Source organism: Citrobacter sp. RHBSTW-00859, assembly GCF_013729795.1.
Classification (GTDB): domain Bacteria; phylum Pseudomonadota; class Gammaproteobacteria; order Enterobacterales; family Enterobacteriaceae; genus Citrobacter; species Citrobacter braakii.
On record NZ_CP056285.1, the window covers coordinates 57672 to 113108 of the forward strand.

At 45.2% G+C, this 55437-nt stretch carries 66 protein-coding genes and 3 pseudogenes (2 of these 69 running past the window's edge); 52 read left to right on the forward strand and 17 right to left on the reverse strand.

Annotated elements, in window-relative coordinates:
* The 9 genes and pseudogenes from HV302_RS26255 to HV302_RS26295 all read right to left on the reverse strand — a co-directional run.
* Positions 1-201, reverse strand: a pseudogene (locus tag HV302_RS26255) (IS1 family transposase); it reaches 497 nt to the left of the window's first position.
* Positions 202-405: 204 nt separating this feature from the next.
* Positions 406-2436 (reverse strand): hypothetical protein, encoded by a 2031-nt coding sequence (locus tag HV302_RS26260; RefSeq protein WP_181562253.1) that lies wholly within the window; start codon positions 2434-2436, stop codon positions 406-408.
* 5 nt (positions 2437-2441) lie between these two features.
* Positions 2442-3632 carry a rhamnosyltransferase WsaF family glycosyltransferase gene (locus HV302_RS26265; RefSeq protein WP_001618955.1) on the reverse strand — a complete coding sequence of 397 codons (1191 nt, stop codon included), beginning with the start codon at positions 3630-3632 and terminating at the stop codon, positions 2442-2444.
* A gap of 20 nt (positions 3633-3652) precedes the next feature.
* The gene (locus tag HV302_RS26270; RefSeq protein ID WP_181562252.1) at positions 3653-5770 is read right to left on the reverse strand and encodes a hypothetical protein; all 2118 of its coding nucleotides are present in this window, start codon (positions 5768-5770) and stop codon (positions 3653-3655) included.
* Positions 5771-5774: 4 nt separating this feature from the next.
* Positions 5775-7184 (reverse strand): ABC transporter ATP-binding protein, encoded by a 1410-nt coding sequence (locus tag HV302_RS26275; protein ID WP_004189153.1) that lies wholly within the window; start codon positions 7182-7184, stop codon positions 5775-5777.
* The gene (locus HV302_RS26280; RefSeq protein ID WP_251844103.1) at positions 7174-7905 is read right to left on the reverse strand and encodes an ABC transporter permease; all 732 of its coding nucleotides are present in this window, start codon (positions 7903-7905) and stop codon (positions 7174-7176) included. Before HV302_RS26280 ends, HV302_RS26275 begins: the two co-directional genes overlap by 11 nt.
* 87 nt (positions 7906-7992) lie before the next feature.
* On the reverse strand, positions 7993-9138 hold the full coding sequence (locus HV302_RS26285; protein ID WP_065884108.1) for a glycosyltransferase family 4 protein: 1146 nt from the start codon (positions 9136-9138) through the stop codon (positions 7993-7995).
* Positions 9139-9375: 237 nt separating this feature from the next.
* Positions 9376-9621, reverse strand: coding sequence for an AbrB/MazE/SpoVT family DNA-binding domain-containing protein (locus tag HV302_RS26290; RefSeq protein WP_053901029.1), 246 nt, complete (start codon positions 9619-9621; stop codon positions 9376-9378).
* A 31-nt stretch (positions 9622-9652) separates the two neighbouring features.
* A complete protein-coding gene (locus HV302_RS26295; RefSeq protein WP_326928789.1) occupies positions 9653-9805 on the reverse strand; it encodes a hypothetical protein in 153 nt (50 codons plus the stop codon).
* Between the two features lie 271 nt (positions 9806-10076).
* Here HV302_RS26295 and HV302_RS26300 point away from each other — a divergent pair.
* Positions 10077-10640 (forward strand): annotated as a pseudogene (locus tag HV302_RS26300) (recombinase family protein); the annotation flags it as partial.
* 37 nt (positions 10641-10677) lie between these two features.
* On the opposite strand, the gene HV302_RS26305 reads toward HV302_RS26300, so the two are convergent.
* Complete coding sequence (locus tag HV302_RS26305; protein WP_047389788.1) at positions 10678-11382, reverse strand: IS6-like element IS26 family transposase; 705 nt, start codon at positions 11380-11382, stop codon at positions 10678-10680.
* Positions 11383-11444: 62 nt separating this feature from the next.
* A pseudogene (locus HV302_RS26310) lies at positions 11445-12506 on the reverse strand (DUF4158 domain-containing protein); the annotation flags it as partial.
* 167 nt (positions 12507-12673) lie between these two features.
* On the opposite strand from HV302_RS26310, the gene HV302_RS26315 reads away from it, so the two are divergent.
* Positions 12674-13315 (forward strand): recombinase family protein, encoded by a 642-nt coding sequence (locus HV302_RS26315; RefSeq protein ID WP_049592188.1) that lies wholly within the window; start codon positions 12674-12676, stop codon positions 13313-13315.
* Between the two features lie 257 nt (positions 13316-13572).
* Here the strand turns inward: HV302_RS26315 and cadR are convergent, their stop codons facing one another.
* On the reverse strand, positions 13573-13998 hold the full coding sequence (gene cadR / locus HV302_RS26320) for a Cd(II)/Pb(II)-responsive transcriptional regulator (protein ID WP_049592187.1): 426 nt from the start codon (positions 13996-13998) through the stop codon (positions 13573-13575).
* Positions 13999-14083: 85 nt separating this feature from the next.
* Here cadR and HV302_RS26325 point away from each other — a divergent pair, with 85 nt between their 5' ends.
* Both HV302_RS26325 and lspA read left to right on the forward strand, forming a co-directional pair.
* Complete coding sequence (locus HV302_RS26325) at positions 14084-16489, forward strand: heavy metal translocating P-type ATPase (protein ID WP_049592186.1); 2406 nt, start codon at positions 14084-14086, stop codon at positions 16487-16489.
* Positions 16486-17574 carry a signal peptidase II gene (gene lspA / locus HV302_RS26330; RefSeq protein WP_071200096.1) on the forward strand — a complete coding sequence of 363 codons (1089 nt, stop codon included), beginning with the start codon at positions 16486-16488 and terminating at the stop codon, positions 17572-17574. The genes HV302_RS26325 and lspA overlap by 4 nt, the downstream gene beginning before the upstream one ends.
* 324 nt (positions 17575-17898) lie before the next feature.
* Here the strand turns inward: lspA and HV302_RS26335 are convergent, their stop codons facing one another.
* Positions 17899-18360 carry an Lrp/AsnC family transcriptional regulator gene (locus tag HV302_RS26335; RefSeq protein WP_071200095.1) on the reverse strand — a complete coding sequence of 154 codons (462 nt, stop codon included), beginning with the start codon at positions 18358-18360 and terminating at the stop codon, positions 17899-17901.
* A gap of 117 nt (positions 18361-18477) precedes the next feature.
* Between HV302_RS26335 and HV302_RS26340 the strand changes: the two genes are divergently transcribed.
* The 3 genes from HV302_RS26340 to HV302_RS26350 all read left to right on the forward strand — a co-directional run bounded on the left by HV302_RS26340 (position 18478) and on the right by HV302_RS26350 (position 21447).
* On the forward strand, positions 18478-19425 hold the full coding sequence (locus HV302_RS26340) for a DMT family transporter (protein WP_071200094.1): 948 nt from the start codon (positions 18478-18480) through the stop codon (positions 19423-19425).
* A gap of 298 nt (positions 19426-19723) precedes the next feature.
* Positions 19724-20068, forward strand: coding sequence for a hypothetical protein (locus tag HV302_RS26345; RefSeq protein ID WP_075552837.1), 345 nt, complete (start codon positions 19724-19726; stop codon positions 20066-20068).
* Positions 20069-20424: 356 nt separating this feature from the next.
* Complete coding sequence (locus HV302_RS26350; protein ID WP_001567660.1) at positions 20425-21447, forward strand: IS110 family transposase; 1023 nt, start codon at positions 20425-20427, stop codon at positions 21445-21447.
* Between the two features lie 358 nt (positions 21448-21805).
* Here the strand turns inward: HV302_RS26350 and HV302_RS26355 are convergent, their stop codons facing one another.
* Positions 21806-22309: a hypothetical protein gene (locus HV302_RS26355; protein ID WP_007372141.1), complete on the reverse strand. Its 504-nt coding sequence runs from the start codon at positions 22307-22309 to the stop codon at positions 21806-21808.
* A 253-nt stretch (positions 22310-22562) separates the two neighbouring features.
* On the opposite strand from HV302_RS26355, the gene umuD reads away from it, so the two are divergent.
* The 6 genes from umuD to HV302_RS26385 all read left to right on the forward strand — a co-directional run bounded on the left by umuD (position 22563) and on the right by HV302_RS26385 (position 27185).
* Positions 22563-22979, forward strand: coding sequence for a translesion error-prone DNA polymerase V autoproteolytic subunit (gene umuD / locus HV302_RS26360; RefSeq protein ID WP_008786793.1), 417 nt, complete (start codon positions 22563-22565; stop codon positions 22977-22979).
* A complete protein-coding gene (gene umuC, locus HV302_RS26365) occupies positions 22979-24244 on the forward strand; it encodes a translesion error-prone DNA polymerase V subunit UmuC (RefSeq protein ID WP_009652912.1) in 1266 nt (421 codons plus the stop codon). Before umuD ends, umuC begins: the two co-directional genes overlap by 1 nt.
* Positions 24245-24393: 149 nt before the next feature.
* Positions 24394-25284, forward strand: coding sequence for a DNA replication terminus site-binding protein (locus HV302_RS26370; RefSeq protein ID WP_007372144.1), 891 nt, complete (start codon positions 24394-24396; stop codon positions 25282-25284).
* A gap of 312 nt (positions 25285-25596) precedes the next feature.
* Entirely contained in the window at positions 25597-25977 is a 381-nt protein-coding gene (locus HV302_RS26375) for a type I-E CRISPR-associated protein Cas6/Cse3/CasE (RefSeq protein ID WP_127649377.1), read from the forward strand.
* Positions 25978-26265: 288 nt separating this feature from the next.
* Entirely contained in the window at positions 26266-26523 is a 258-nt protein-coding gene (locus HV302_RS26380; RefSeq protein ID WP_001333498.1) for a helix-turn-helix domain-containing protein, read from the forward strand.
* Positions 26524-26693: 170 nt separating this feature from the next.
* On the forward strand, positions 26694-27185 hold the full coding sequence (locus HV302_RS26385) for a GNAT family N-acetyltransferase (RefSeq protein WP_000217395.1): 492 nt from the start codon (positions 26694-26696) through the stop codon (positions 27183-27185).
* Positions 27186-27270: 85 nt separating this feature from the next.
* On the opposite strand, the gene HV302_RS28485 is transcribed toward HV302_RS26385, so the two are convergent.
* A complete protein-coding gene (locus HV302_RS28485; protein ID WP_020996131.1) occupies positions 27271-28041 on the reverse strand; it encodes a hypothetical protein in 771 nt (256 codons plus the stop codon).
* Between the two features lie 269 nt (positions 28042-28310).
* Here HV302_RS28485 and HV302_RS26395 point away from each other — a divergent pair, with 269 nt between their 5' ends.
* The 5 genes from HV302_RS26395 (at position 28311) to HV302_RS26415 (ending at position 30814) form a co-directional block, all read left to right on the forward strand.
* Positions 28311-28712, forward strand: coding sequence for a hypothetical protein (locus tag HV302_RS26395; RefSeq protein ID WP_008786797.1), 402 nt, complete (start codon positions 28311-28313; stop codon positions 28710-28712).
* Positions 28713-28897: 185 nt separating this feature from the next.
* The gene (locus HV302_RS26400) at positions 28898-29188 is read left to right on the forward strand and encodes a hypothetical protein (protein ID WP_007372147.1); all 291 of its coding nucleotides are present in this window, start codon (positions 28898-28900) and stop codon (positions 29186-29188) included.
* Between the two features lie 77 nt (positions 29189-29265).
* On the forward strand, positions 29266-29502 hold the full coding sequence (locus HV302_RS26405; protein WP_007372148.1) for a hypothetical protein: 237 nt from the start codon (positions 29266-29268) through the stop codon (positions 29500-29502).
* 29 nt (positions 29503-29531) lie between these two features.
* Complete coding sequence (locus HV302_RS26410; protein WP_007372149.1) at positions 29532-30083, forward strand: hypothetical protein; 552 nt, start codon at positions 29532-29534, stop codon at positions 30081-30083.
* A 326-nt stretch (positions 30084-30409) separates the two neighbouring features.
* Complete coding sequence (locus tag HV302_RS26415; RefSeq protein WP_008786799.1) at positions 30410-30814, forward strand: hypothetical protein; 405 nt, start codon at positions 30410-30412, stop codon at positions 30812-30814.
* A 26-nt stretch (positions 30815-30840) separates the two neighbouring features.
* Here HV302_RS26415 and HV302_RS26420 read toward each other — a convergent pair whose 3' ends face one another.
* Entirely contained in the window at positions 30841-31830 is a 990-nt protein-coding gene (locus HV302_RS26420; protein WP_007372150.1) for a hypothetical protein, read from the reverse strand.
* 171 nt (positions 31831-32001) lie between these two features.
* Between HV302_RS26420 and HV302_RS26425 the strand changes: the two genes are divergently transcribed.
* From HV302_RS26425 to HV302_RS26500, 16 genes are all read left to right on the forward strand, one after another.
* Positions 32002-32982, forward strand: a complete 981-nt coding sequence (locus tag HV302_RS26425) for an IS5-like element ISKpn26 family transposase (RefSeq protein WP_000019450.1) — start codon at positions 32002-32004, stop codon at positions 32980-32982.
* A gap of 170 nt (positions 32983-33152) precedes the next feature.
* Complete coding sequence (locus HV302_RS26430) at positions 33153-33476, forward strand: hypothetical protein (RefSeq protein WP_020996132.1); 324 nt, start codon at positions 33153-33155, stop codon at positions 33474-33476.
* Positions 33469-34539, forward strand: a complete 1071-nt coding sequence (locus HV302_RS26435; protein WP_007372151.1) for a phosphoadenosine phosphosulfate reductase domain-containing protein — start codon at positions 33469-33471, stop codon at positions 34537-34539. The genes HV302_RS26430 and HV302_RS26435 overlap by 8 nt, the downstream gene beginning before the upstream one ends.
* 109 nt (positions 34540-34648) lie before the next feature.
* Positions 34649-34966 (forward strand): hypothetical protein, encoded by a 318-nt coding sequence (locus HV302_RS26440; RefSeq protein ID WP_020996134.1) that lies wholly within the window; start codon positions 34649-34651, stop codon positions 34964-34966.
* An 8-nt stretch (positions 34967-34974) separates the two neighbouring features.
* Positions 34975-35310, forward strand: a complete 336-nt coding sequence (locus HV302_RS26445; RefSeq protein WP_008786801.1) for a PerC family transcriptional regulator — start codon at positions 34975-34977, stop codon at positions 35308-35310.
* Positions 35311-35693: 383 nt separating this feature from the next.
* Positions 35694-36155, forward strand: a complete 462-nt coding sequence (locus HV302_RS26450) for a hypothetical protein (RefSeq protein ID WP_009653863.1) — start codon at positions 35694-35696, stop codon at positions 36153-36155.
* Between the two features lie 90 nt (positions 36156-36245).
* Positions 36246-36647: a hypothetical protein gene (locus HV302_RS26455; protein WP_020996135.1), complete on the forward strand. Its 402-nt coding sequence runs from the start codon at positions 36246-36248 to the stop codon at positions 36645-36647.
* 199 nt (positions 36648-36846) lie between these two features.
* Complete coding sequence (locus tag HV302_RS26460) at positions 36847-37731, forward strand: hypothetical protein (RefSeq protein WP_007372154.1); 885 nt, start codon at positions 36847-36849, stop codon at positions 37729-37731.
* A 79-nt stretch (positions 37732-37810) separates the two neighbouring features.
* Positions 37811-38338, forward strand: a complete 528-nt coding sequence (locus tag HV302_RS26465; RefSeq protein ID WP_007372155.1) for a hypothetical protein — start codon at positions 37811-37813, stop codon at positions 38336-38338.
* A gap of 5 nt (positions 38339-38343) precedes the next feature.
* On the forward strand, positions 38344-38649 hold the full coding sequence (locus HV302_RS26470) for a hypothetical protein (protein ID WP_032941601.1): 306 nt from the start codon (positions 38344-38346) through the stop codon (positions 38647-38649).
* 12 nt (positions 38650-38661) lie between these two features.
* A complete protein-coding gene (locus HV302_RS26475) occupies positions 38662-39114 on the forward strand; it encodes a hypothetical protein (protein WP_007372157.1) in 453 nt (150 codons plus the stop codon).
* 82 nt (positions 39115-39196) lie between these two features.
* Positions 39197-39727 (forward strand): hypothetical protein, encoded by a 531-nt coding sequence (locus HV302_RS26480; protein ID WP_007372158.1) that lies wholly within the window; start codon positions 39197-39199, stop codon positions 39725-39727.
* Positions 39728-40049: 322 nt separating this feature from the next.
* Positions 40050-40607: a single-stranded DNA-binding protein gene (gene ssb, locus HV302_RS26485; protein ID WP_008786804.1), complete on the forward strand. Its 558-nt coding sequence runs from the start codon at positions 40050-40052 to the stop codon at positions 40605-40607.
* Positions 40608-40662: 55 nt separating this feature from the next.
* Entirely contained in the window at positions 40663-41016 is a 354-nt protein-coding gene (locus HV302_RS26490; protein ID WP_154050669.1) for a hypothetical protein, read from the forward strand.
* 277 nt (positions 41017-41293) lie between these two features.
* Positions 41294-41974 (forward strand): hypothetical protein, encoded by a 681-nt coding sequence (locus HV302_RS26495; protein WP_007372161.1) that lies wholly within the window; start codon positions 41294-41296, stop codon positions 41972-41974.
* Between the two features lie 146 nt (positions 41975-42120).
* Positions 42121-42818, forward strand: a protein-coding gene (locus HV302_RS26500; RefSeq protein WP_223429336.1) for an IS1 family transposase whose coding sequence is annotated in 2 segments (ribosomal slippage) — positions 42121-42370 and positions 42370-42818 — 699 coding nt in all. Because the reading frame shifts where the segments join, the coding sequence is not laid out codon by codon here.
* A 292-nt stretch (positions 42819-43110) separates the two neighbouring features.
* On the opposite strand, the gene HV302_RS26505 is transcribed toward HV302_RS26500, so the two are convergent.
* The gene (locus HV302_RS26505) at positions 43111-43458 is read right to left on the reverse strand and encodes a hypothetical protein (RefSeq protein WP_127649446.1); all 348 of its coding nucleotides are present in this window, start codon (positions 43456-43458) and stop codon (positions 43111-43113) included.
* Between the two features lie 133 nt (positions 43459-43591).
* Here HV302_RS26505 and HV302_RS26510 point away from each other — a divergent pair, with 133 nt between their 5' ends.
* The 18 genes from HV302_RS26510 to HV302_RS26595 form a co-directional block, all read left to right on the forward strand.
* Entirely contained in the window at positions 43592-44005 is a 414-nt protein-coding gene (locus HV302_RS26510; protein WP_007372162.1) for a hypothetical protein, read from the forward strand.
* Between the two features lie 62 nt (positions 44006-44067).
* Complete coding sequence (locus HV302_RS28490; protein WP_223227020.1) at positions 44068-44394, forward strand: hypothetical protein; 327 nt, start codon at positions 44068-44070, stop codon at positions 44392-44394.
* Entirely contained in the window at positions 44384-44728 is a 345-nt protein-coding gene (locus tag HV302_RS26520; protein WP_032951317.1) for a hypothetical protein, read from the forward strand. The genes HV302_RS28490 and HV302_RS26520 overlap by 11 nt, the downstream gene beginning before the upstream one ends.
* 13 nt (positions 44729-44741) lie before the next feature.
* Positions 44742-45041, forward strand: a complete 300-nt coding sequence (locus HV302_RS26525) for a hypothetical protein (RefSeq protein ID WP_009653866.1) — start codon at positions 44742-44744, stop codon at positions 45039-45041.
* Between the two features lie 87 nt (positions 45042-45128).
* Complete coding sequence (dnaN, locus tag HV302_RS26530; RefSeq protein ID WP_223307982.1) at positions 45129-46397, forward strand: DNA polymerase III subunit beta; 1269 nt, start codon at positions 45129-45131, stop codon at positions 46395-46397.
* A gap of 150 nt (positions 46398-46547) precedes the next feature.
* On the forward strand, positions 46548-47369 hold the full coding sequence (locus HV302_RS26535) for a DNA adenine methylase (RefSeq protein WP_007372165.1): 822 nt from the start codon (positions 46548-46550) through the stop codon (positions 47367-47369).
* Positions 47366-47596, forward strand: coding sequence for a hypothetical protein (locus tag HV302_RS26540; RefSeq protein ID WP_007372166.1), 231 nt, complete (start codon positions 47366-47368; stop codon positions 47594-47596). The genes HV302_RS26535 and HV302_RS26540 overlap by 4 nt, the downstream gene beginning before the upstream one ends.
* Entirely contained in the window at positions 47583-48566 is a 984-nt protein-coding gene (rdgC, locus tag HV302_RS26545; RefSeq protein WP_007372167.1) for a recombination-associated protein RdgC, read from the forward strand. Before HV302_RS26540 ends, rdgC begins: the two co-directional genes overlap by 14 nt.
* Positions 48567-48577: 11 nt before the next feature.
* Complete coding sequence (locus tag HV302_RS26550; RefSeq protein WP_009654998.1) at positions 48578-49456, forward strand: hypothetical protein; 879 nt, start codon at positions 48578-48580, stop codon at positions 49454-49456.
* The gene (locus tag HV302_RS26555; protein ID WP_223226832.1) at positions 49453-50055 is read left to right on the forward strand and encodes a hypothetical protein; all 603 of its coding nucleotides are present in this window, start codon (positions 49453-49455) and stop codon (positions 50053-50055) included. The genes HV302_RS26550 and HV302_RS26555 overlap by 4 nt, the downstream gene beginning before the upstream one ends.
* An 18-nt stretch (positions 50056-50073) precedes the next feature.
* The gene (locus HV302_RS26560) at positions 50074-50502 is read left to right on the forward strand and encodes an HNH endonuclease (RefSeq protein ID WP_032951321.1); all 429 of its coding nucleotides are present in this window, start codon (positions 50074-50076) and stop codon (positions 50500-50502) included.
* 97 nt (positions 50503-50599) lie between these two features.
* On the forward strand, positions 50600-51082 hold the full coding sequence (locus HV302_RS26565; RefSeq protein ID WP_032951323.1) for a hypothetical protein: 483 nt from the start codon (positions 50600-50602) through the stop codon (positions 51080-51082).
* On the forward strand, positions 51072-51512 hold the full coding sequence (locus HV302_RS26570) for a hypothetical protein (protein ID WP_223226831.1): 441 nt from the start codon (positions 51072-51074) through the stop codon (positions 51510-51512). The genes HV302_RS26565 and HV302_RS26570 overlap by 11 nt, the downstream gene beginning before the upstream one ends.
* A 51-nt stretch (positions 51513-51563) precedes the next feature.
* Complete coding sequence (locus HV302_RS26575; protein ID WP_032951326.1) at positions 51564-52148, forward strand: hypothetical protein; 585 nt, start codon at positions 51564-51566, stop codon at positions 52146-52148.
* Positions 52149-52339: 191 nt separating this feature from the next.
* Positions 52340-54049 (forward strand): DUF4942 domain-containing protein, encoded by a 1710-nt coding sequence (locus tag HV302_RS26580; RefSeq protein WP_181627508.1) that lies wholly within the window; start codon positions 52340-52342, stop codon positions 54047-54049.
* A 153-nt stretch (positions 54050-54202) separates the two neighbouring features.
* Positions 54203-54958, forward strand: coding sequence for a hypothetical protein (locus HV302_RS26585; RefSeq protein ID WP_009654999.1), 756 nt, complete (start codon positions 54203-54205; stop codon positions 54956-54958).
* Positions 54959-54972: 14 nt separating this feature from the next.
* A complete protein-coding gene (locus HV302_RS26590; RefSeq protein WP_043016719.1) occupies positions 54973-55395 on the forward strand; it encodes a hypothetical protein in 423 nt (140 codons plus the stop codon).
* A gap of 10 nt (positions 55396-55405) precedes the next feature.
* Positions 55406-55437: the beginning of a hypothetical protein gene (locus tag HV302_RS26595; protein ID WP_043016718.1), read on the forward strand. 574 nt of this gene lie beyond the right edge of the window; only the first 32 of its 606 coding nucleotides appear in the window; its start codon is at positions 55406-55408; the stop codon falls past the right edge of the window.

Genomic DNA, 55437 nt, shown 5'->3' on the forward strand with positions numbered 1-55437 from the left:
GCGACATCCGACGCCATTCATGGCCATATCAATAATTTTCTGGTGTGTACCGGGCTGAGAGGCGGTGTAAGTGAACTGTAGCTGCCATGTTTTACGGCAGTGAGAGCAGAGATAGCGCTGATGTCCGGCAGTACTTTTACCGTTACGCACCACGCCTTCAGTAGCTGAGCAGGAGGGACAACTGATGGAGATGGAAGCCACGGGAGCACCTCAAAAACACCATCATACACTAAATCAGTAAGTTGGCAGCATCACCGGCTGATTCGATGTGTTTGCGGGAAAAAAATCGGCCCAGATCCGCGAAATTTTAATCAGCGAGTCAGCTTGGGAAGAAATGACCTGCTTATTCGCACCTTCCCTAACTTTAAAAAAAAAGCATCTGTCGATGCCCTGAATAAAAAGTAATTAATACTTGCGATAGAATTTTCTTTTATAAAAAACCGCAAGGTCAATCGTCAGTGCTAAAATGTATTTATTTAGCGAGGGCAGATTGTCTCTTTTACGTATGCCATCGCTCCATTGATTTGCTTTAATAAATTCAATCAATGCTGCACGGTTGTTTTTATTCCATAAAGAGCTTAATATCTCGAAGGTCGTGGGTACATGGTTTTTCTTAACGTATCCACCTAAGCCGAATGTTTCGTTATGATTTAAATTATTAAAAGCGTCAGTTAGAGATTTATTACTACCACTAATTAGCACATCCCAAATATTTAGGGCGTAGCCACGTACAACGTCGTGAGTAATGCCATAACTCAACACTGCAGCGGAGAAGGATTCCATACCGGCCAGGATCCCTTCTTGAAATGTTTTTGTGAAATTATGCCACGCGCTGTTTTCGTCGTCGTTAACACTGCGAATAGCGACTATCTTACCATTCTCCAGCCCATAGCCTGTTACGCTACCTGAAGGGGAGTTGGTAATCATTTCAATAGGAGCAACGGAATCAAGAAAATGAGGATACTCCAGTTGGTGATTCAAATCTGGGCCAAAAGCAACTTTTGATGTGTTTGATGGTTGCTCGTTGAGAAATTTCTGCAGGCCCAGATATATGCCGGTAAAATGAATATCAGGATAAAGAAGAGCAATATTATCGTGAATGGTGCCACGCCAGCCGACATCGACTACGCAAATACGCGCATTGATATCATCAGTTAGACCTTTTGTCGCAAAATAGTTCTTCAAAAGAGCTCTTTGCTGCATCACATGCTGCCAGAGCGTCTCTTTGAAACCAGAGTCGTCAAAAAGTTGCTGAATACGGCTGTCCTGCCATGGATATTGGATCTGTTCATCTGCAGGAATCCCATATTTGTCGATGAAACTCTGGAATGTTTCAGGGGCAACGTTAAGGGTCTTGAATAAAGAGCTAATGGACTGTGTGCTATATAAATTCCAAACACGCATCATCTCTTTTATGCTAATTTCTTGTAGAGACGGAGCGAAGGTAGCCAGACGGCTGACTTCTATAATATCGATTTCTGGTAACTTTATTTCTTTAATATTAGTCTTGAGATGACCAATCAAAATATTCATTGCTTTAATGAAAAACTCGCCTTCACGAGTGAAAAAGAGGATTTTTTCACTTTTTGATATGACGGCTTGTTCCAAAATTTTAAGGCAAAAACCAGCGATTAACGGAGTTGTTTTCAAGCCAAGCTGAAAATCAACTGATAAATCTTTAGATGCTGCATATTTATTAAGAATATTATTGGTGATCGTTTCCGTGAGATCTTCATTTTTATTCCAGAGAAACTCTTTTTGCTCACGCAGCTGATGCTGTTGGGCTGGGAGATACCGAATACTTTTTATACCTTTTGATGTCGGCATTTGCACATCGGACCATTCATTATCGCCAATATGTATCCAGTCAACGCCGGCTAACTGATATTTTTGTTGAATAAAATCGAAGAGACGTCCACTTCTCTTGTTCAGTCGCTCGTCAATTGAAGAAACGCCATCTGATATGACAGACTGATCCAATCCAGCGCTAACGAGTAACTCTGTTAAATCAGTGGATGAAGTATAAAAATCGGACAGAAAGATTGTCTTATCAGAGGGATATTGCGCAAGAAAGTCCTCAATACCTGGATCCAGATAGATGTGCTTCTTCTCTTGCTCAATTTCCCAGGAATATAGCTCATGTGCTATCGCTGGCGTATCATATTGCTCTGCAGAGATATAGTTTTCTACCCATTGAAGCATTACATCCTGAATGAGATACTCATCATCATAACCAAGATCTTTGTTTTTCTTACCAATTAAGCGCTCTGTTTCAACTCGCTTAGTAAATAGCTGGTCGACGGAATCAACATTGTGTAGCGAATGAAATTTAAGGAAAAAATAATATGCAGTTGACCGCTTTATGAAGTCTGGATGGCAATCACGACGCAGAATTGTATCCCATACATCAACAGTTTTGAGTTTAAATTTATTCATCTGGATTAATTCTTCAACTTAAAATAAAGCGCGCTTAAAGGTGTGCGCACAAATAACGGTAAACGTAGAGCAATTCTCTTTAACAGACTCTGATGCGCGAATGTTAACGTGTTGGCAATATCAGGTCTGGCAAGAGGGGCTTCAAACGGGGGCTTATTATACGATCGTGAAATCACTTCTGCTGTGTATGCCTGCTCGTTCATCACGCAGTTGAACGCTTTGTAAAAGCCTTCTGTTTCCGTTTCCAGGGTACGCCCATTCATAAACTTTTGACCAGCCGAGCTCATACTCGCGGCTAAATCAGCATCGTTTAGAATTTTCATAATACCGGCGGCAATACTTTCAGGTGTCTGTTTACACAACAGCATAGCATCTTCGCTAAAATCATAAAGATTGTTTTCTCGCCAGACTTCAACAACGGGAAGGCCTGCATTCATCATTTCAAAGGGGATGCGAGAGGGATTTGAAGAACTAATACAGAGTCCTACGGAGCATTTATTATATAGCTCATTACATTTCGGCAAATCTAATAAACCTAGATTTTCATGCTCGAACCAGAGATTATCATTAATTGATGAACCATAAAGATAAATTTTAACATCTGGCATGCAATGTTTAACTATACCTAAAGCCTCAATACCAATACGCGAACAACGTCGCGGTTTATCTGGCTGATAGATAAAGCAAACCGCTTTTTCTTTTTGAATGGTGGGAACGCGCTTATAGATATTATGATTCGCCCCAAATTCGAAGTGATAGCTTTCAACAGCAAAATCATTTTGCAGTTTATATCGTAACCAGCGCCCAATCGTAATTGGCTTTAAGCCGTAACAGTATGAATTTTCAGCCATCAGGTAAGCATCGCCCACCGGGTTGAAGTAAGCTTCAAAATCCTGAACGAAATATAAACGTTTACAATCAAATGGTAGAGCGGCCACGAATGGTGCAGAATACCATATTGTTGCAACTGCAGCATCACATGGTTGCGCATTATTCCAGTCATAAATGACGTCTTTAAATTTTAGACCAAATAATTTATGAATTACCTCTGCACCGCTTGTTTTGCCGCTTTTATCTTCAAGAAAAATTGTACATGTATGACCCATTTTTTCCAGATAAGCGGCATGTTGCAGCATTGTGCGGTGGCCGCCAGACCCTTCAATGAGTTGAGGTATAAACCAAGCAATATTAGCCATTATAACCTTTCACAATAGAATTATTTTATATTTAGCATGCGTAGTAGATGCCTTATTACAGGCGTGCTATTAATCTTACGCAGTATGGTATTTGCACGTTCTAGATCTGCAGAGAGCTGGGCAATATGGAGATCTTTTTCATCGATTAATGAAATTAATTTTATGTTTTGATTCTGTAATTCATCAACTTTCTGTTCCTTAGAGGAAACTTGACTATTTAAGTCAGTTACATTTTGAATTTGCTGCTGAATAGTTTTATTATTCTGCTCAATTAATTGATTTTGCTGAGCAGAGACCAGGTCACGCTCATCAATTAAATTTTTTTGCGTAAGAACAGTGCTGTCTCGCTCATCAATAAGGCGCTTCTGGTCGTGAATAGTTCTATCGCATTCATCAATTAAGCATTTTTGATCATGAATTGTTCTGTCACGCTCATCTATCATTTGCGACATATTATTTATTGCATTCATGCGTTCATGAAGCAAAGCCGACCAGGTGTTACCGTTGTCAAAATTTGCAATGTTGAATTTTCTGCCTGGTATGGCGTTTTTAATGTTGACCATCTTTATAAGCCAATCAAGAATATCATGGTAAATATAAAGCACAAAATTAAATGGTTGAGATATTTTCCCCACCAGTTCGTCAGGATGTTGATAAAGTAGCTGTATACCTCTTTTAATCCCTCTATCGACGATTATCTCGGCACAGGAGATTCTATTTAAAGAAATTAATATAACGGACTGAAGATAAAAGCTTTGTAAAATCTTCGTGCCGATAGAGGGGCTAAATTTATCAATGCTGGAGTTTGCTGCACGAGATAAATGGATTAACGCATTAGCTTTATCATTATTTTTGTTACAAATAAGACCTAAAAGTGTCGATAAAGATATGAGCCAACGATATTGATGTGGCGTAGGATTATCCATCTGCGACACATTTGAGCAGTAATCTAGCATTTTTGCGTAAATGTCAGCTGTATCATCACTGCCGCTTAGCATTTGATAACCTAATACTGCCAATGCAGCGGCATAATCGGGGCTGTCAGGAGCACTGTGCTCCAAAATCTGATGGCTATACTGCTGTAGATGATAAGTTGACCTATTCCTGAATGGGAATTCTACGATCCCGCGAATAAGCCACGGGTTAGTATAATCTCTGGCAAAAGCTAATAGGTTTTTTGGTGGATGCGAGTAGCCATAAATCGTTTCCTGATACGGAAGCTCTGACCTGGCTAAAGGGCTTTTCATAAAAACACATAATTCAGGAGAGAGTGTAATTTCCTCTCCCTGATGTATTTGAGTCTTTAAAAGGCCATGTTCATAAAATAAATAAACTTCAGGTTGTAAATTGTAATTACTTAATGTCTCAACTACAGTTTTATCTGTATGAAAACTAACGTACCTGCCAGCGGGCACTAGGTAAGATATAATGACTTTGAGTGCATTATTTAGTCCATCATCGGCATATTTATCAGTAATGAGAAAATGGTAGCCATTGCCATTTAGCTGAACACTTTTAATTTCATCCAATGAGTAAATTTCAACTTCAGATGCCTTGGTTTGTTCTGCAATAATATTTTTAATGTTTGTTATCGAATTTTTATTCTTAATGATTACAAGTACTCGATCCCCAGGACGTATGTAGGGAAAAGTATTTACAAGTTTTTTTTCAAAAATAGTCGTTTCTAAGATATTTTTGTCTGTCGAAACTACTGACTGACGTCTATAACTCAAAACTATCTTTAGGCTTTGATCATCCCGAAATTGTTCATCATAGCCAGGATTGAGCAAATAAAATACAGTGTCTATCGAATAACCAAGATTGTCAGTTATATTAATAAAATCCTGGAAACTCTGACCGTTTCCCTTTTCTACAAAGATATTAATAACGATTTTATTTACAAGCTGTCTTGCAGCGGTTCTGACAATCTTGGCATATTCATTAAAATTATTATCTTTATCATTGGTTAAAAGGAAATTAACTTTATTGCGGTTAAGAATATCTTTACACTGCGCCAGATCAGCGCAGTTGTGCACCTTATAACCCTTCTCTGCAATCAGGCCCTCAGTTTCTTTTGGGTAATTTTGTAATAAATACACCCCAGGCCCGAGATAATCAGTTATTGAAATATCATTCATCAACTTACCACTCTGCAGTCATCTTGAGATCCAGAATGCCACCAAAGAAATATTCATCACGCAGGACATTAACGTGAAAAAACGCGGCTTCATCACGCCAGTGTAAAATGCGCTGCGAAAAATAATTAGGTGTCCCCTCATAGGATATCGCCGCCTGTATTTCATATAGGTTTGTTCCTAAAGTACATTCAAATTCCATATCAACATAAAAACGCTCGCCTGCTTTAAACTCACGTTCCCAAAATTGGGGATCTTTAAGTTGATGGAAACGAACATACATGTCCTGGTTTAACGTTCCCCATGAATAAATTTTGACGCCTTCTTTATTGCGAATACGAATGCCAACGTTAATGTGGTTTATATCTTTATTTACTTTGCAATTAACACGAACTCTGATTTTATCACCAGGGTTAAAGGCATTGCTACGTTCACCAGAAGCCGTAAACAATTCAACATTTTCAACCTCTGCTTCACCTTCACCGAACGATAGTTTATCTGTACGAGAGGGCGAGGTTTCCTCTACAGCAGGGGTTTCAGCATTAGCACTAATTTCTATCTTAGCCGGCGCGGTGGGGGTTTGATTAATATCGCGAGTGGCGTCCGCGTGGGCAGCAACTTCCTCTGCTAACTGAGAAAAATACTTACTTTCTTCCCGGTGTAGTAAACGACGATATTCAAGTAAAACTTCTGATGATAAGCCAGTACTTAATTGCGTCCCACGATCGAGAAGAATAGCTCTGTTTGTTAAGGTACGCACGGACTCTTGATCGTGTGAAACAAACAGTAAAGTTACGCCATTGCTGGTTAATTTCTCAATTTGTTGGAAACAGCGCTTTTGAAAAAGTGCGTCGCCTACAGCAAGTGCTTCATCTACGATGAGAATATCTGGCTCTAATTGTACCTGAACGGCAAATGCAAGGCGCACCATCATTCCGCTGGAGTATGTTTTTACCGGCTGGTCGAGATGGGTTCCTATATCAGCAAAACCGGCAATAGCATCAAATTTTGCATCTATTTCTGCCCGCGATAATCCCAGAACGGCGCCGTTAAGATAGATGTTTTCCCTACCGGTAAACTCTGGGTTGAAACCGGAGCCTAATTCCAGGAGGGCAGCTATTCTTCCCTTGGTTTGTATCGTGCCCGTTGTTGGAGTTAGCGTGCCGGTGATTAGCTGTAGTAATGTACTTTTGCCAGAACCATTGCGTCCAATAATTCCCGCTGACTCACCTTTATTGATGGTAAAGTTGATGTTATTTAACGCCCAAAATTCGTTATAGTAGCGTTGTACAGGTTTCCCAACCATACTCTGGACTTTAGGTAAGAAAAACTGTTTTAACCTATCTCTGGGGTTTTGGTAAATGTTATAGCATTTGCTAATGTTACTTACGCTAATTGCAATGTTATCAGATGACATCGGCAAATCCTTTTTTTGTTTTTTGGAAAAATAAAAAACCTGCAGCACAGATAACTAAACCAATAAGCATATTAATTGCGAGCATGGTCCAGTTAGGCTCATTTCCCCAGTAAACAACTTTTCTTGCTTCTTCAATCATAAATGCCAGAGGATTCAACATTACAATTTTTTGGAAAACCACCGGTAATGCTGATAACGGATAAAATACGGGAGATAAAAACATTAATATTGTTACGATGATACTAATAGTTTGTGGCATATCACGAACAAAAACGCCCAGTGAGGCCAGGATCCAGCTTAATCCAAGTATAGAGAGCATAAGTGGAATAGTAATGACTGGCAGTAACAGGACAGTAAAATGAAGCTGATGCTTAAACACCAGTATTGCAATAAATAAGACTATGAGGCTAATGCTGGCATGAAATAAAGCAGCCAGCAGATTTACTATAGGTAATATCTCAATAGGGAAAACAACTTTTTTGACGAAGTTTACATTTGAGGTGATAAGGCTGGTTGACCTGTTAATACATTCTGCAAATAAGTTAAAAATAATCAGTCCGGTAAACAAAATGATTGCAAAATCTGCATGCCCGGCATCTGGACTGCTTCCCCAACGAGATTTGAATATAACCGAGAATACAAATGTGTAGACTGTTAACATCAATATGGGGTTGAAAAGTGACCATGCCAGACCAAGAAAGGATCCTTTATAGCGTCCCATAACGTCTCTTTTAGACATTTGCCAGATTAACTCGCGCTTCTGGATAATTATCTTCGAAATATTTACTAAAGTTCCAATCATTATTTTTTACCGCTTTGTTGTACTTAGTATTTTATTGTAAACACATAACGTTTTATCTATAACAATTTCTTTGCTGAATCTTTCTTTTACAATTTCGGCTGAGCGTAGGCCGAATTTTTTTCTTATTTCCATGTTATCTCTAAGATATTCAATTTTCTCCGCAATCTCACTAGCGCTATGTGTTTTTAGTACACATCCATTGAAATTATCTTTAATTATGGCTTTACAGCCGGGTACATTTCCGACAATGCAACTTCGGCCCATAGCACACGCTTCAATGATTATTCTTGGCACGCCTTCTGAATATTTAGTTGGCAAAATCACGACATGGCTATTTCTGATTAAATTTTGGATGTCATCTCTTCGACCTAACCAAATGATTTTTCCTTCTTTTTCCCATTGCAAAATTTGATCTAATTCAATTCTATCCGGATCTTTGTCATCGAGAATTCCCGCAACGTATAAGGTTGTGTTATTTTCATTTTGTTTAACCTTACCGATGGCCTCGACTACTTCACCGAGCCCCTTTGACCATAGCAAACGGCTGGCAAATAATACCGAGAAATTATTCTGAGTTGGTTCTGGCTGATAACTAAAGCGAAACCTGTCTACCCCGGCTCCTTCAATGATGTGGATGTTATTTTCATCAAATTTAATATATTTACTCAGCTCAGCAAAGTCAGCATTATGCTCAAATATTACTTGCGCTGGGCTTTTTGCTGATAGCAAAAGACTATAAATTGACAGTACTGAGTTGAAAATGAATTTATTCAACCAACCTCGTTTATTGCCAAACAATCTCCCTAATCCCACAAAGCTCACGACAAAAGGGATGCCTGCAACCCGGGCATACAATCCACCAAAAAGGATTGGTTTTATAGTAATTAGATGAATAAGATCGGGTTTAATTTGCTTACAGATCTTTCTAAATGCAGTGAATATTGAAATGTTTTTAAACACATTTTTAGAAAATCTGTTAAGCTCAATATCCCAACATTTTATACCTTTTTTTTCCAGGTTATTTTTGATGGCGTCATCAGCAAAATTACTTACAAGATGAACTTCATACCCTTTGCTAATTGCCGCTTCTGACCGGTCCAACCAATGCAGTTCGAAGTACCACGCTGCATTGACAAAATACACTATCCTCATACCATTCCTCAACAACCCGCGAGATGGTCAATCACGGCTTACTACATGTAATGTAGGCACGCTACCGCCCTTGGCTCTGGCTGCCAAAGGGCGAAACTCTTGTTTTGTCAGGTGTATTGACGGCCAGGCTACTGACCGCTGCAACTACCCTAAGCCTAACACTCCCATTGCAGCGTAGCACACCACCCCGATAGCTAAGGCTGCCCCATATAATAAAGGATCTATCCTCTTTTTTCATTACAATAACTCCTTCCCAACAGGAGCGCCGAAAGAAATTTCCTCATGAATATTTTCGTTAGTAACACCGGCCATCAGAGCATCCAGTGAATACTCCTTCGTTTTAACGGGCACGATAGTAATTGCGCCGTCCTCTACTGACAGCTCCACTACATCATCAACGTTTAACGAAGCGGCTTTCACAATCGCAGAAGGAAGGCGAACAGATAGACTATTACCCCATTTTTTAATTATTACTTGAGTCATGACATACCTCTCAATAAACAAAGAAAACTAATTAGCGACTCTTCAGGATGTACCAGGCTTCTTTCGCTGCTGAAAGCGCCCAAACCCACGCCAGAGTCGATGCGATACACAATGCGGTCATATTCCCAAAGTGTCCCGGCGTGTATTCATGGCCGTGTAAAACAAGCCCAACCAAAGAAGCCACACTCATCACTATGAAAACAATCCCAAACATGATGTGAAACATAAGGCCAAACACTCATTACCCCTCGTATCATCATTGTTGATACAACCAGTGTAGAGCCACCCCCTTTAACGTGTCAGCATTGTTGATACAGAAAGTGTCTCACAAACGATGGTTTTTGTGACAGTCTTGAAAAGTCCTGACTTCTCCCGAAAAATGACTCCCCTCATGTAACAAAACTCGTTACTGTATCAACATAACAATAACCCCATAACTAATTAGCGAGAAAAGAATGAAAATCGGCTATGCACGTAAATCTACGCATCTTCAGGATGTGGCGCACCAGGTTGACGAACTAACAAAAGCTGGATGTGAGCAAATCTATCAGGATCAGACCTCACGTAGCGGCCCAAAGCGCGACAAAAAAGGTGCGCTGGAACTGGAGAACTGCCTGAAAGCATTGCGCGAGGGAGATACCCTAGTAGTTTGGGCACTAGATCGGCTCGGTGGTTCATTGGGTCAAGTCATTACTTTACTCGACGACCTGAAGAAACGCGGAATAACTTTCATAGCCATCAAGGACAGAATAGACACAAATGCGCCAGTTATAGGGGAAATCTATACTCATCTGATGGCGATATTCTCTAGCTTTGAACGCAACCGCAATATTGAAAGAACGCGCTCAGGCCTTGCAGCTGCACGCGCAAGGGGCCGTGTGGGAGGGAGAAAACCGTCACTTTCTGAAGAAGATGTTAAACAAATTAGAATCTTACTTGCTGATCCTGAAATGACAGTTGGTGCAGTTGCTAAGCGCTTCAACGTTTCTCGCATGACTATTTATGGCACTGTTGCAAAGTTAGCGATGAGGCAGCCTTTTGTCTTATTCAAAGGCCTTACATTTCAAAAACTCTGCTTACCAGGCGCATTTCGCCCAGGGGATCACCATAATAAAATGCTGAGCCCTGGCCTTTGCGTAGTGCACGCATCACCTCAATACCTTTGATGGTGGCGTAAGCCGTCTTCATGGATTTAAATCCCAGCGTGGCGCCGATTATCCGTTTCAGTTTGCCATGATCGCATTCAATCACGTTGTTCCGGTACTTAATCTGTCGGTGTTCAACGTCAGACGGGCACCGGCCTTCGCGTTTGAGCAGAGCAAGCGCGCGACCATAGGCGGGCGCTTTATCCGTGTTGATGAATCGCGGGATCTGCCACTTCTTCACGTTGTTGAGGATTTTACCCAGAAACCGGTATGCAGCTTTGCTGTTACGACGGGAGGAGAGATAAAAATCGACAGTGCGGCCCCGGCTGTCGACGGCCCGGTACAGATACGCCCAGCGGCCATTGACCTTCACGTAGGTTTCATCCATGTGCCACGGGCAAAGATCGGAAGGGTTACGCCAGTACCAGCGCAGCCGTTTTTCCATTTCAGGCGCATAACGCTGAACCCAGCGGTAAATCGTGGAGTGATCGACATTCACTCCGCGTTCAGCCAGCATCTCCTGCAGCTCACGGTAACTGATGCCGTATTTGCAGTACCAGCGTACGGCCCACAGAATGATGTCACGCTGAAAATGCCGGCCTTTGAATGGGTTCATGTGCAGCTCCATCAGCAAAAGGGGATGATAAGTTTATCACCACCGACTATTTGCAACAGTGCCATATTTTCTATTGCGAGCCATGGATCGTCACCGGAATCGCGGGCATCAGACAGCGCCTGACCGACATCGATGTACTGCCTCAGTTTTGACTGGATCAGCTTTCCGGTCTGCTGAAGGCGCTCTGCCTGTGTTCTTTTGGCTTTGCTGAAAAGGCTGTTCAGCATTCGCTCATGCAACTCAATCACTTCGTCTGTCAGTGTGGCTCTGGCTTCTTCCAGCACGCACACCAGGATCGCATGACGCCGGGTTGCTGAAAATCGGGTCAAATCACGGCTACTCATCTTCCGGCCTTCCCGCGCCAGTTTCAGCAACCGGTTCTGGTGAATGGTACGATCTATACCTTCCGGTAATGCCAGCGATTCAACGCTGCTGAGCCGATCAAGATGTTGCAGCACGTTCTTACCATTGATTTTACCCGGCGGTTGCAGAAGCCATGTCAGCCTGGAAGACTGATTATCCGATGACTCAAGTAAACGATCCAGGGCATCCCTGTGAGCCGGAGTTAACGGGGCATTCAGAGTCTGAAATACGATTTTATCGCCGCCTGCCATGGCCTCAGCACAGGTACGCTCCACGACATCAATCGCGGGGATTATTACGTTGTTCTGCCGGAGCCAGACCAGCATCTCTTCGGCCAGGAGAATACCTTTATCAGTACGCGTCGCCATCGACAGCAGGTGTGTAATACAGTCCTGCTGTATTTTGCCGGTAAATGCCTTCACGCCAAGATAGCGGTACAGTTCGGTTAAATGCTCGCGCCGGGTCGTATCCCTGCCGGAAAGGTAAGCAGGCCAGAGATCACCGGTAAGATTTAGCCTGCTGGCGATATGTTTCAGCAGTGCATCAGAGGGTGGGATTTTTTTATCCGGGGCAAAGCCAACATTTTTCAGATAGCAAAGAAGGACGGCAAAACCAAAACGGCTGGCGGGTTTACGGTGAGCACAGATAAGCGCCAGATCATGCTCACTGAAATAGGCCATCCGGGTCAGCGTTAACTCATCGTCTGGCAATGCCAGTAATGATTCTCTTTCCGACAGAGAAAGAATCTGCCTCCTTGCCATATAGTTTCCCTCATAAATTATCCGATGCGGTATTTTTAACAAAAATGGTTATCGCATAAGGGTACACCCTGACGGCATAAACAAAATGTGACGATACTCCATGAATGACATAACCTATATGCGATAGAATTAATGCAATAATCTAAATGCGACAATGCGGTTAAAAAATGTTCATCAGAGCTTATTTAAGAGCATCGACGGAAGATCAGTTCGCCGACCGGGCAAAAGAGATGCTGGAGCAGTTCGTTCAGGAGCGGGGGCATAAAATTGCCAGTTACTACCGGGAGAACATCAGCGGTACAAAACTTGACCGCCCGGAACTGGGACGCTTGCTGATGGACAGTCACCGTAATGATATTTTACTGGTCGAGCAGATAGACCGCCTGACCCGCCTGAGTAACAGCGACTGGAGGACGCTGAAAAAGCAGATCGAACAACACGAACTGCGGATTGTCAGCCTGGATGTCCCAACCTCATGGCAGGCACTGTCAGATAAAGACCCTTCGCAGGCTGACCCGATCACCCGCGCTGTGATAACCGCCATCAATAACATGCTTATCGATCTGATGGCCGCGATGTCGCATAAGGACTGGCTGAACCGCCGCCAGCGCCAGAAGCAGGGTATTGAACGGGCGCATAAACTGGGAAAATACCGGGGTAAGCAGGCCGATCAGGAGCGTCATCAGAAAGTCCTGTACTACCGTCATGTCAAGAAACTGAGTATCAGGGAAACAGCGGATGCGACAGGGTACAGTCCCTCCCAGATTTGCCGCATTCAGGCTCTTTATAAAGAAGTGACATCTGATTAAAAAGCAACATTGACAACTATGATATTCGTTCCCTCAAAAGGAGCCCTTGTCTATATCTCTCAGAGAAGAGGCGGGCGTCTCTGTGTTTATTCTTCATACTAGCCTTACAGATAAGCAATATGCCAGATTATTTCTGCCCTTACTGACTCAGGATTAGATTTTGTTCTTTACCGGTAGTATATAATTGACTGCCAGCAACATCATACACAATATGTCATTCATCACTGGCATTATCAAAACACCGGGCTCGGTTCCCTTCAAGTTGGAATGCGAACTGGATGGCAAGAGTGATTCGTTAGCCCTTGCAGGATACCGCACTCATCTACCTGCCGGGTGCCAGAACACCTTTCGCGCAAAACGGACAGGTGTTTCTTCAACTGCAACAATACTTCTATGCGTGCCTCCACCTGCTGGATATGATCATTCAGTAGTAAACTGACTTCGCCGCAATCCTGACCCGGATTGTCCCGCAGCGCCAATAATGTCCGTATTTCTACCAACGTAATGTCCAGAGACCGACAATAGCGAATGAATTGCAGGCGTTCGACATGAGACTCACTGTAGAGCCGGAAGTTACCATCACTGCGCGCTGGCTTTGGCAATAACCCCTCTTTCTCATAGTAACGAATAGTGACAGTTTCGCATTTTGTCCGCCTGGCAAGTTCACCAATCTTGATTTCCATCCCTCATCCTCATTTAAAACTTGACTCTATAGTAGCTATAGAGTTCTTAATGAACAACACATAAACCTAAATCACAGGAAACGCTATGAGTAACTGCAGTTCAAAGGGATGCGGTTGTTCGACCATACCGATGAGCCAACCCGCTTCGCAAGCCCAGCCAACAGCTGAAGTGGCTCAGGCCGTCTACCGAATCGAGAACATGGATTGCCCTACAGAAGAGGCGCTGATCCGGAGCAAGTTGGCTACATTGACGGGTGTGATTGACCTTGACTTCAATCTGATGCAGCGGACATTAACCGTGCGGCACGAATTGCCATCGTTATCTCCGGTTGAACAAGCTTTAAAAGCTATCGGAATGCAGACCGAACGCCTGGATAGCGCTTCTGGCGAACAGACGACCAGACTGGTAATTGCCAAAATGGATTGTCCAACTGAAGAGGTTTTAATCCGTAATAAGCTTTCAAAGATAGCCGGGGTGACCCGTCTCGATTTCAACCTGTTGCAGCGCACCCTGTCCGTGCATCATACTCCTAACACGATGCCCGAGGTTCTGGATGCGCTGAAAACTCTGGATTTTGAGGCTCAGGTACTTAATACAGAGGGAACCACCTTATCTTCGGCAGTATCGGCACGGGATTCTACCAACTGGTGGCCGCTTGGTGTTTCATTGGTAGCTGCACTGGCTGCGGAGGCTGTCTACTGGTTCCTGAATGGCAACCATTGGTCAGTCATTGTTCTGGCACTGGTCGCCATCTTAACTGGCGGTCTTTCTACCTATAAGAAAGGCTGGATTGCACTTAAAAACCGCAACCTGAACATGAACGCCCTGATGTCAATAGCAGTCACTGGGGCCATGTTGATTGGCCACTGGCCAGAAGCGGCGATGGTGATGGTGCTGTTTGCACTTGCTGAAGTGATTGAAGCAAAATCGCTCAACCGTGCCCGTAACGCCATCCGGAGCCTGCTTGATCTTGCTCCCGAACAGGCCACAGTGCAGCAGCCAGATGGCTCGTGGCGGGAAGTTGAGGCAAGCCAGGTCACCATCGGCAGCCGGGTTAGGGTTAAACCTGGTGAGCGAATCGCCTTAGATGGCGAAGTGAAAGTGGGACGTTCTACGGTAAATCAAGCGTCGATCACTGGAGAAAGCCTGCCTGTTGAAAAAGCACCAGGTGATCAGGTGTTCGCAGCCACCATCAATGAGTCCGGTTCCTTCGAGTATATCGTTACGGCTATCGCCAGTAACTCCACACTGGCCCGTATTATTCACGCGGTAGAAGCAGCACAAGGCAGTCGTGCACCCACCCAACGTTTTGTCGATAGTTTTGCACGCTGGTACACGCCTGTAATATTCATTGTTGCTATCGCGGTAGCGCTAATTCCTCCGTTGTTCTACTCCGCCGCGTGGCTGGACTGGATTTATCGCGCGCTGGTTTTACTGGTTGTCGCCTGTCCGTGTGCGCTGGTGATCTCTACGCCAGTGACTATCGTTAGTGGCTTAGCCGCCGCAGCCCGGCATGGAATTCTAATCAAGGGAGGTGTCTATCTTGAAGAAGGTCGTAACCTTCGCTGGCTGGCACTGGATAAAACCGGCACGATCACTCACGGCAAACCTGAACAGACCGATTTCGCCGCATGGGGCGAAGCGTCAGCGGCCAGTAGTCGAAGTATTGCTGCGAGTCTCGCGGCTCGATCCGATCATCCCGTGTCCAGAGCCGTTGCGCACGCAGCAAATATCGATGGTATTACGCTACGTGATGTTGCCGAGTTCGTGGCATTACCAGGGCGTGGAGTGAGTGGCAGCATTGATGGCGTAACTTATCATCTTGGTAATCATCGGATGCTCAAAGAACTGGACTATTGTTCACCTGAACTGGAACAGCGCATCGATGCAATGGAGCGTGAAGGGAAAACTGTAGTCATTCTGGTGAGTACAAAGGGGGCTCAAGCCCTGTTCGCGGTAGCAGATACCATCAAGGATAGCAGCAGGAGCGCTATCACGGAGCTGCATGCACTGGGCATCAATACGATGATGTTGACTGGAGACAACCAGCACACCGCGCACGCAATAGCCACGCAAGCCGGGATCGATCGTGCACGGGGTAACTTATTGCCACTGGACAAATTACACGAGATTGAGCAACTGACTCTGACGGGCAAAGTCGGTATGGTGGGAGACGGAATCAATGATGCACCAGCCCTGGCTCGTGCTGACATCGGATTTGCAATGGGTGCGGCGGGCACCGACACCGCCATTGAGACGGCGGACGTTGCCCTGATGGACGATGATTTACGCAAAATATCGACATTCGTGCGTCTGTCGCGTGTGACGGCTAAGACGTTAAAGCAAAATATCGTGCTGGCATTAGGCATTAAAGCGATATTTCTGGTACTTACTTTCTCGGGGCACTCGACCATGTGGATGGCCGTATTTGCCGACATGGGGGCCAGCTTGCTCGTGGTGGGCAACGGTCTTAGGTTGTTACGCCGATGAACTGGAAATTCATTTTCTATGACTGGTATGGTCTGAACGCCGAGTTATTCGAGGCCATCAATGCGGGGATGCCTGTCACGCTGGGACCGCTTGTGTGGTTCTTAAGTCTGGTGAGTAATTACTGGACTGCGCCATTGATGCTGCTTGGGCTGTGGGGATGGTCGAGATTTGCCCTCCTTCCGGCCCAGGCTAATGCGGTCTGGTATCGGTTCATCATTTTTAGCACCGCCATTCTTCTTGCCTTGTTGGCCACCAGTGTTTTGAAGCTGTGGCTCGATTTCCCGCGCCCGACAGCCGTCTTTGGCGAGTTGGTAAGCATCGCAGGTGAGCATGAGAAAAACTACAGTTTTCCCAGTGAACATGCGACTTATTCGGCGCTGGTTGTCGGCACTCTTTGGACGCTGGTCGGGTACCGTGGACAAATCTCTTTGGTACTATATGCTGTCCTCGCTGGATGGGCATGCATTGCTGCCGGGATATCATTCCCGGCTGATATACTTGCAGGCTGGTGCATAGGTTTGGGCTGCATTGTTATTGCAAGAACGCTGATAGCATTTATTGCTCCTGTATGGCAGACAACTCGCCACGCATCGTCCTTAATCTGGTATGGAGTGACTTTTTTTGCTTTCATCACCGATCAGCTAACAAAATTCGTTATCGTTCGCATATATTCTTATGGCGAACAGGTCGAAGTAACGCCATTCTTCAATTTAGTTCATGTCTTAAACCCGGGGGCTGCATTCAGCTTTCTGGCAGGAGCGGGGGGCTGGCAACGTTATTTCTTCATCACTTTTGGCTTAGCTTTCTCTGCCTGGCTAGCGTACATGCTGAAAAAACAGCTTTCACGCCCTGAGGCACTGGGATATAGCCTGATGCTCGGAGGTGCGCTTGGAAATATTGCTGATCGCATTCTGCGCGGGTCAGTTGTCGATCTTCTCGACGTCCACTGGCAAGACATTCACTGGCCCGCCTTCAACCTGGCTGATGTGTTTGTTGCCGCAGGCGTAACCTGTCTGATCATCTCCAGTTTGTATCAGACCAGGTTAGCCCGAACTGAGAAAAAGTCAGACGGAGTTATCCCTTAAACCGGGGTCGACGTGTCAGAATGGAATGAAAGCTAATTGCTATATGAACTAAAGACTTATAATACTTCCTGAAAAAGGGCTGAAAGGCCTGGCCATAGCATTCGTGCGGATCTGTAGTGGTTACCAGAACCCGGAGCGTTAGCTTTAGCACGCTCCGGTGAACATAGCTTACTCTGAAATGGCATCGGGAAATAATTCTCAGCGACTGGAACTCCAGGCCATCAGTGATGGTTCTTTGAAGGCCAGTTTTTCCTTCTGATAACCGTCGAACCAGAGTTGTTTGATGTGCCTGAGTAGGTCAAACAACTCATTCCTGGAGGATAATTAGCCAGACAGAGGAAGCTGAGTTGTGTATTTTATTTCCTCCATGGAATAACTGGATGTTACATCACTCAATCCACTTACTGAACTTACCAGCTTTTTGTAAAAACTGTCGTAACCCTTCATATCTGAAACCACTACCTGAAGAAGATAATCATATTCTCCCGTGGTACGGAAAAAAGCCATCACTTCTGGCATGCCATTGACCTGAGATACAAAATGTTTGTACCAGTCGTGACTGTGGTTTTGTGTTTTTATCATCACAAAGGCTGTAAGCGATAAGTTAAGTTTTTCCTTGCTCAACAGGGCAACCCGACCAATGATGACCCCCTCATCTTCAAGACGTTTTATACGCTTCCAGCAAGGATTAGGCGTTAAATCTACAGCCGCTGCAAGATCCTGCAGACACACGGTAGCGTCGCGCTGTAACAGCCTGAGTAGCTCCTTATCTTTCTTGTCCAGCATAACCGCCCCCTTCTGATAGAGAAAATTTTTCTCTAAACGTATGAAAAAATACTGAGAATAACAATATTTTTCTCCCAAGAAAAAGATACATTAATTTCTTTTACTGGGAAGCATCTTATGCGCAGAGTGACGATATCGGTATTATTCCTGCTGGTTGCACTGACCTGGGGGACCACATGGCTGGCCATGCGTATAGCCGCTGAAACTATCCCTCCGGTATTTGCCACCGGGATGAGATTTATGTTTGCAGCACCATTTTTAATCAGCATTGCATGGTTCAGAAAAACACCACTTTTATTTCCACCCGGACAACGTTTATTCCAGATCATAATTTGTGTTTTTTATTTTTCCATCCCTTTCTCATTAATGATTTATGGTGAAACTTATGTCAGTTCTGGCCTGGCATCGATAATATTTTCGAATATGCCTGTGGCTGTTTTGATTACATCCGTTTTGTTTCTGAATGAAAAAACAAACCGAATGCAGGTCACTGGTTTAACTATCGCAATAGCTGCACTGATGGGTATTCTTCTCGAAGAGACAAAAACCATTACGGAGAGCCACTGGCAGGGTATTCTTGCTCTTGTTTCAGCTGTGATCATCCATGCTATAATATACACTCAATGTAAAAAAAGAGACTGTAGCGTCTCTGTTATAACATTTAATGCGCTACCATGTTTTTTTGCAGGATTACTCCTCTCTGCTGCGGGATGGTTATTCGAAAGACCTCAGATTTCAACTTTCTCAACGAACTCAATATTAGCGACCATATATTTAGGTTCTTTCGCAGGTGTTTTTGGTATTCTGTGCTATTTTGCTCTTCAGCAAAAGGCGAATGCTTTCCAGGCCTCACTTGTATTTCTTATTTTTCCTCTGATTGCGGTAAGTCTGGAAAATTATATTTATGGATATGCCATTTCAACACACTCAATGCTACTTATTATACCGTTAGCTATCGGGATATTTCTGACTCTTGTCTTCAGGGAATTGCCTGGAACTGACAGGCTGCGGGGTAAATTATCGATAACAAGCAATCCGATGAATAATGATGTAAAAACTTCCTGAGAAGCGGTAGGCTGGGTCTTTATTTTCGGCCAATGTGGCGAGTAAACGGTAGATGCAGGCTCACAGTCTAGTGAGAGACAGTTGCCGCATCCAACTCTCTGAGATCCATCAATGCACATGTTGATTGCAAATAACTGATATTATTGTGTATTTTTTTTTAAAACATCGAGTTGGTATCAGTTTTTTGTAGTAAAGATTGATTACTTGCCGTACAGGAGAGATAATTCCCTCTGTATAATATGGGTTAAAATATTGAATATATCAAAAAGTGCACCTTGAATGGTGCAAAGGATAAGCCATGAGTAAGAAATTTTTGTTACCTGTTGTGTTGTCATCGTTTTTTTTGTACTCATCCATAGCGACAGCTTGTCCATATAGCTATGGATATAATAACCGTAATCATTCAGCGTACAGTGAAAATTATTCAAAATTAGCTCGTGACTTCGAAGCTAAAAGGTATGAACTAAATAAATTGTATGATCAGGGGGTTAGCGAAACAGATGACAAAGCTAAAGTGTTAATTAAAGATTTGGATTCTCTTTCAGCTAAAATGCAACAAGAAAGACAGTCAGCCCGCCCGTATCAAGGTGAGCGCAATAGAGATAATTGGGATCGTAATGGTCATTACGACCACTGCTGGTAATGTGAATAAACCCCGTAAGCACGTTTGCCGTGTTTACGGGGATATAACTCAGCATCCTGTAGAACAAAGCAAGGCTCATGGAACAGAAGTTTGCATGTTAAACGCAGTATTTTACCGATGCGGTCAGGAGACTATTTAATTTAAAATCCAGTGCCTATCTCATTTAAGATCTCGCGCATTCAGTAGTTCATTACTTATAACACCAGTCGGACGGCATGTAGCTTGTAGCTGACTCTATTGCGATATTTAACCTGTTCAAAAAACAGGCTTAACGAATGGAAGGGACTTCCCCTGATTATGCGCCTGATTAACTCTTGTGCAATCATGGGGTAAACACAACCCCGGAGGGATTCGTTATGACCATTACTACTGTCGGTATCGATCTTGCTAAAAATGTGTTCGCTGTTCATTGCGTTGACCAGAATGGCAAAACCGTTCTGGTTAAATCCAGAGTAACCCGCGCAGCTCTTCCCGGGCTGATTGCTGGTTTGCCGCCCTGTGTTATCGGGATGGAGGCGTGCTCCGGGGCTCATTACTGGGCAAGACTGTTTCGGCAGTATGGTCATGAGCCGCGTCTGATGGCCGCTAAATTTGTATCGCCTTACCGCATGGCTGGTAAATCAGGGAAAAATGATGCAGCTGATGCTCAGGCTATCTGCGAGGCGGTTCGTCGCCCACATATGCGGTTTGTGCCGGTTAAGGATGAGAGCCAGCAGGCAATGCAGTGTCTGCATCGTACCCGACAGGGTTTTATCGAAGAGAAAACAGCAACATATAATCGTCTCCGGGGGTTGATATCTGAATTCGGCGTTATCGCCCCACAAAGTACAGATGCCCTGCGCCACATAGTTTTTGAGCAGAAGAATTCTTTACCACTTCAGGTTCAGCAATGTGTTGATGATTTGCTGGAGCACGTTGCTCGCATTGAAGATAACATCGCTGAATATGACCGAATTTTGTCCCGCATGGCCAAAACAGATCATCGCAGTCAGCGGCTGATGGAATTGAAGGGCGTTGGCCCCACAACGGCCTGTGCGCTGGTCGCCAGTATCGGTAATGCACATGATTTTAAGAATGGGCGCCAGCTGGCAGCCTGGCTGGGACTGACACCATCGCAGTACAGCAGCGGCGGAAAGTCGAAGCTTGGCAGGATAACGAAAGCTGGCGATTCGTATCTGAGAACACTTCTGGTTCAGGGTGCCCGCTCGGTACTGATCGGGGCGGAGAAAAGGACTGATTTATTCAGTCGTTGGGTCTGCTCACTGGTCGAACGCAGAGGATACTGGCGCGCTGTTGTTGCCATCGCTGCCAAAAATGCAAGACTGTGCTGGGCATCATTGCATTACGGTGATGATTTCAGGTTGTACTCAGCCAGCTAAAGTACAAAGCTGTATGACCATCTGTTCTGCAACTCGTTGATGATAAAGGGTTAGACCCCGTGAGGTATATCTGCTTATTGTACAGGGCAAGTGTACCCGACTAACGAACTAGAGCCTCACGAGCGTCTTTCATCAGGGTCCGAATCGATGACGATTCATCATGACCGTTTATAGTACCGCAGTCTCTCCCCTTTATTTTTTTACTATAGTGCAGACAGAAACCGTAAACACCGGCGTTGACATGCCGGGGAAGCCCTTATAGTACAATAATTTTCGATATCCAAACTGACCCCAAGTAAGGACGGTCGCGCCTGTGGTGGTTTTATCTCCGTGGAGCGCCTGGCCCCGGCCATAATTGTTAGTTCGATACCCCATGAGTCACGCCTCCGGGTATTGCCAGAAAGTCGGGGGCTTCAGCCATACCTTTGCGCGATAACAGCACTAATCTGTCCTGCGGGGTCGAGACAATTTCATCCCCGTTATCCAGTACGCTGCCCACCAGCGCGAGCCCTTTCTCGAAGTGTGTAGCTTTCTGGCCAGCGCTTGAAACAATCCGTGCAGATGAACCATCGGTATAAGTGACTGCATCACCCTCCACTGCGATTTTGACCATTTGACCGTTGCCTAGATCCATAACCCTGGCGCTATCAACAGCGGTTACGACACCACCTCGCGCAGTCAGGCTTCCCTCGACCGCAACACGCCAGATTGCTGTTACCGGGTGTTGGCGATCCCTTTCAGCGTTCTGCTCAATAATTTGTCGAGCATCCACATCCATTGCGGCCAGATCAGCGTCAGAGAAAGGGGATTTGTCAAAGTCGGCCAGCATTTGTTGAGTTGCTTCATTTGTAAACTGCTTCATCGTTATTACTCCTTATAAAATGTACGGATAAATTCCGAATTGTATACGAAGTAAGCACGAGTAAATTCTGAAAATGAACTGAGGAATCATATGGTTGCAATTTGTTATGTGCAGTTACCCACTTCTGGACAAGTGATAAGAAAAACCTGAAGAGTGATAGCGGAAAATAACTTTCGGAAAAGGAGGTGCGAAAATTCCTGGCTCCTGTCTATAATACTGTATGGATATACAGCACCACGAAGAGCAGAGCATTATGAAACTTATCCCAGTGACACAACAATCACCAGGCCAATTCCCGTTGTTCGTTGAGCCTGTCAGCGCAGGTTTCCCTTCAGTCGCTTCCGATTATGTTGATGAATTTATTGATCTAAATACTCACCTCATCAAACATCCATCTGCAACCTACTTCTTACGAGTAACAGGTTCATCGATGGTAGAGGCACGTATTCACGAAGGCGATCTGGTCATCGTGGATAGCTCACTTGAGGCGAAAGAGGGGGATATTGTGATTGCGACCGTTGATGGTGATTTCACCATTAAGCGGTTGCAGCTAAGCCCGGCTCCCGCGCTACTGCCAATGAATAGCCGGATGTCACCGATCTATCTGAAAGAAGGCGAAGAACTGGCCATTTTTGGCGTGGTGACCTTCATCGTGTACAAGGCCTTGTGATGTTCTGCCTGGTGGATTGCAACTCATTTTACGCCTCCTGCGAGAGAGTCTTTCGGCCCGATCTGGTGAACAAGCCAATTGTATGCCTTTCGAACAATGATGGCATGGTCGTGGCACGTTCAGCGGAAGCTAAAAAATTAGGTATCCAGAATGGTGACGTGTACTTCCAGAAGAAAGCATTCTTTGAAGCTAACGGTGTACATGTTTTCAGTTCTAACTATGCCTTGTACGCGGAGATCTCCCGTAGGGTGTGTGAGACATTATTTAAATTCTCCAGTAATACTGAGGTCTACAGTATTGATGAAGTTTTCCTTTCGTTTGAAGGAATGCAGAAAAATTATAATTTTGATGACTATGGAAGAGAAATAAAGAAAACCGTATTAAAGAGCACCCATATACCCGTGGGGGTGGGCATATCGACAACTAAAACTTTGGCAAAACTAGCAAATAAAGCTGCAAAAACATGGACTAAAACAGGCGGAGTGGTTGATCTCAGCAGTCCAGAAAGACAACGTAAATTATTGCCATATATTGACGTAAGCGATGTCTGGGGGGTGGGCCGGAGATATGCCACCAGACTGAACAGCATGGGCATCAGGACTGCTCTCGATCTGGCCAATGCGCCAACATCGCTTATCCGTAACACATTTGGAGTCGTACTGGAGCGAACGCAGCGCGAATTGAATGGCGAGTCCTGCATAGCCCTGGAAGAGGTGAGGAAGGTTAAGCAGCAGATCATCAGCTCGCGTTCATTCGGCCAGAAAATAGAGCACTACGAAGCAATGCACCAGGCGGTGTGTGAGTATGCCGAACGTGCAGGCGAGAAGCTGCGCGAAGAGAAGCAATACTGTCGCTGCATAACGGTTTTTATTGGCACAAGTTACTATTCGAAAACGGCCCCTTACAGTGGCCAGCAGACAGTCAAGCTGGAAAACCCCACCGCCGATACCCGGGAAATCATTGCGGCTGCGGTCGCAGGGCTCCGGCATATCTGGCAGGAGGGATACCGATACCATAAAGCCGGAGTGATGCTATCTGACTTTTATGATAGCGCCACCAGCCAGCTCGATTTGTTTGGTGAGAACCGACTCTTTGCCAATGGTGAAGCGTTGATGGGCGTGATGGATAGAATTAACCGGTCAGGTCGGGGGAAATTATGGTTTGCGGGCCAGGGCATCGACAAAGACTGGACGATGCGGCGGGAGTTATTGTCACCATCCTATCTCACTAACATTAATGAAATCCCTCGCGTCAGGATTGGCTAATCAGCAGTGAAAACTTCATTCGTCATCGATAAAATTCGTCTGTAAACAAAACGAACTTGATATACTCGGTTTCGCTTGTTATGAGTATGTATGTACATACAGTCCTCCGTGCAGCGGAGGGAGTTTAGAGCCCTTTTTCGGGGATAGAAATGAATATCTCAACAACTTTCCAGACGCTGGAGAGCGAGATCACACAACTTCGTGGAGTGCTGGGTTCCCGGCTTCCGCTCAAGGCGAGTGTCTGCGTCCTGCCAGCCGTTGCTGATGGCGAAGAAGATATGGCCATCGAACACATCATGCCTGAGCTGAAACAGGGACACGATGCTGTCCATGCTGCCTGCGCGGCATACGCTGACCTGCATATCAGGGATGGCTATTCGCAGAAGTCCGCTCGGCGCACTACCGGCGTATTATGGTACGACAATACAGATGCGGAATTCTCTCAGCTGGTTACCCGTTTGGTGACATCCATCAACCAGCATAAAGAGAGCATTCAACGCCACATCATCGAAAACTACGGTGGTGATCGCCGACCGGAATACATGCGCTTCAACGCGCTGCATAGCGCCTGCCCTGGTGTCATGACCCTGCATCTCTATCGGCAGCTGCGTATGTTTGATAATGCTAACGTCAATCTGGTCAGTTTCGGCTGGAGGCAAAAGACGCTTTTTAGCAGGGTTAACAAAATCGAGTTGCTCCAGAAGATGGGCAAGGACATCGAGGAAGATGAAGATAAATCAGTCAGACTCAACTCGTTGATTAAGGCTATTGCGCGTGTACCGGAAGAAAAGCTTCGCTTACGCCGTCCGGTTAAAGTGCATCCAGCTGCAAACATCGCGATGGCTGATCCTGAACACCCCGACCAGATACTGCGTCTTTCTGCCGCTTCATCTATGCCGTTCATTATCATTCAGGATGAGCACGTGAAAATTCGGCCATTGCCAGAGTTCGTGGCCAATGAAGTAAAGCCGAGGAGTAACCGCCTCAAGACAGATGTGATCGGTATATTCCACGGCGAAAGTATCGAAATGATTCTCTGACCACACCGGCCAAAGGACTGGCCGTATTCCCCCCTCATAATTTCGTCACTCGCCGTCCATGCCATACCCTGAAACTAATATTGAAAATTCATTATGTTCAGCAAGGAATGTGGCGTGAAATACTTTGAATGTGCGCTCAGGTTCAGAATCGCCCCAGGTGACGTGTATGGGATCCACCAGCAACTGGATAAGGTAGTCCAGGAACGTTCTGGGTCGCGACTCCCATACACCTTCTACTCTCGCAAACAAAGTGCCTCCGACACCCAGGTTGTTCTGAGAACGGCTGTTGCACTCGGGCTCCCTGGCGAAGTCATGAAGGAAATCATGTTTGTGTCTGGCCAGAAAATTCGAATCTGCGGCTCGCTGGCCACTATTCGACGCGAGGAAGCTGGAGGCCGGAAAAGAGAGATTTGTCCACCTGCCCATGAACTCCCGGATTATATCCACTATCACCTGGAACGGGCCGGAGTGATCTGTGGACGGTTACGTATCGTTCGAAGCACCAAGTTCCATATTATTAAGCCCGGGAGCGTTGGCCGTACATCCCACAAGATCATTGTACCGATGAGCCAGTACGATGCTGAATGCGTGATTGAAGATGTCGGCGCACTTGAACAGGCATACGCTTTCGGGATCGGCAGAAAGCGGATATTCGGCTTTGGCTATATGAACAGCATCGAAGTGCTTTCCTGAACAGGCCATTAAGCATAGTTATTATCTGAATTTCAAACCGACTCGCAAACTTACGGCATTAACACTTCTGATACACCCTTTAAATGCTGTAAACTGTTGTAGCCCTTACTAAATCGTAAGAGTGGGGATTTGCAGCCCCGACTAATGACACGCCGTTCATGTACTTGAACGGTTCGCACTCGCTCGCCTGTTTTTTGTCAATGGTGGGTCGGGGCGTGGGAGCCTTACGGCTCGCCAGTCGTCATTAGCTGGTACTGCAAACCATGTTCCGATTCACCACCAAAGGAAATGGAGATGGAAAAACAGGACTGGCATAAGGCAGACATCATAGCTGCGCTACATAAGAAAGGTTTGTCACTTGCCTCACTGAGTAGGGCTAACGGTCTTTCAAGCAGCACTCTGGCAAATGCACTGACACGTGACTGGCCTAGAGGCGAGATCATCATCGCTAATGCAATTGGTGAAGAACCTCAAGAAATATGGCCAACCCGATATTTTGATAAGGCAGGAATGCCGATCAAGAGAATCATAAGAAAACCGGTTTAAATGAAAAAGGCTGGCATTTTTGCTGGCCTTATATACCTCCTGGCTCTGCTACTGAAACCACTAACACCGATCAAATGGTCATCAGCGAAATACCCCGTTCATTTCTATTGACCTCTTTACCTCCATGTAATCAAATTGATGGAATAATAACGGTTACGAGAGACAAACTGATGACGGTGTTATCTGCCCCTGAAATGCGCTTTGGAACCAAACAGGATGTTCCCTTTATCATAGCGGTGATTCGCGACGGTATGCGGGATGGGTATTTTAACTTTGATGATGATGACGGACTGTCTCAGTTCGAAAGTCAGATCTCAGAAGCCATTGCCAGGCGGGAACGGGGAGAGAATTGCGCCGATTTCTTGTTTGTCTTTGATGCTCAACATAATGGCGCAGCGATAGGTTTTGCCCTACTGACGGGCAAAAATGGTGCAAATGGACTTGCTTCACATCTGGAAATCAGGATGTTTGGTGTTACCAGGAGTCAAAGACAAAAAGGATTTGGGCGCTCCATGTTGCAAAGTATTCTGGATGCTACTCCCGGCCATAAAGTGGAGGCATCCTGTCTTCCTGCATCAGTTGTCATGGCCAGGATGCTGACTAATGCGGGTTTTCACGTCAAAGAGATAAGCCCGTTTGGAAAGCGTACTTTCAGACGCTAATGTAAAATTCAGATAAAAAAACCGGCTGACGAATTCAGTCGGTTTAGTAATCCTGCAAAAGGATGCTGGACAGCGACGGACGACTTCAGAGCTGTGGCAATGGCCCCTGGTTATCTTCAGTCGCAGCCTGGTCTTTATCCGGGGTGGCCGTTGCAGTCCGCGAGGCATCAAATGAGACCGTTGGGTCGCTGAGAGTCAGGATGCCAGTGTCTTCAACTTCTCGCGTTGTCAGCGTAAGCTCAGATTTACTGTCATCACACTTATTCGTTTTCTCCGCCAGTGCCTTGCACCAGATATAACGACCTCTCTGGGCATCAGAGACTGAAGGCTCTCCATATTTCTCGATCGCCGACTTCAGTAAGAGATCAGGGTTGCTGAATGAAAAGCGGATTTTGTAAGCCACCGGCTCAATGGGGTCAACTGCCGTATCGGGGATAAAATAGACCACCGTCTCCTGGTGAGCATCTCCCCAGAAAATACTATTCAATGAGTTGTTACTGTAGCGCTTTTGAATTTCTTCACCAGCAGACTGGCCAAGTTTGTCAGTGATAGCAGTGATCGCTTCAGAAGCTGTCATCCGCAGGCTTACCGGCCCTATAGAAAAAGACATAACATCAAAGCTATTCAGGGGGGTAATGGTGCTTTCTGGAGCGGTAGATGAATCGGGTACGTCATCACTGTACAGACTGTCATCCCCCGGAGAAGGCGTTACAGGTGCTGAATTTTGGATGTCAGGTGTGTAGCTGGGATCGGGAGCGTATAGGCCCATTGTATCATTCTGTACAGCAGAATATACCGAAGCGGTCGGCAGGACGGTAAGGAGCGCAAGGGCGCAGTATCCAAGGTATCTGGTCATATTCACCTCGTCAGTAGCAGTTGTCCTACTGTAACAGCGCGAGGTTTGAGAACATCATGGAAATGGGGTCAAAGCGGGGCGAAAAACAAGCCTGATTCACATGGCTTACGTAGCAGCATGGAGATCTCCTGAAGTCGGAGAAAATGAGTCAGATAACGCGAATATCGAAAATGGAACGAAGTACTTAATTACCTAACAGGAGGTACATGTTAACCTGACGAACATTGCTTACTGCCTATTTGTAGATTCAGGCTACAGGGAGAATCCAAGTGCCAAACTGCATACCCCTTAATCCGGTATTACCTAAAAACTTCGACGATACACCTAATGAAAAGCGCTCAAAGTCTCAGCTTGATGCCTGGTGGGATCATCCATATGGCATTACTTGCCCGGACGGGAAAATCACTGTTCGATGCCTGAATGGAGGAGCTTGGGATCGTTCGACAGTGCTGGGAGTAGCGGACAATTACGAAGAAGCCTGCGAGCTCGCAGAGCGCGAGCAATCAGCATGGGTCAAACGCCGTGCGGAGCCAATATTCTACTATAGCGGTGAAGCTCCATTCAGAGCGATAAGGGATGCACAACGTCCTGATCAGGAGCAGACCTTTGTCGCGTCTTTTGACACGCAAGATGAGCTAATCAGCTGGCTTAATAGTCAGAAAACCAGTTAATACCAAGTCTGGAAGTCTGCTTCTCAACAGACTTCCACATTTGATTATCAAGCTCCCCATAATTTGGGTTCAGTATAAACATTCCATTACGTTCTATTCCCCTCATTACATTCATCTATCCGTAAATTTCGTTAGCCAGCACATCGGGGTGATACTGATGTCAGGTAAACAAAACGGATGCAAAAATGCAGACATGTTCGGAAGTCCTGGCGGTTGAAATATTCAATCAAGTTGGACGTGAGGCAGCTATTGCTCAATATAACTTAATTTGTGAAATAGCCCAGCGACGTTACGAAGACAGCCTGGCCAAATATGGTTCCGTGCCAGCTGGTTTCACCGCGCTCAATTTCCTCCATCCGGCAGAACTTCAGGAGCGTTACATCCTGGGGTTGGGAATTCAGCTTTGTATCGATGAGCAGCATGAAGCCAGGGAACGGGTTTTAGCTCGCTGCCTGGCAAGAAAAAGGGCCGCATAAACAGGTGATAAAACAACTCAGCTATAGCTGAACACGCACTAATTGGCTATGTTAACAAAACGAACAAGGTGGCGATTATGTACAGTGAATCTATCGATCGTGCTATCAGTATCCTCAAGGACGCGGGCGAAAAAATCGGTATGGAACTGGGTAGTAATGTGACATCTCAGGAATCAGAACTGCTTGAGGATGCGCTGGTGGGCCTGACTAAAGTTAAAGGGCAACTCTGCGGTAATCACTCCTTAACTGATGTAAAAGCGGACGTCGTGCCTTTTAGTCTCAGTTCGACGAAGAACGTCGATAGCCCGCATTAATTAACAACCACCAACTGGACGGAAGGGATATGACTGAAGACAACGCCGGTAGTGTTTCTGGAAAAGCACAGAACGCCCCAAAAGCAAATGCCCACCTGGACAGGCTCTTTGATTTCATTGTGACAGAAATCAAAGAGCAGGGTGCAGCACCGTCTTACGAGCAGATCTGTTCTTCTCTGGGGTATTCAAAAGGGCTCGTTTCCCGGCGTATCCGGCAGTTGCATGACCAGGGACGAATCATTATCGATGGTGAAAGAAAGTCTATGACGCTGCGCGTAGCGAAAGGACAAGGTCATGATGACATTGCCGAACTCCCGGACATGACCAGTGACAGGAAAGCAATCATCACGTATGTCAAAAAATACATGAACAGAAATGGTGGCCGTGGGCCATCAGTTCACGCAATAGGGAAAGCGCTCGGCTTCTCGAATAACAAGGCGCGTAGACATGTGGACTATCTCGACGAAGTAGAGAGGGTACGTTACAGCCCTCATCTTAATGAAGTAATCGTTATCAATCAGGGTGATTACGTTAAAATTACCCAGGACAACGATGAACCACCGAGCCCGGCAGAAGGTTAGCCATGATTCGCATATGGAGAGAAGTTGTAAACGTAAAGGTTCAGGACGGGAGCCGTAACGGACGAATCTGGTTTCTTGAACTTTCGTGTGGCCATCATGCTGTCAGACGTATACCTCGATTACGTCTGCATAATCTGACGCAATTCGAACGACTTGAGCCACCAGCTAAATGTCACTGTGTATTGTGTGAAATAGATGCTATTGCAGGACAAAAATAGCAATAAACACAACATAAAAGCCCTCAATTTGTCCCCATTGTTTTTAGCCTGACAGCATTGGTACTGATAGCCTAATCATATTTAAACGCATAACCCTATGGTGGACATATGAAAAAAGCTGTTTTTGGCCTTTTAGCACTATTGCCCTTCATAACCAGCGCAGAATCGATCGATCCGAACGATTTCTATGCTCAGCAGCCTTCTCAAAACTACCAACAACCTGCTGCCAGCGAGCAACAGGACGATGCTGACAATTCCAGTGACCAGACAGCTGCGATCGTATTGAACCTGGAAAGTTACAAACCGCTGGGGAATTTTGTAGTCCCCCAGGGAGTAGAACGCCCATTCATTGGTCTTATTAACAGCAAAATTTTCATACTGTCTGAGCAACCAGATAAACGCTTGGCTGGCCTATGGATAGGTCGTAGTCAGGATGGTCGTGAAGCACTTTGTGGTTACCTGAACAACAGTATGCAGGTCAGAAAATGTTATTACATCTTATATCGTGAGTAAAAAATGGGGCCGTAGCCCCATTTATTTTAATGTTTGAATGAGGGTATAAAGGGTATTACTGGATTTGTTCCTAGCGAAGCTAATTCGTTAGGCGCAAGATAACGTCGCAGTTCAGTAATCAATATATCAACTGATTTATCCCAGCCATCTCTCACAATGTTTAGAATGTGCCGAGCTGGATAATGTGTTAGAAAAGGATGGTTGGGGCCAAATTTATTAAGGTGTTCAATAGTACCTATTGCATCGAGATAATCTGTAACAAGATGGTGTTCTGACTCAAAAATAGCGACAAATTTATAACCATCAGCAGCGTTTACCCACTGGCAAGTACAGTCATTAAGCTGAAATTGATTAGAACGTTTTTCCCCCTTGGGTTTAGGATTGACTCCAATACCAAAAGACAAATACAAACCTTTCCTTCCCCAGAAGGCCGGTCTCTTCAAGTCCTGACCATTGTTTCCTTCGACCTCTCCAAGAATGCCAAACAAAGTAGCTGATTCTTGGTTAGGATTCGTTCTCATACGGAAAAGAATGCATAGATCTGCAAACTTTAAGCTATTATAAACTGAATTATAAAAGACATTCTCATGGCCAAGTAGATAAGGATTATGCTCTACCGCAAAATTAGTGCCACTTCTAAAGTCACGGCAGCTAATGAATACACCAAACTGGCTCATATTAGCGAGGATATCGACATTGCGATAATCAGACAAATTAATAAGTATAGTATTTAAGACTTCTCTACCTTCATAACTCATCAGATAGTGGCAGAGCAAATTTTGTAGACCGAAGTTTCTGAACTGATCTTTAATTAAAGAAAAATATCCTTCACCAGCTAATGAAACTAGGTTTCTCATTGTTGGTGTATGTTTCCCCATGAGAGGGGAATTAAAACGTACCTTCATCCGGTTATTATCATAAAGGGTTTCAATAATTGAGCAAAAGTGCATCGCCCAATACGCGTTGTTATCACCAATTAAACCGGGTTTCACTACAGTAGTTTTAGAAAAATCCATTCTGTCTCCAAAGCAGTAATCAGTCACTCATAACACGATATTTGCAGTGAAAGTTATATCTGTAAGCAAATTTCGTCAGCTGTTAGCGTCGTATTAGGCTTAGGGAAGGTGCGAACAAGTTCCTGATATGAGATCATCATATTCATCCGGAGCGCATCCCAGAGGGACATCATGAGCCATCAACTCACCTTCGCCGATAGTGAATTCAGCACTAAGCGCCGTCAGACCCGAAAAGAGATTTTCCTCTCCCGCATGGAGCAGATTCTGCCATGGCAGAATATGACCGCTGTCATCGAGCCGTTTTATCCCAAGGCGGGCAATGGCCGACGGCCCTATCCGCTGGAGACCATGCTGCGTATTCACTGCATGCAGCATTGGTACAACCTGAGCGACGGTGCCATGGAAGATGCCCTGTACGAAATCGCCTCCATGCGCCTGTTTGCCCGATTATCCCTGGATAGCGCCCTGCCGGATCGCACCACCATCATGAATTTCCGCCACCTGCTCGAGCAGCATCAACTGGCCCGTCAATTGTTCAAGACCATCAATCGCTGGCTGGCCGAAGCAGGCGTCATGATGACCCAAGGCACTTTGGTGGATGCCACCATCATTGAGGCACCCAGCTCTACCAAGAACAAAGAGCAGCAACGCGATCCGGAGATGCATCAGACCAAGAAAGGCAATCAGTGGCACTTTGGCATGAAGGCCCACATTGGTGTCGATGCCAAGAGTGGCCTGACCCACAGCCTGGTCACCACCGCGGCCAACGAGCATGACCTCAATCAGCTGGGTAATCTGCTTCATGGAGAGGAGCAATTTGTCTCAGCCGATGCCGGCTACCAAGGAGCGCCACAGCGCGAGGAGCTGGCCGAGGTGGATGTGGACTGGCTGATCGCCGAGCGTCCCGGCAGGGTAAAAACCTTGAAGCAGCATCCGCGCAAGAACAAAACGGCCATCAACATCGAATACATGAAAGCCAGCATCCGTGCCAGGGTGGAGCACCCGTTTCGCATCATCAAGCGGCAGTTCGGCTTCGTGAAAGCCAGATACAAGGGGCTGCTGAAAAACGATAACCAACTGGCGATGTTATTCACCCTGGCCAACCTGTTTCGGGTGGACCAAATGATACGTCAGTGGGAGAGATCTCAGTAAAAACCGGAAATAACGCCAGAAATGGTGGAAAAAATAGCCTAAATAGGCTGATTCGATGTGTTTGCGGGAAAAAAATCGGCCCAGATCCGCGAAATTTTAATCAGCGAGTCAGCTTGGGAAGAAATGACCTGCTTATTCGCACCTTCCTTAGTAAAAAGCCGGAGGTAGATATGCCTAAAGACGATGTTGCAACAATCATAATCCAGAATGGGTTGACGCATAAAGTAAATGTGATCTGCAAATTCAGCGCACAAATCGACAATCAAATGTTCTCATTCATCATCCATCGCACATTAAGCGTATGTCGATATGCGCTTGTCTGTAAGGCAACAGGCCAAAGAATTGCAGTTCTTGATACCAGTCGAGTAAAGGCACTTGGTATGGAAGCAGCAGGTAAACTAGCGCTATCAGATCTGGCCTCATCATTAGGCGAGACTAGACTTGCTGCGATTCTGACAAATTCACTTCAGAGCAGGAGCGCGGCAAGTGAGTGATTTAATCGACGATAACTTTATTATTCCTGCACTGAGTAGCATAGCAGGCATCACCACGCCACTATCAGGACAAACGTACAGGAACGCTCCAGATATCGACATATCTTGCTATGACGTGATAATCATTTGCCTTAGCGGCGGAAAAGACTCCATAGCCTGCCTTCTCCACTTAATTGACATCGGGGTCGATCTGTCCAGGGTGGAACTCTGGCATCACGATGTTGATGGCCGCGAGGGAAGTACTTTAATGGACTGGCCATTTATGGCCGACTACAACCGCAAAATAGCTTCAACATTTCAGATACCGTTGATGTTCTCCTGGCTTCAGGGAGGAATGGAAGGTGAGATGCTGAAAGAGAATGGCTACAGTCGCCCGCAATGTATCGAAACCCCAGATGGATTAATAATCGCGGAACGTGATATCCAGCGAAGCACTCCCGCCACGCGACTTCGGTTCCCTCAGCAATCACCAAGCCTTAAAACACGTTGGTGCTCATCAGCACTAAAAATTGATGTTGGTCGGCGAGCACTCACAAATCAGAGACGCTTTGACGGAAAAAAGGTGCTTTTTATTACGGGGGAAAGGAGAGCGGAAAGCTCTAATAGATTCAATTACTTACAACTGGAGCCACATACCAGCAGTTGCAAAAAAAGACAAGTTGATGCCTGGAGGCCAGTACTTGAATGGTCTGAAGAACAAGTCTGGGAGATTTTAGCAAAACATCGTGTTACAGCCCCAGTACCGTATCGTCTTGGATGGGGTCGCAGTTCATGCTTAACGTGTATATACAACAGTGCTCGCATATGGGCAACCATCAAACATTATTTCCCCGAGCGTATTCACGCAATGGCCAACTATGAAAACCGCTTTGGGGTCACTATCAGTCGTAAACGAATAAATGTTCTGGATCTAAGCCAGAATATTTCTCCTATTAATATCACGGATGAGGAAGCGCTGCTGCAAGCGGTAAATCCGGTCTATACATTGCCCGTCATTAACATGTCAAAAGAATGGGTGCTACCTGGTGGGGCGTACAACCGGGAGAAATGCGGGTCAGACTAATTAGCCATCAGCGATTTATAGCTGAGATTTCGTCACCTGAATATTACGTGGAAAATAGATATCAAATAGCAACATTGATACAGGCTTAACCGCCTCTGAAGGAAATATTATGACGATGGTAACGGCCAGAAATTGTACTGAAACACGGTTCAACCAGTTATGGGATGCTCTGCATGAAAAAAGCAGTGCGGAAAACGAATCCTTGTTTCAGCAAGAATTGCATCGCTGCCGCAGTAAACGTCAGCGAAGTAAACTGGCCGGGCGATTCGCCGGTGCCTGGCAAACCTTATTCGATGCCTTCTGTGAAGGTCGGGTCTTCTGCTCACTTCTGGACTCGGTTATCCACCAGGAGAGTATCAGCGAATGGCAGGTTGAAGAGTTAATCTCATTCACTTCTGCCCAGATGTCGACTCTATACAAAGGGTAGAGGTAGATATGGGACAAAGAAAATGTGCAGCAGCGTTCCTGCTCGCTGAAGAAATGTACCAGATACCAGCGACCAAATCGGTGATACTTGCCCGGGACCTGGAAGAAAGAGGGTTGTATCTCCGCGCTGCCAGGCAATGGGGAGAGGTCATGTTTGAACATACCCAGTGTACTGAGTACATTGTTGAACAACGGGAACGTTGCATTCGGTTATCCAATTCTCGCCATGAAGACCGTATCAGACAGCATGAGCAGGCAAGTGATCTTCAATATATTCACAAGCATATTAATGATGTATACACACGGATGGGACTAAAAGACGATGGTGTCTTTAATACCGCCTGATTTGTCGACCTTTTCCGTTCATTAAAAAATGAAACTGAGGAGAATGAGCGCACTCTTGACTGATTTTGACGGAGGATTACGTAAGTGGTTAAACAAAGTTTATTTGACCTTATAGGAGCTACCACGGGCCCAGAGCGAGATCTGTTGATCGTAAGCCTTCAGTCTCTACATCGTGAACGAGTAAGCTCATACAATGCATTGTGTACAGCCTGCTCAATCTCTGGAGATAAAGTCCCGCCAATGTCTTTATTCGGCATAGACGAGGTTACTGATGCACTACGCCGGTTAGGTGCATTACCGATCAGATAGTTCTTCAAGTAGTCAGGGTGAACAGGTTTGAATTGATACAAACGGCCTATGCTGAAGAGGAACAGAGATAACTGATGAAAACAAACGAAAACCTGCTGAACAGCATTGGAAAAAGTATTCGAATGTGGCGAGATAACTGCTTCCCTCCATTTCAGCGAGCGTATGGAACATGGTTATTGGTTCTGGTTTCGGTTAATGCCGGGATATGGTTTTACATAACCTCTGACTGGTCTGTACAGTTCGTCGGCAATATAGCAGGGCTCTTGGTTTTCCCAATGCTGGGTCGAAAGGTTTTTACAAAACGCGCCAGATCTTGGCAAGAAGAACTGGATATTAAGCTGGCAAAATACAAACCGCATAACATAGCTGCATGGAGGGAGTTGCAGGCTTATGCCTTGGAATCCAATACGCTATCTTCACAAATTGTTGAACGGTGGTATTTCAAAGAGCGGGAATTTATCAAGACGGCCCAAAAAGGGAAGCCGGGTAGTTCTGAACTCAAATTTCTCAAGAATAATACTGGATCAAAGCCTTAAGGAATCTGAGAGCCGGTGCGTAATGCAGAACCCACAGCCGAAGGGTTTTGGGAGTTAAACTGATACAGCTTTTACCGTGAGGTGGGATTTATGTCGAATGTCTTGCAGAAAGAAAACATCATCATGTCTCTGCCTCATCGTGACTGGAGTTGTGAAGTCATCGAGTGCCGATTAAAAGTGTGCCCCGTACCTGACGAACTCGACAGGGGGAATAACATCTTTTTCATCGTGGAAGACCTTTACCAGCTACGCGAGAACAGTGAATCACTTAACGTGCTTGGACAAATTCTGGCGAAACGTTTCCCACACATACCACCAAAAAGAATGCACCTTGTGCTGCACCGACGTGATGTGCAGAAAGCTCATGGAGTAGCCATCCACCTCTACCGCTTCATGCGTAGCGAGAAAGAAAATAACCGTAGTATTTTCATTGGTCGTAACCCTACTGAAGTTTCCCAGAAGACGGCATACGCCTCGATGTGCATTTTCTGACCATCAGCTGTTGAATCGTCACAATAGCCGACATAGTCGGCTATTTTTTTACGCTAAGAAAAACCATTTATGCCCACAAATTGCGGTTGAAAAAGCTATTTATTTTTGGGTGCAAAACGTCCTCATTCTCACTGTAACAATAAATTTCAACATGTGATTATAGTGAGAGTCGAAGCTGAAACATGAATGGTGGCTACATATGCATGATCTCCAGAATTCGTTAACTAGCAAAAATACCAACATTATCCGTGCTGAATTTGAAAATATGCTTTCTGCGCGTGGAACATCTATCGTGCGTTTTGATACCAACGCAGGGGCGAACAGCGGCGAGTATATAGGAAAAGGAATTCAACGTGAGTGGGTTGGGTATTTGCTAAACCATACGAGTTCTGGCCATACGGTCAAGGCATTTGAACCGGTGTATTCTATTCCTTTAAAAATCAGGCCAGACCTTCAATCCAGAAATATTGCAGACCACCAGACTAAAGTAAAAAAGTTATTTGAAAGTTATGATGAAGCGTATCTTACAGCCGCTATAGACTCAGAAGAGTATTGCAAGCCATTCTGGGTTTATCAGAATGCAGATGACGGTCATTACTCGATCAGTACTCGCGGTTTCAAAAATGCAAATGCACCTGCAAGCATTCCGAGCGATAATCGCATTGATATCGCTCAGATGAAAATGGGATATCCCATGCTCGATTATTGCCATAACATTATACCGTCCTCAGTCGTGCGATTAGGATTTAATGGGCGAGTGTTTACGCAAGGTAAGTATTATTACACCAATGAAGAGGTTTTCAGTTGGTTGTCCCGGAACCCGGATAGCGCAGTTTTCATTACGTTCCCAAAAGTTAACCAGACTGATAGATCTGAATTGATGTCAATTATGAAACGAGAATTCCTGAATTCGTGGGGTTTATTCTCATATTATCGCTGGCTGGGACGCAGCACCGCATTACTGGCATTGAGCCCGGTCAGTTCTAATGCTTCTGTTAAGTTAAGAAGTAGCAATGCACACTTCTTCAAAAATGCAATGCTGGCTGTTAACACGATCATTCCTAAAGGTAACGGAATTTCGTAATCGGAATAGTTACCGTTAGAGTGATTTAAAGATCGATTCATTCTGGAAATTGAACGAAGAAAATTTAATGGGAGTAACTATGACTGCACTACGCCGTATCTCAACAGAACCAAGCTGGACTCCAGTTGGCATCCGGGGCGAAGGGTTACCGACTAAAGCAGGTGTATACCGTTTTATTGTTCCCCGGGAAGCCGATAGCTCAGAACATATTGAGTTTCTGGCGTTAGTGCGCTGGCGTAAACACGGTGTTCATCAACTGTTATTTCCCACCTTTGAATACATCGTATGCGACGAGAATATCGTGCTCCCAGAAGGCACATGCTGGCGTGAACGCGAACCGTGGGATCCAGATACGCTGGGGGAAACCGAGTTCATCATCGTTCCTGAAATGAGCGCGGGTGCTCAACGCTGTCCGTTCTGCAAAGAAGTTCCGCGCATCGTTGGTGATAAATACAACTTTGAGTATAAGGAAAACTACATCACGAAAATGCCTCACCGGTTTAACCGCCTGTGGTTCAGCTGCTGTAAATGGGTTGCTCCTGTGCCCACTTCTGGGATTCAGTCACTGATTACGGCCTGGAACAAAATGCTCGGGTCATCCCGGTAGGAGTAATGATGAAATGTGCGTACCTACGAAAGTTTCTGATCATTGCTTTCATAACCGGCATTAGCGGATGCCAGAGTCTCGGAATAGGGTTAAGCCTGGATGAGCGCTACCAGAAGGCTTATCAGAAAGTACTGGCTGACCCTAATGACGATAACATTAAGACTTTCATGAAACTCAGCCAGGAAAAAGGCGAAAGAGACATGCAAGAGGCAAATTCGAAAGCCGCAGCCGACACTCGTGAAAGCGATAAGGGGTTTACTGAGTATTTTAAATCATATGGCAACGATGGATTTAAGCGGGCCAGACAATAAGAAAGAGGTTATATGTCATTACAGCAATCGCATGAAAATCTGGAGTTCCTGAAGGGGGCGGTCTGGTGCGCCGCAAAACTCGTTCAGGAAATTGGCGATTCAAAAGGTGCAGCTATTCTTATCACAAACTTGCCGGTTGGAATTTTCCCTCAATGTAGCGAAAGGGATTTATTTGTTCTGAGGCAATATGTCAGGAAAGATCTGCCACTTGGTATTGATGCCGAATATAGCGATATCAGGCCGGTCTTAATTGATTATCTGGGAGAGCCAGTAGACCTTCCTGAGTGTGAACTGGATAATTATGAACCGGCTCCTGGTGAAATGCTCCGCTGGGGAGTAACTGGAGATCTCAGTTCCGGGACACGATGTGTGCTGGTGGATAATCTTGCTTATCTCGCTGAAGCAATTGGTATCAGCAACGCACTAAGGCAACAGGCCGCAGAGTCAATCCAGCGCACCCTGTGATTAGTGAGTCGCCCCGAATTTCGTAAGCAGCATAAATGCCCTTAATCTTTATCCTACATATTTCAGGTTGTTGGGGTTTACCATGTACAAAGACCATTTTCCACAAGCGTGTCCTTCATCGATAAAAGAGGGCCAGTCATGCTGGCGGGTATTTATTGATATGGACGTAGACAACCCGTCGAAAATAAAAACCAGCGTCGAATTAATAGAAGTTGGCGTAAAAACAATTCGAATGAAAAAGAATGCGGCAGAAGGCAGTGAAAAAACTGTTTTTCTTGTGGATAAAATCCCTGGAATCACATTTATCAAAATTCGGCCTAGCGACAAAAAGCCAAGCGTCTGGAATACAAGCATCAGCAGTTTCTATAAACATGACGTGGAAATCGGGAAAACATTCCCCGTTGGTATCAGAACGACTAAAAGCGCTGCGTTTCGTACAGCAACAAAAAAAGTTGAACAGAGTATGCAAGAATACACTGATACTATAGCTAAGCTTGAAAACGACTATGTTAAGAATGAGACGGAGATTGCTGAGTACAAAAATGAACTCGCTGCTTACCAAACAATACTCCAAACCCTAAAACGTATGGCAAAAAGGCATCTCAAGCAATAATACATTTCGTCTCTTTTCAGGTAAACAAAATGGAAACACAATGTATTTTCATTGCAGGTTTCAAAAATTGTTTCACTCTGGGCCATACATGTTTAGTATGGGGACATAACAAAGAGAACGCTGGCGAGTACGCTGGCATAAAGATCACCTTTCCCGGCCTGGCCGGGATTTTTTTTGTCTGATGTGCCGTCCTTCTCACCACAAACTTAATATCCTGACTATTTTTATGGATGTGCAGTGCAATTATTTAACGAATTACCATTCGTCACCAGACCGGACAGGCTGATAATAATGTCATCCGATACAGAGCTGGGGAGGGTGTATGACTAATCGTGGCTATAGCAAAGTAATTATCGAAGGTACTGTAGGCCGTGAGCCTGAAATCCGACAACACCCTACCCACGGCATCTACGCAAAGATTTATGTAACAACATCTGAGTCCTCAATGGAGGATAAATCTGGTCTGGAGAAAATTACGGAAGAACACTATCAGATCATTTTGCTTGGTCAATTTGCTGATGTGGCCCGCAATCATCTTCATGTCGGGACAGGAGTGTACCTGGAGGCCCAATTGCGTACCCGCCTAATCAAGGAGGATGGTAAAGAACGCTTCTTTATGGACGTACTTGTCAACCCCGTGAAGGGGCATGTTCTTCGCAAAGTCAATGTAGGCGGTAATAAACTGGTGAGTCGTCACCTCCAGCAGAACCGTGGGCAGGATCACCGGCAGAATACCAGTTATAGCCGCAGGCCACAAAACACGAACGCGAGGCCAGCAACACCACGCAACTCGCCCCCAACAATGGAAAATTATTATTTGGGAAATCAGGATGAAGTTCCAGGAAGCACTGGTGCTTATGGAACTGAGATAGCCTTTTAATGATTAGCAGCATATCTGTTTTAATTTGTATCATAACTAATGGGGAATTATTGCCGTGAATGAATTCAATAACGCACTCCAGACGATACTGGAAAATGGGTCTATGTCATATGGCCAGGCTGCTATTTATGCCGGTGGTGCAATTTGCGTTGCGGCCCTTTTTTCGGCGATACTCAGAAGTGGACTACTGGTAATTTTGGGAATTGTCTCAGGCTTTTATCTGTTCAGTCTCAACACTCCAGACAGTACACTGGCGTATACTGCTGCTGCCTCAGACCGTCTCATCGAGCAGGTTAAAGCTGTCGGTGGATGCGCCACTAGACACATTGAGGATGCGCAAACTCTGGGTATCATCATAAAAAATGGCGATGTTATCGAGATAGCAAAGCAGTGCGGTATTATAAAATAATAACCGTAGCATATTATGATTGATGAATGCCTGAATGGTAATCTGCTCGCGGATTACCATTATTTTTTGAGATGTCTTATAGAACTTATCTAAAATTACATACGACTGTCATGACAGTATAAGGTCTTTATGAAAAACGTCGTCAAAACTTTACTACCCTCAGTGAACACTGGTGATCAAGACGAAAGCGTAAAATCGGATACGCTGACTGGCACTACTAAACCCTGCGACCACGGACTGGTTCATAATCATCTTTTAGGGCAGGAGGCCTGTTACTATGCCAAACACTAACGACTCGCTGACAGGACTCAACGTCGAGCTCGTTGGTGCATCGAAACAAGAGTTTACTCTCCTCACTGAAAACCATCTGATGCGCCGCATCATAGTGGCTTTATCTGAGTTAATGCGTAACGCGGAAGGCGTGATGATTGATTCTCATGTTTACCCGTGGGATCAAGTTCTCCCTGCTGCGATGGACATTCCATCATCCAACGCTTCTGATGAAGAGATACAGAACTGGATGATCAGTGCCTGTAAGGAGTGGCAGTGCGAATACAATCGCCGGGTTCAGTCGTTTACCGCATCAGAAGTAAAAAGCAAAAGCGACACCGAGAACGATAACCTATTCCTGCTGAATATCACCAACCTAGCCCATATGCTGATTGACCGGTTACTGCCGTTTGTCAGTATCGAGGAGATTAATCATGAGGATCCAGATTTACTCCCCCAAGTTATTGATATCGTGAATTATATGGTTGGTGTTATAAATGGTACAACCAGCACACAACAAGTCAGACAAGAATTGTTTACTGCCGGTGCTGATGACGCAGTATTTGCACTCAAACTAAAGCACAAAGAGCTAACCAGCCGGGGTGAAGATGCTGGATGGCTTGAAGAGGCAATGAAGATAATCGAAGAAAACAAACGCCAATCCATCGACTTTATGCAGCGCAGCTAATCGTTCCCATAATAAAAGGGTAATGCTATGAGTAAACATCTGTACTGTATTAAGGGTGTTTTAAAACCCAGGAAATTTTCTGTAAGTCTGAGGTGATGCTGCCAACTTACTGATTTAGTGTATGATGGTGTTTTTGAGGTGCTCCAGTGGCTTCTGTTTCTATCAGCTGTCCCTCCTGTTCAGCTACTGACGGGGTGGTGCGTAACGGCAAAAGCACTGCCGGACATCAGCGCTATCTCTGCTCTCACTGCCGTAAAACATGGCAACTGCAGTTCACTTACACCGCTTCTCAACCCGGTACGCACCAGAAAATCATTGATATGGCCATGAATGGCGTTGGATGCCGGGCAACCGCCCGCATTATGGGCGTTGGCCTCAACACGATTTTACGTCACTTAAAAAACTCAGGCCGCAGTCGGTAACCTCGCGCATACAGCCGGGCAGTGACGTCATCGTCTGCGCGGAAATGGACGAACAGTGGGGCTACGTCGGTGCTAAATCACGTCAGCGCTGGCTGTTTTACGCGTATGACAGGATACGGAGGACGGTTGTGGCGCACGTCTTCGGTGAACGCACTCTGGCCACACTGGAGCGTCTTCTGAGCCTGCTGTCGGCCTTTGAGGTCGTGGTATGGATGACGGATGGCTGGCCGCTGTATGAATCCCGCCTGAAGGGAAAGCTGCACGTAATCAGCAAGCGTTACACTCAGCGCATTGAGCGACATAACCTGAATCTGAGACAACATCTGGCAAGGCTGGGACGGAAGTCACTGTCGTTCTCAAAATCGGTGGAGCTGCATGACAAGGTCATCGGGCATTATCTGAACATAAAACACTATCAGTAAGTTGGAGTCATTACCTAAGTCTGATAAGAAATAAACTTAGCTCATTTGGTTTAAGGGGAAGTACTCTTCGTAGCGAAACCGCTCGCATTCTTGCCGGGCCAATAGATGGTATTAAGGGTACGTATCCCTTCGGCTGGTCAGAAGAACATTTTGACCGCAGGATGAAACGCATATTCATTCGCGCCGGTAATGCTTCCAGACTTTCTGATAATCGTCCATTTGCATTAAAACGACGCAGCGCTTTAACTATCAGTAAAAAGTATCTTTCTGTGTAACCACCAGCAGACGAGTTTTACTCGTCTGCCTGGCCCCATGCCTCTAATCTTCGCACCCGAAATGAAGTTGCCTGGAGTTCTCCTGATGAAGTTAACTCAAATGAAACTGTAAGATCGTTTTTGTTCCGGTACTTCCATACATAGCCATTTTGCTGCAATGTTTTGAGTGACTTACGTAGGTTGGGCTCAGCTACATCCTGGCTGTCTGGAACAGAGTTAATAAACCCCAGCAACCTGGTGAATGGCACTATCGCAGTGCCTTTTTCTTTGCACAAAAGAAGAAGTACCAACGCATCCTTCTGAATACGGGAAAAGCGCTCCAGGCGATGTTCAGTACCATCTCCCTGCATATTGGCATTGTTCATAATCAACCTAATCATATGGGATATGATTAAGGTTAAAAAACACCCCCCGTTTTGTCACCCTTTTTTTTTCTTACTCACCACTTAAAGCAGTAAGCTCAGTTCGATAAATCTGAATTAAATAAGGCGAGGTTATATGAAAACGAAATTATTGCTGGCGCTAATTGCGGGATCGACTTTCTGCATCAATATTGCTGAAGCCAATATTCCTCTTAGAGCAGATGGAAGTCCAGCAGCGGGGCAGACACCAACTCAGTTCATTCAGCTTAAAAATGAATGTCCTGAATGCGTCATGGTCGCAACTGATGTAGTAAAGATGCGTAGCGATAGCTGTAAACAGCAGGCATCCATCGATTCTACAATCCTACAGGATCCTGTTTACGCATATCTCAACAGTATCCGTCTGGTAGTTGCCGGGAATGGTGGTTATGCAAGTCCAATCTATACATCCGCCCGTCAGGTCGTAGCGTCAAACATCAATTGCAGTGATGCAAACGACTGGGTAGCGAGAAGTAAAACGGTAATGGATAACACCTTCAAAACGCCGTAAACAATCCCTGAATATTTCGTTGCAGTAATGCTATCCCGTAGTATGACGTTAAAGGCGGAGCTTTGAATCGGGAAAAAATAACTACTGCACTTAGAGGTATTTATATGGGTCGTCACTTTACTGGTCTGATTGATAGTTCGCAGCAAAATTTTACAATGCCAATCCGTCCGTATGGACGGAGCCGCATGGCTGCAAAATTAAAAGGAATCTCCCGATTGAAAAAATCTGAAAAGCATGACGATGAATATCCTGATGAACTCTGGAAATTTATGAGTCCTTCAGAGAAAGCTAAATTTCTGGTCGCGGATGTATTTTCACGCAGTAGTAAAGACTCTTCCGCCATTCAACCGGGAGAACATAAGCAAAAGGAGCATGATAATGAGCACTGATAATTTACTAGCAGAACTCACTTCAAAAACAGGCCTGACAGAAACGGAACTTAATCGGCAGGCATTGATTATCGGTTTGATGGCATTGTGCCACCCGGATGCTATTGCCGGTGATTTGGTGAGCGCGGCACTTACGGGGTCATACTCAGATAGTACTGATAAACTACTTACCCGTGGTGATAACGCATCAGACAGTGTGTTGATGTCCATGCGTATCTTACTTCACCGGTTGAGTAAGTATGAAGGGTCTGATGGCAAAGTAGGTCAGATCAATAAAATGATGCACCGACTCGGCTACTTTAAGGCATCCGATGTGTTACGCGAGGCTCAATAAAGAGGCTCAATTTATGTTCACCATGACGAATTTCGCGTCCAATATTCTTGACATGGTTTTTCTATCAGAAATGGAAGGGGAACTCATTTATATAAAAGCGCTTAGCGGCGTTACTGGTTACGTTCCTCAGATCCATCTTTTCCGCCTCCAGCTTATCGCATTTGATATAGGTTGGTACTACGAGTACAGATTGAATTCAGGCAACCTCATTATAAAGGAAATTGTTGAGGCCATCACATCTCTTGGATGTGCTTTAAATGAATACCAATGGCAGTTCGCGTTTGAATTAGGTTATCGCCGTCACCACAAATAAACTTCATTTTTTCATAATTTGCTATTCGTCACTTGATTGACCGGGGGTACGATTAATTTAACACGGATAATTATGGGAGACAGTAAAATGACAGACGCATCTACAATAGACGCAGTTCAACCAAAGGCAAGACGCTTATCATTTAAAGAGCTTCCAGGGTTTGATATTTCTGCTGAAGCACTTCTCAAAATTATCGAAATGCCGTGTATGGTTATTCGCCGGTCTCCTGCAATGAAAGTACTGGAGATGATCACGCTGCGGTTACGTGGGGATTGTCTTTCTGCCCTTGGCATTGACTTAAACTCTGCCCAAATTACCAGTAAAGGGACGGTATCGGGGGGCAATGGTGATATGGACGTATCAGTACCTGCAACACAACTCTTTTCTTTAATCCGCAACATGCGCGGCGAAGATGAAATTAACGTCCGCTTCCATGCGGCAAAAAACCATCTTGTCATTCGCACCGACAAAAACTCCTATAACATCCCGGTTTGCTTAGACCATATACCCGAAATTCAGGCTGAGACGCTGGAACATAATTACAGCGTTTACTTTCCAACGCAGATGCTGAGTCAGATTATCAAGCGTGTCAGCCACGCTGCGGCTCAGAACGATGTCCGCTTTTATATGAATGGGGTCTACCTCGGTATCGATAATGGCCAATTTATTGCTGTAGCCACTGATGGACATCGTATGGCCGTCAGTTCTCATGATATCGACTTCAGCGATGACGTGGGCGATGAGATTCAATCTCCGACAGCTCCTACCTCTATCAGTAACACGAATGCAGGTGTGATTTTACCCAACGGGGTTTTCCCCGTGCTCCATAAAATCCTGAGCGGTAGCCAGGGTCAATTCAAAATTGACTACAGCAACCGTAACCTGACATTTACGCTCGGAAGCCATACAGTCATTTCAAATCTTGTCGATGGCCGTTACCCGGACTGGAAGCGCGTGGCCAGCACGGTAGCCAAAAATACTGAACTGTTTAAGGTTGATCCTTCTGAACTCACCACCGCACTAAAACGCGCAACCCCATTGCTTAAAGAGGGCTCGCCAAACAACACCAGTGTTTGTGTGATGTCATTCAAAGACAACGCCCTACAGCTTAAGTCGCCCGGCTCAAATGCAATCAGTTGCAAAGAGGTGATGGACATTGCGAAAGAGGCAGGCGAGCCCGAAACAATTGTTGATATCGGTATGAATGCCGATTACCTCCTGGAATCACTGGCAAGCCTGGGGGCGTGTTCGGAAGAAGGAGAAGCCGCACAGATTGCTTTGCGTGATACAACGACCGGCATATTGATTTCAGTAAACAAAAACAATTACGACATCATCATGCCTGTCCGTGTCTGACAAAACGCTCTCGTTTTGTCGGCCTTTTCGAAATAGCCAATTTCATGGGCGTGATAACGTTAAAACAAGCTTCCTGACGGGATGGCTATATGCCATCTCGCTCCCATTGGTCGCGATCACTGCGTCCTAATATTCTGGAGCCAGAATGAAATGAAAAGCGTTCTGAAGTGGGTAGGAGCCAAACACAACATTATGGCAAGTCTTAAGCATGTACTACCGAAAGGTGGTCGGCTTATTGAGCCCTTTGGCGGTTCAGGCGCTGTAATGATGAATACGAATTACCCAGAATACATTTTGGCCGATATTAATAGCGACCTGATCGATACATACCAGAGTATTTTTAAGTCGCCTGAAAAGGTACTTTCTGAGCTTAAACGCCTTTACTGTCTCGGGCGTTCTGAGGACGCCTATTATGAGCTGCGAAGCCAGTTCAATAATCATGATAGTGCAAGTGACACTCAAGCTGCTCTGTTTATCTATCTGAATAGGTTTGGCCATCGCGGACTATGCCGATACAACCGGAAAGGCATCTTTAACGTCCCCTGGGGTTATTACGCCAACCCCTATCTCCCAGAGACAGAGTTATACGCAATGGCTGAGAAAATGTCCTCAGCAACTTTACTTTGCGCCAGCTTCCAGACCACGCTATCAATGGCCCGCCCGGGTGATGTGGTGTATTGCGACCCACCATATGTTAATCCCGGCAGATTCACGGCTTACCATGCCAGCGGTTTTACACCCGCTATGCAGATTGAGCTTACCAAACTGCTCCAGTTGCTGCCTGAACGCGGGGTTCATGTCATCGCATCATGCCACGATGCGCCTGATATTCGTGAGCTTTATCAAGCCTTCGCTATTCATGGTGTGACTGCCCGGAGAAGCATATTTAAAGGCAGCGGGGATGGGAAAAAAGCTTCAGAAATCTTCGCGGTCAAATTAGCGGATAACTCGAAAAAGGGAGCTGCGGCATGAAACGCTTCCATTGTTCTGAAAAGCTGCATAACCCAGAGACTGAGAAATTTTGTCAGGATATCGCCGAACAATATCGGACAGCACCTGATATTGCCGTGGCGCAGTTTAAACAAGTGCTGAGCTCTAAGCCTCTAACTTACTGGGAGTGTGTCGTGATCCGCGAGCGTGTCTCTGACCTTATTAAAATTAATCAAGCAACAGCTGAGGGCCACGATGAGCCAATTTAAACCCAAAAGCCTTGTAGTCTACCGCATCCAAAAAGCTCTGGAATTAGACAAGCTGGATGAACAGTTAAGTGAGTTGAAATACACTCCCTGCGGGCCTAATGATATGGCACGGTCAGGATGGATCCCGCCATTGGGTGAAGATGTCGAGCTGTTAAAGCATGAGTCGAATAATCTCATTCTTCTGACTGTTAAGCACGAATCGAAAATACTTCCTCCCGCGACCATCAAAGAAATTGTGCGAACCCGGGTTCAGAAACTGGAGAAAGAGCAAAACCGCAGGCTAAAGAAAATGGAGATCCAGGCCGTCAACGATGCCGTGCTCGCTGAGCTCATACCAAAGGCTTTCAGCAAATACAGCACTACAAACATTTGGGTGGATACTAAATCACGTCTACTGCTTGTTGAGACCACCAGCCATAAAAAAGCAGATGATGTAACAGCTTTGCTACGTAAAACTATTGGCTCACTTCCAATTATCCCATTCACGCTGGAAACGCCGGTAGAACTGACGTTAACAGAGTGGGTCAAAACAGGAAGTCTGCCGCCTGGCCTAGCTTTATGCGACGAAGCCACGCTCAAAGATGTGCTCGAAAACGGGGGGGTCGTTACAACAAAACGCCAGGATTTGATATGTGATGAGATCGCTCATCACATCGAGGCCGGAAAGCTTGTGACAAAGGTTGCACTGGGCTGGATGAACCAGATGTTTTTCATCCTGAATGACAATTTCATCTTTTCACGACTGACCTTTACGGAAGAACTTATTGAACAGAACGATGACATTTCGCCAGAAGATCACGCCCAAAGATTTGATGCCGATTTCGTTTTGTTTACCTCTGTTGTTATGGAGGTTCTGGACACAATGATAAAAGCCCTCGGGGGTGAAAGCCCAGGACTCATCACAACGCCGTCAGACGAACAACAAGGTGTCGCGGCAGAAGCCAAACAACCAGAAAAAACCTTCCATTAAAGGGCTGAGAGATGATTACAGCTACAGAACTCCAAGAGTTATCACGCCAGGTTGAAAATGCTAACATTGCCCGAGCCCTGGCAGTTAAAGAGTTGGTTAAAGAGACAAGAGATCGTCAGTTTTCATTGTGGGCGCTATTTATTGGTCTCTTCAGAGAGACACCGGCGCGAAAAAAGCTGAACGAATGTGAATTGCATCTTAACCTGCTGCTGCCAAAATGCAGGAGCATCTTTCTTCAATACGTAGTTATGTCCTCGTTGGAAGAAATTTCGAAATCACCAGATTGTGAGATTTATCAGCATCTAGTCAACTGCTGGAAAGAAGCTCAGATAAAATATAACGAGTCAGGCAGACGACTCAAACTTGCAGAAAATGCCCGTGAACTATTAAAAACAGCAAAGGATGAATGTAATAGTGCTTCCACAACTGAATTTCTGGATATGGTTACTACCAGTAAAGCAATATCCATACTTTCAGCAATAGACACATCCTCTGCGAGTAGTTCGTTAAAGAGAGCTATGGGTGCGCTTAAGCGATTAGCAGATGAAATGCCTGCCCGGCAATCACCTATTGATTCAAATTTACCAGATGACACGCTTGATCTGTTTGTCGATCTGACTATAAATCCTGTTATCGATATTCTCTCCTGGTTAAATATTGAAAAGCTGGATAATGCCGAAGTGCAGTGCAGCAAAGCCTTAAAGAAACTTCAGACGTTATTAGGACAACTGGGTGCTGAGCATGATTTGAGAACTAAGGATTATCAATCTCAATTAGATACGCTTAAGAGAATTGAACAACCATACATCAAAAAGGTGATGCGGCATATACCCGAAAATATGAAGTTCAAGGAGCCTGAGTATCTCCAGACTATAGGAATGAACCCATGACTCTAAAATATATAATCGCTCTCGCAATATTTCTGACATTTGTGTGCTTTGCAGCTTTCATACTTATCTACGCGAGTCGAACAAAACGAGAACAACAACAAACTCAGCAACCTTTGGACGAGCATGATCAGCAGGCAGATATTAATGCCGATGCCGACGAGAACGCCGCACTTGATGGGTTGAGCGAGTACTTCATCAAAAAAAATTCGATATTGCCAAAAGTCCTGATGGATCTTTATGTGCGCTTGAGTGCGGTGTTCAATGGTCAGTACATTATCGCACCCCAGGTGCTTGCCCGGGACTTAGTAGAGCTGGAGCTCGAAGATGAACCGGTTGCCCCGGTTGACGTACTTCAGGCGCAACAGTACGCAGATGAATTCGTGTTCGATTTTGTTCTCTCCGATGCGCATACCGGGGAACTAGTGCTAGCAATGATCAATGAAGATGCTATCAGCGCTCAGCCTGAAGGAGAGTTCATTATTGCCCTTTTTAAAAGAACTCACATTCCTGTCTTTCGCTATGAAACGTTGTCAGGCTTGGACGATAACGCCCTGGCAGTCAACATCGCTGAATCAATAGACGATGGCCGATTCTCTTAGTTCCACAAGGAATTTATTATGTCTCTGTCAAAAAAACAAAGAATAGTACTGAGGGCTAAATTTGGTGGTCGATGTGCATATTGTGGCGAGGTACTGAAAGAAAAAGGTTGGCACGCTGATCACGTAGAACCTGTGCTAAGGAAATCCGTCCAGGATATGCAAGCTGCGGCCAGAGGGAAATTTAAGCTTAAGGCTACCGGTGAAGTGTTTAATGAAAGTGCCAACTGCTTAGAAAATCTTTTCCCAGCCTGTGCGCCCTGCAATCTGCTCAAAACAACATATTCACTGGAAATGTTCCGCAAACAAATAAGTTTACAGGTTGAAAGGGCACGGAAGAGTAGTATGAATTTCAGAACGGCAGAAAGATTCGGCCAGATAAGCATTGTAGAGAAACCCATTGTTTTCTGGTTTGAACAGTATTCAGAGAAAAATGGTGCTATCAAATAAACGACTAATTTAACATTATCATGGCGCGTATCGCGCACTGCTTCGTCAAATATTCAGCCGTGATAATATTGTTTAGTAGGCCCATTACGGAGCGTATATGACTAATCATACAAACTGGACTGGAGACCTGACCGAAGGCGCAACTATATTTGTAGCCACACCAGATGGCCAGCTCAGCAAATGTAGAGTCGAGTCCGTTCGAGACCGACATTTCTCGGTCGAGGGTATTGAACGTGAATTCGATAAGTTGAATGCCTGCTCAGTTGATGGGTTACTACACTCTTACCCCGACGATTTCGAGTCGAGGGAGTTATTTGGTCTGTGCCAGCAAAAAAACAGGCTCAAGTCTCTGCAAATTGATTCATTATCGTTACAGCAAGTCCAGTACATGCTGGCTGGCCTGGAACTTGCCAGGAAGAGATATGGATACCAGTACCGAGGCAGCAAAGCCGTAGATACCAATCAGAAGGGTAGACTGGCCATGAGCATTGATGATTCGCTTCACCCAATTCAGATCGCTTATATACTGGCAGGTTTAAAATTATCTCTCCTTCAAACAGAGGTGAACCATGACTGCTAACCAACGTAAACGTCCTTCGCGTAACAATCGAGCTGTCCAGTTAACGTCCGAGCAGCTGGTAGAAGCGAAGACGCTTGACCTGAAAGCCCACCATTCGTTTAAAAACCTTATGGGTCTTGCTGCAATCAGTGTCGTGGTGTTTGTCTGTCTTGGCTCCTTGATCCATAAACAACGCTCAGTAATGAACGAATGGGACCTGGGTGAAGTGATCAGAGGCGTTGATTTGAAAGCCGGAACCCTCGCAAAAAACAACTTTTTCATCACCAACAAAGGGCAGTTTGAAGCAAGTGGCGTTACAGTGTCACTTACGGGTACAAAACTGAAATTACAGCAGCATCAGGACGGAAAATATTACGTTTGTAATTCTGCAACAGGTGATTGTGTTCTGGTATCCGATGTACAAGCTGAAAAAATTCGTGACCAGCTGTAGCGAGGGGAAAATATCGGTTACTGTCACCGGTAACCGAAGGAACCTTCGTATATGTCACGACAAGAAGCCGCAACGCAGTTATTTATGTCTGCACCACCAGCAAGTATTGATGTCGTTATTGAGCAGCTGGAAAGGGACGCTCAAGCAGCCGGTATCGATATCCATACAATCTCTGTAATGGCCAGCCTGTTACGTGATCGAATAGAAGCATACAGTGACGTGCTTAAAATCGAGCCTGAGCGGGTGATACACGCACTTGAGGTACTGCGAGGTACGGAAGTGCCGTGGGCTTTTTACACTCCGTCCAGGCTACCTGAGCTTGAAGATGTTCATTGCTGGGAAACTCCTCACGATTTTGACCAAGACCTAGGTGAACACCAGCTGCGGCGCTATATTTGCCCTAAATGCGAGCATGAATCAACCGACCCAATGCGCTGCACGGCTGGCCATGCTCCTGGAGTTAACCAGTATCCTGAAAGCTGTGATGCCACTATCTGGAATTCGCCCGATTCTTGGGATAGTATTAACCCTATAATAAAATTAATTATCAAATCTACGTTCCTGGCTGACCTGACTGTTCATACAATCTTCTATCCGAAAGGGTTGAAGCTTCCTGAAATTCAGGACGTTGAGTAGTCTGCTTCGGGCTCTGTGATCTGATAGTTATATATACCTCATTTAAGACCCCTTACTGGGGTCTCTTTTTTTGGACTTCCGCCGTGCTATGTACTTCACGGTATCCCCAAATATCCCGGCTTATGTAGTTCGTCGATTTGCTTCGTCACCTGCCATACCTGTCTCATAATTTCTCTATTTGGAGAAATCTGATGAACCTACCGACAGCTGTATTAGCGAATAACGATGAAAATGAATCAGACGTCCTCAGCCTTTATGCTAATCCCGTAGACAGTCAAAGTGGCCTCATTGAACATGACGGCTTTCAAAAACTAAATGCCATGCGCGATCTGCTGGTGGAATACAACACAACACTGAAGCACATGCAGGCCATGTATGATGCAGTGATGCGGAACCGGCATGATGAAGCATGGCGCATGTTCTGTGATTCTTGTGACAATTCCATCAAATATACGCTGGCTGTAGAAAATTTGTTCTGTATAGAACGGGCCCGCTGTGCTCTCGATGAAAAGTACTGGCAAAAGCTGCTCGATCTGACCGGCGTAAAACCATTTATGCCCACCGAAAGATACGATGACTGGAACGAAGGATTAAGGGCATGGCGAAAATCATCAGAATCAAATTTTGAGAAGCTTAAGCCTGTACCCTTCAACGAAGAAAGTATCTTTTCTACCGCATTCGCATTGAATGAAGAGAAAAAAGACTACTTCGCCCAGATGGTTCATGGTGTGTTTGAAAAGCTCTCCGCTCTGCATAAGACTAACCGTGCCCAGGGCTTCAGCAACAAACTCATCATAGCCAGCTGCTTACCAAGTAGAGATAACCGCAGATCCTATGACTATCTCAACTATTTTAATGACCTTCGTAAGGTTATTGGACTGATGTATGGACGAAGCGGTGCTGAGGATGTGAATTCGGCTGCGGTCAAAGAGTACATGATGAGTAACCCTGGCGAATGGGTAAGTATTGATAACGATAGTCTTAAAGTGAAGGGGTTTATTAACGGCAATGTGCATATCCTGATTGAGGAGGAAACTTGTGACAATCTCAATCTGGTACTATCCCATTTAATGCCAGGCTGCATTCCTCTCGATCGCCGATACACCATCGGCCATAACTCCGCAAGAACTGTAAAAACCAATGAATATCGGTCGCAGTTGATATCATTCTCTGCTGTTAACTCCTTAATATCATATGCCACTGACCATTTGAACGCGGGCAAACACCTGTCACCGGGGCCGCACACTTTTATCCTGCGGGACAACCAGTCTGTTAGTGAGAAAAAAGAACTGGTGAACATATGGGAGTCATTGGGTGCTGTCAGAAGATATAGAGAAGTATATGACTTTGACTTTAGCCCCGTTGAAGCATTCAAACTTCTGGCATTACATGGTTCTATACCTGACCGCTATACGCACCAGTTCTATGCAACGGTCGGAGAACTCCAGAAACGAGCAATTGATGAATGTATGGTGGCTTCAGGTATGCGTTTGCTGGAACCGAATATCGGTCTTGGTGCGCTACTGAAAGGGTTACCAGAGGGGGTGGATGTTACTGGTTTTGATATACACCCCGCAGCTGTTGCAATTACTGGCCTGCGCTGGAACGTCACCCTTAATGATTTTCTATTGGTCAAGCCTGAAAATACCGGCTTGTTTGAAAGAATTCTGATGAATCCTCCATTTAGTGACTCACGCTGGATTGCACATTTTCAACATGCGATGAGATTCCTGAAACCGGGAGGACGCTTGATAGCAATACTGCCAGGGAGCGCAAAGGAGCATCTTTTAACCCGAGAAGCTGGGCCCGGTTACGACATCAATATTCTGGGTTGCTATGACAACGCCTTTGAAGGAACCGCAGAATCCATAAAACTTTTCTCCGTTGATGCCCATGAATAGTGGGGAAAGGAAGAGCTGGTCGAGTTAATTTCGTCACCCGTAACTGAACAGAAAAAATGAGATAGAGAAAAAGCCGTCAGTTTGTCGATGTTAAATGCTATTCAAATTTTTCAACATGCGACAATTGAGCCAACTACATGAAGAGGAAACACAATGTCAGCATTTCTCATCAATAAATTATCTTTCGAAGATACCAAACAAATAATGTTGTCCTCCATGAAAACAATGGCATCTCTTCATGGTATTTTGGCAATATTCTTGCCGATAATTGCTGGTGGTGGACTCCTGACACTCATCATGAAAAATGTGACAATGGAGGGGCTTGCATTTTTTATCTTACAGCCAGTTGTACTCACCCTCTACCTTACGGCTATCTTATGCCGATATCAAAGCTCAGAGCTAAGATTGAATATCTGGGAAGAACTACGCAACTTTATCGTTGTGTTAGTTTATGCATTATTCCTGACCGTACTAATGATCGTAATATTGTGGTTGGTCAAATTTATGATTGCTTCAGCGGTTGCGGGTGAAACCAACCATGTTGAATATAAACAACCAACATTAACAAGCATTAGTCTGGCTTACTCCAACCTAATAGTGTATTTCAATATGTACGCCCTTGCCACTTTGAGCGTATTTATCGCTACGCCAATGCTCGTTTTATTCATACCAACAGTTACGCGGTGTAAAGGTTCTCTGCTGAAAAGTATACCAGTCATTTGTAAAAGTACTTTTATGAATATTGGGCCGTTGTTCGCATTTTCAGCTATCTCTGGTGTTGTTTTACTTTCGTGGTCATACTTTTCGCTCAGGTATGAATGGTTAATCCCGGCAGCAACTATACCTCTGGCCTACTTATCAATATTGAATTACCAGCTGTCTGAAGCAGCATTGCCTCGTAACCAATAAAAAGGAAACCTGTGATGAGAAAAATAATATTAAATGCGGTTGTTTGTTTATTTGCAATTAATGCTTCAAGTTTCGCAATATCAGCGGAAAGCTCTCCATCTCGTGACGAACTGAATGACGTGATGAAAGTTCATGCTTCCGAGATTGCTGCTGTTATCGCATGTAAAGACTACCTCGAAAATGGCGAGGAACGTTTGACTGAAGCGAAATCAAAAGCTGGCCGTGTACTGGGTAAGATGGTAGGCAATCAAGCCAAGGGTAGCGAGTATGCTAGTCGGATTCTGGTAACTGTTAACGAAGCTAAGCCAGATGAGCAACTGAAGGCTGAATTCGACAAGGTCAACCTTGACCACTCAGTCCGCGTTGCAAAATGCGCTCAGCTAGTAGCTGGTAATGCCGCACGTGCGGACGATGCTGATATCAATTATCTGAATTAAGAGGCTAGCAATGGCGAAGATCAGGATCACTCATCGTTATGA

What these genes read in the sequence shown, in the direction of transcription:
- HV302_RS26345 (WP_075552837.1), top strand. Translation starts at nt 19,724, where the DNA reads ATGAGTAAGAAATTTTTGTTACCTGTTGTGTTGTCATCGTTTTTTTTG.
- HV302_RS26560 (WP_032951321.1), top strand. Translation starts at nt 50,074, where the DNA reads ATGTCTCTGTCAAAAAAACAAAGAATAGTACTGAGGGCTAAATTTGGT.
- HV302_RS26290 (WP_053901029.1), bottom strand. Translation starts at nt 9,621, where the DNA reads ATGACTCAAGTAATAATTAAAAAATGGGGTAATAGTCTATCTGTTCGC.
- umuD (WP_008786793.1), top strand. Translation starts at nt 22,563, where the DNA reads ATGAAACTTATCCCAGTGACACAACAATCACCAGGCCAATTCCCGTTG.
- HV302_RS26400 (WP_007372147.1), top strand. Translation starts at nt 28,898, where the DNA reads ATGCAGACATGTTCGGAAGTCCTGGCGGTTGAAATATTCAATCAAGTT.
- HV302_RS26370 (WP_007372144.1), top strand. Translation starts at nt 24,394, where the DNA reads ATGAATATCTCAACAACTTTCCAGACGCTGGAGAGCGAGATCACACAA.
- HV302_RS26350 (WP_001567660.1), top strand. Translation starts at nt 20,425, where the DNA reads ATGACCATTACTACTGTCGGTATCGATCTTGCTAAAAATGTGTTCGCT.
- HV302_RS26420 (WP_007372150.1), bottom strand. Translation starts at nt 31,830, where the DNA reads ATGGATTTTTCTAAAACTACTGTAGTGAAACCCGGTTTAATTGGTGAT.
- HV302_RS26415 (WP_008786799.1), top strand. Translation starts at nt 30,410, where the DNA reads ATGAAAAAAGCTGTTTTTGGCCTTTTAGCACTATTGCCCTTCATAACC.
- HV302_RS28485 (WP_020996131.1), bottom strand. Translation starts at nt 28,041, where the DNA reads ATGACCAGATACCTTGGATACTGCGCCCTTGCGCTCCTTACCGTCCTG.
- HV302_RS26565 (WP_032951323.1), top strand. Translation starts at nt 50,600, where the DNA reads ATGACTAATCATACAAACTGGACTGGAGACCTGACCGAAGGCGCAACT.
- HV302_RS26440 (WP_020996134.1), top strand. Translation starts at nt 34,649, where the DNA reads ATGACGATGGTAACGGCCAGAAATTGTACTGAAACACGGTTCAACCAG.
- HV302_RS26335 (WP_071200095.1), bottom strand. Translation starts at nt 18,360, where the DNA reads ATGCTGGACAAGAAAGATAAGGAGCTACTCAGGCTGTTACAGCGCGAC.
- HV302_RS26480 (WP_007372158.1), top strand. Translation starts at nt 39,197, where the DNA reads ATGTACAAAGACCATTTTCCACAAGCGTGTCCTTCATCGATAAAAGAG.
- HV302_RS26410 (WP_007372149.1), top strand. Translation starts at nt 29,532, where the DNA reads ATGACTGAAGACAACGCCGGTAGTGTTTCTGGAAAAGCACAGAACGCC.
- HV302_RS26550 (WP_009654998.1), top strand. Translation starts at nt 48,578, where the DNA reads ATGATTACAGCTACAGAACTCCAAGAGTTATCACGCCAGGTTGAAAAT.
- cadR (WP_049592187.1), bottom strand. Translation starts at nt 13,998, where the DNA reads ATGGAAATCAAGATTGGTGAACTTGCCAGGCGGACAAAATGCGAAACT.
- HV302_RS26340 (WP_071200094.1), top strand. Translation starts at nt 18,478, where the DNA reads ATGCGCAGAGTGACGATATCGGTATTATTCCTGCTGGTTGCACTGACC.
- HV302_RS26520 (WP_032951317.1), top strand. Translation starts at nt 44,384, where the DNA reads ATGAGCACTGATAATTTACTAGCAGAACTCACTTCAAAAACAGGCCTG.
- HV302_RS26540 (WP_007372166.1), top strand. Translation starts at nt 47,366, where the DNA reads ATGAAACGCTTCCATTGTTCTGAAAAGCTGCATAACCCAGAGACTGAG.
- HV302_RS26425 (WP_000019450.1), top strand. Translation starts at nt 32,002, where the DNA reads ATGAGCCATCAACTCACCTTCGCCGATAGTGAATTCAGCACTAAGCGC.
- HV302_RS26460 (WP_007372154.1), top strand. Translation starts at nt 36,847, where the DNA reads ATGCATGATCTCCAGAATTCGTTAACTAGCAAAAATACCAACATTATC.
- HV302_RS26405 (WP_007372148.1), top strand. Translation starts at nt 29,266, where the DNA reads ATGTACAGTGAATCTATCGATCGTGCTATCAGTATCCTCAAGGACGCG.
- HV302_RS26265 (WP_001618955.1), bottom strand. Translation starts at nt 3,632, where the DNA reads ATGGCTAATATTGCTTGGTTTATACCTCAACTCATTGAAGGGTCTGGC.
- HV302_RS26535 (WP_007372165.1), top strand. Translation starts at nt 46,548, where the DNA reads ATGAAAAGCGTTCTGAAGTGGGTAGGAGCCAAACACAACATTATGGCA.
- HV302_RS26555 (WP_223226832.1), top strand. Translation starts at nt 49,453, where the DNA reads ATGACTCTAAAATATATAATCGCTCTCGCAATATTTCTGACATTTGTG.
- HV302_RS26445 (WP_008786801.1), top strand. Translation starts at nt 34,975, where the DNA reads ATGGGACAAAGAAAATGTGCAGCAGCGTTCCTGCTCGCTGAAGAAATG.
- HV302_RS26575 (WP_032951326.1), top strand. Translation starts at nt 51,564, where the DNA reads ATGTCACGACAAGAAGCCGCAACGCAGTTATTTATGTCTGCACCACCA.
- HV302_RS26315 (WP_049592188.1), top strand. Translation starts at nt 12,674, where the DNA reads ATGTTCATCAGAGCTTATTTAAGAGCATCGACGGAAGATCAGTTCGCC.
- HV302_RS26525 (WP_009653866.1), top strand. Translation starts at nt 44,742, where the DNA reads ATGTTCACCATGACGAATTTCGCGTCCAATATTCTTGACATGGTTTTT.
- HV302_RS26510 (WP_007372162.1), top strand. Translation starts at nt 43,592, where the DNA reads ATGAAAACGAAATTATTGCTGGCGCTAATTGCGGGATCGACTTTCTGC.
- HV302_RS26475 (WP_007372157.1), top strand. Translation starts at nt 38,662, where the DNA reads ATGTCATTACAGCAATCGCATGAAAATCTGGAGTTCCTGAAGGGGGCG.
- HV302_RS26455 (WP_020996135.1), top strand. Translation starts at nt 36,246, where the DNA reads ATGTCGAATGTCTTGCAGAAAGAAAACATCATCATGTCTCTGCCTCAT.
- HV302_RS26380 (WP_001333498.1), top strand. Translation starts at nt 26,266, where the DNA reads ATGGAGATGGAAAAACAGGACTGGCATAAGGCAGACATCATAGCTGCG.
- HV302_RS26470 (WP_032941601.1), top strand. Translation starts at nt 38,344, where the DNA reads ATGATGAAATGTGCGTACCTACGAAAGTTTCTGATCATTGCTTTCATA.
- HV302_RS26355 (WP_007372141.1), bottom strand. Translation starts at nt 22,309, where the DNA reads ATGAAGCAGTTTACAAATGAAGCAACTCAACAAATGCTGGCCGACTTT.
- dnaN (WP_223307982.1), top strand. Translation starts at nt 45,129, where the DNA reads ATGACAGACGCATCTACAATAGACGCAGTTCAACCAAAGGCAAGACGC.
- HV302_RS26570 (WP_223226831.1), top strand. Translation starts at nt 51,072, where the DNA reads ATGACTGCTAACCAACGTAAACGTCCTTCGCGTAACAATCGAGCTGTC.
- HV302_RS26270 (WP_181562252.1), bottom strand. Translation starts at nt 5,770, where the DNA reads ATGAATGATATTTCAATAACTGATTATCTCGGGCCTGGGGTGTATTTA.
- HV302_RS26585 (WP_009654999.1), top strand. Translation starts at nt 54,203, where the DNA reads ATGTCAGCATTTCTCATCAATAAATTATCTTTCGAAGATACCAAACAA.
- HV302_RS26495 (WP_007372161.1), top strand. Translation starts at nt 41,294, where the DNA reads ATGCCAAACACTAACGACTCGCTGACAGGACTCAACGTCGAGCTCGTT.
- HV302_RS26580 (WP_181627508.1), top strand. Translation starts at nt 52,340, where the DNA reads ATGAACCTACCGACAGCTGTATTAGCGAATAACGATGAAAATGAATCA.
- HV302_RS26275 (WP_004189153.1), bottom strand. Translation starts at nt 7,184, where the DNA reads ATGTCATCTGATAACATTGCAATTAGCGTAAGTAACATTAGCAAATGC.
- rdgC (WP_007372167.1), top strand. Translation starts at nt 47,583, where the DNA reads ATGAGCCAATTTAAACCCAAAAGCCTTGTAGTCTACCGCATCCAAAAA.
- HV302_RS26505 (WP_127649446.1), bottom strand. Translation starts at nt 43,458, where the DNA reads ATGAACAATGCCAATATGCAGGGAGATGGTACTGAACATCGCCTGGAG.
- HV302_RS26325 (WP_049592186.1), top strand. Translation starts at nt 14,084, where the DNA reads ATGAGTAACTGCAGTTCAAAGGGATGCGGTTGTTCGACCATACCGATG.
- HV302_RS26450 (WP_009653863.1), top strand. Translation starts at nt 35,694, where the DNA reads ATGAAAACAAACGAAAACCTGCTGAACAGCATTGGAAAAAGTATTCGA.
- HV302_RS26375 (WP_127649377.1), top strand. Translation starts at nt 25,597, where the DNA reads ATGAAGGAAATCATGTTTGTGTCTGGCCAGAAAATTCGAATCTGCGGC.
- HV302_RS26280 (WP_251844103.1), bottom strand. Translation starts at nt 7,905, where the DNA reads ATGGGACGCTATAAAGGATCCTTTCTTGGTCTGGCATGGTCACTTTTC.
- HV302_RS26590 (WP_043016719.1), top strand. Translation starts at nt 54,973, where the DNA reads ATGAGAAAAATAATATTAAATGCGGTTGTTTGTTTATTTGCAATTAAT.
- HV302_RS26465 (WP_007372155.1), top strand. Translation starts at nt 37,811, where the DNA reads ATGACTGCACTACGCCGTATCTCAACAGAACCAAGCTGGACTCCAGTT.
- lspA (WP_071200096.1), top strand. Translation starts at nt 16,486, where the DNA reads ATGAACTGGAAATTCATTTTCTATGACTGGTATGGTCTGAACGCCGAG.
- HV302_RS26385 (WP_000217395.1), top strand. Translation starts at nt 26,694, where the DNA reads ATGACGGTGTTATCTGCCCCTGAAATGCGCTTTGGAACCAAACAGGAT.
- HV302_RS26285 (WP_065884108.1), bottom strand. Translation starts at nt 9,138, where the DNA reads ATGAGGATAGTGTATTTTGTCAATGCAGCGTGGTACTTCGAACTGCAT.
- HV302_RS26260 (WP_181562253.1), bottom strand. Translation starts at nt 2,436, where the DNA reads ATGAATAAATTTAAACTCAAAACTGTTGATGTATGGGATACAATTCTG.
- ssb (WP_008786804.1), top strand. Translation starts at nt 40,050, where the DNA reads ATGACTAATCGTGGCTATAGCAAAGTAATTATCGAAGGTACTGTAGGC.
- HV302_RS26305 (WP_047389788.1), bottom strand. Translation starts at nt 11,382, where the DNA reads ATGAACCCATTCAAAGGCCGGCATTTTCAGCGTGACATCATTCTGTGG.
- umuC (WP_009652912.1), top strand. Translation starts at nt 22,979, where the DNA reads ATGTTCTGCCTGGTGGATTGCAACTCATTTTACGCCTCCTGCGAGAGA.
- HV302_RS26430 (WP_020996132.1), top strand. Translation starts at nt 33,153, where the DNA reads ATGCCTAAAGACGATGTTGCAACAATCATAATCCAGAATGGGTTGACG.